Origin of the sequence: Paenibacillus lutrae (assembly GCF_009757775.1) — a bacterium.
Classification (GTDB): domain Bacteria; phylum Bacillota; class Bacilli; order Paenibacillales; family NBRC-103111; genus Paenibacillus_F; species Paenibacillus_F lutrae.
Window position 1 is genome coordinate 1 of record NZ_RHLK01000022.1, and the last position, 48,678, is coordinate 48,678.

Annotated in this window: 44 protein-coding genes; 11 read left to right on the forward strand and 33 right to left on the reverse strand. The window is 50.2% G+C overall.

Features of this window, described 5'->3' with window-relative positions; translation table 11 throughout:
• From EDM21_RS22915 to EDM21_RS22985, 15 genes are all read right to left on the reverse strand, one after another.
• The coding region (locus EDM21_RS22915; RefSeq protein WP_338044037.1) for an amino acid adenylation domain-containing protein at nucleotides 1–6,811 on the reverse strand (6,811 nt) is incomplete at its 3' end.
• A 241-nt stretch (nucleotides 6,812–7,052) separates the two neighbouring features.
• On the reverse strand, nucleotides 7,053–8,336 hold the full coding sequence (ectB, locus tag EDM21_RS22920) for a diaminobutyrate--2-oxoglutarate transaminase (protein WP_157338708.1): 1,284 nt from the start codon (nucleotides 8,334–8,336) through the stop codon (nucleotides 7,053–7,055).
• Nucleotides 8,337–9,049: 713 nt separating this feature from the next.
• A complete protein-coding gene (locus EDM21_RS22925) occupies nucleotides 9,050–10,072 on the reverse strand; it encodes a UvrB/UvrC motif-containing protein (protein ID WP_235918335.1) in 1,023 nt (340 codons plus the stop codon).
• A 225-nt stretch (nucleotides 10,073–10,297) separates the two neighbouring features.
• Nucleotides 10,298–11,095, reverse strand: a complete 798-nt coding sequence (locus tag EDM21_RS22930; RefSeq protein ID WP_157338709.1) for a TerC family protein — start codon at nucleotides 11,093–11,095, stop codon at nucleotides 10,298–10,300.
• Nucleotides 11,096–11,424: 329 nt separating this feature from the next.
• Nucleotides 11,425–12,201 (reverse strand): RNA ligase family protein, encoded by a 777-nt coding sequence (locus tag EDM21_RS22935; protein ID WP_157338710.1) that lies wholly within the window; start codon nucleotides 12,199–12,201, stop codon nucleotides 11,425–11,427.
• Between the two features lie 200 nt (nucleotides 12,202–12,401).
• The gene (locus EDM21_RS22940; RefSeq protein WP_157338711.1) at nucleotides 12,402–12,734 is read right to left on the reverse strand and encodes a hypothetical protein; all 333 of its coding nucleotides are present in this window, start codon (nucleotides 12,732–12,734) and stop codon (nucleotides 12,402–12,404) included.
• A 340-nt stretch (nucleotides 12,735–13,074) separates the two neighbouring features.
• Nucleotides 13,075–13,917 carry a carbohydrate ABC transporter permease gene (locus EDM21_RS22945; RefSeq protein WP_157338712.1) on the reverse strand — a complete coding sequence of 281 codons (843 nt, stop codon included), beginning with the start codon at nucleotides 13,915–13,917 and terminating at the stop codon, nucleotides 13,075–13,077.
• A 10-nt stretch (nucleotides 13,918–13,927) separates the two neighbouring features.
• Nucleotides 13,928–14,803 carry a carbohydrate ABC transporter permease gene (locus tag EDM21_RS22950; protein WP_157338713.1) on the reverse strand — a complete coding sequence of 292 codons (876 nt, stop codon included), beginning with the start codon at nucleotides 14,801–14,803 and terminating at the stop codon, nucleotides 13,928–13,930.
• A gap of 83 nt (nucleotides 14,804–14,886) precedes the next feature.
• Complete coding sequence (locus EDM21_RS22955) at nucleotides 14,887–16,293, reverse strand: ABC transporter substrate-binding protein (RefSeq protein ID WP_157338714.1); 1,407 nt, start codon at nucleotides 16,291–16,293, stop codon at nucleotides 14,887–14,889.
• A gap of 82 nt (nucleotides 16,294–16,375) precedes the next feature.
• Nucleotides 16,376–16,846 (reverse strand): NanQ anomerase/TabA/YiaL family protein, encoded by a 471-nt coding sequence (locus EDM21_RS22960; protein ID WP_157338715.1) that lies wholly within the window; start codon nucleotides 16,844–16,846, stop codon nucleotides 16,376–16,378.
• Between the two features lie 5 nt (nucleotides 16,847–16,851).
• The gene (locus EDM21_RS22965) at nucleotides 16,852–17,841 is read right to left on the reverse strand and encodes an ROK family protein (protein WP_157338716.1); all 990 of its coding nucleotides are present in this window, start codon (nucleotides 17,839–17,841) and stop codon (nucleotides 16,852–16,854) included.
• 14 nt (nucleotides 17,842–17,855) lie between these two features.
• Complete coding sequence (locus EDM21_RS22970) at nucleotides 17,856–18,548, reverse strand: N-acetylmannosamine-6-phosphate 2-epimerase (RefSeq protein WP_157338717.1); 693 nt, start codon at nucleotides 18,546–18,548, stop codon at nucleotides 17,856–17,858.
• A 13-nt stretch (nucleotides 18,549–18,561) separates the two neighbouring features.
• The gene (locus EDM21_RS22975) at nucleotides 18,562–19,479 is read right to left on the reverse strand and encodes a dihydrodipicolinate synthase family protein (protein WP_157338718.1); all 918 of its coding nucleotides are present in this window, start codon (nucleotides 19,477–19,479) and stop codon (nucleotides 18,562–18,564) included.
• Nucleotides 19,480–19,736: 257 nt separating this feature from the next.
• The gene (locus EDM21_RS22980) at nucleotides 19,737–20,945 is read right to left on the reverse strand and encodes a response regulator (RefSeq protein ID WP_157338719.1); all 1,209 of its coding nucleotides are present in this window, start codon (nucleotides 20,943–20,945) and stop codon (nucleotides 19,737–19,739) included.
• The gene (locus tag EDM21_RS22985; RefSeq protein WP_157338720.1) at nucleotides 20,917–22,719 is read right to left on the reverse strand and encodes a sensor histidine kinase; all 1,803 of its coding nucleotides are present in this window, start codon (nucleotides 22,717–22,719) and stop codon (nucleotides 20,917–20,919) included. Before EDM21_RS22985 ends, EDM21_RS22980 begins: the two co-directional genes overlap by 29 nt.
• A gap of 345 nt (nucleotides 22,720–23,064) precedes the next feature.
• Here EDM21_RS22985 and EDM21_RS22990 point away from each other — a divergent pair, with 345 nt between their 5' ends.
• On the forward strand, nucleotides 23,065–23,526 hold the full coding sequence (locus tag EDM21_RS22990; RefSeq protein ID WP_157338721.1) for a hypothetical protein: 462 nt from the start codon (nucleotides 23,065–23,067) through the stop codon (nucleotides 23,524–23,526).
• Between the two features lie 79 nt (nucleotides 23,527–23,605).
• On the opposite strand, the gene EDM21_RS22995 is transcribed toward EDM21_RS22990, so the two are convergent.
• The 3 genes from EDM21_RS22995 to EDM21_RS23005 form a co-directional block, all read right to left on the reverse strand.
• The gene (locus EDM21_RS22995) at nucleotides 23,606–23,839 is read right to left on the reverse strand and encodes a hypothetical protein (protein WP_157338722.1); all 234 of its coding nucleotides are present in this window, start codon (nucleotides 23,837–23,839) and stop codon (nucleotides 23,606–23,608) included.
• A gap of 183 nt (nucleotides 23,840–24,022) precedes the next feature.
• On the reverse strand, nucleotides 24,023–24,298 hold the full coding sequence (locus EDM21_RS23000) for a hypothetical protein (protein WP_068775532.1): 276 nt from the start codon (nucleotides 24,296–24,298) through the stop codon (nucleotides 24,023–24,025).
• Between the two features lie 66 nt (nucleotides 24,299–24,364).
• The gene (locus EDM21_RS23005) at nucleotides 24,365–24,688 is read right to left on the reverse strand and encodes a hypothetical protein (protein WP_157338723.1); all 324 of its coding nucleotides are present in this window, start codon (nucleotides 24,686–24,688) and stop codon (nucleotides 24,365–24,367) included.
• Between the two features lie 743 nt (nucleotides 24,689–25,431).
• Here EDM21_RS23005 and EDM21_RS23010 point away from each other — a divergent pair.
• From EDM21_RS23010 to EDM21_RS23020, 3 genes are read left to right on the forward strand one after another with little or no spacing between them, the layout of a single operon-like run.
• The gene (locus tag EDM21_RS23010; RefSeq protein WP_157338741.1) at nucleotides 25,432–25,686 is read left to right on the forward strand and encodes a FeoA family protein; all 255 of its coding nucleotides are present in this window, start codon (nucleotides 25,432–25,434) and stop codon (nucleotides 25,684–25,686) included.
• Entirely contained in the window at nucleotides 25,683–26,414 is a 732-nt protein-coding gene (locus tag EDM21_RS23015) for a FeoB small GTPase domain-containing protein (RefSeq protein WP_157338724.1), read from the forward strand. Before EDM21_RS23010 ends, EDM21_RS23015 begins: the two co-directional genes overlap by 4 nt.
• Nucleotides 26,392–27,798 (forward strand): nucleoside recognition domain-containing protein, encoded by a 1,407-nt coding sequence (locus tag EDM21_RS23020; protein WP_157338725.1) that lies wholly within the window; start codon nucleotides 26,392–26,394, stop codon nucleotides 27,796–27,798. The genes EDM21_RS23015 and EDM21_RS23020 overlap by 23 nt, the downstream gene beginning before the upstream one ends.
• 121 nt (nucleotides 27,799–27,919) lie before the next feature.
• Here the strand turns inward: EDM21_RS23020 and EDM21_RS23025 are convergent, their stop codons facing one another.
• The 10 genes from EDM21_RS23025 to EDM21_RS23070 form a co-directional block, all read right to left on the reverse strand.
• Nucleotides 27,920–28,669, reverse strand: a complete 750-nt coding sequence (locus EDM21_RS23025; RefSeq protein ID WP_157338726.1) for an urease accessory protein UreH domain-containing protein — start codon at nucleotides 28,667–28,669, stop codon at nucleotides 27,920–27,922.
• Nucleotides 28,670–28,817: 148 nt separating this feature from the next.
• Nucleotides 28,818–29,570 (reverse strand): SDR family NAD(P)-dependent oxidoreductase, encoded by a 753-nt coding sequence (locus tag EDM21_RS23030; protein WP_068775525.1) that lies wholly within the window; start codon nucleotides 29,568–29,570, stop codon nucleotides 28,818–28,820.
• Between the two features lie 375 nt (nucleotides 29,571–29,945).
• On the reverse strand, nucleotides 29,946–31,133 hold the full coding sequence (locus EDM21_RS23035; RefSeq protein ID WP_157338727.1) for an anhydro-N-acetylmuramic acid kinase: 1,188 nt from the start codon (nucleotides 31,131–31,133) through the stop codon (nucleotides 29,946–29,948).
• Between the two features lie 141 nt (nucleotides 31,134–31,274).
• Complete coding sequence (locus EDM21_RS23040) at nucleotides 31,275–32,441, reverse strand: exo-beta-N-acetylmuramidase NamZ family protein (RefSeq protein ID WP_157338728.1); 1,167 nt, start codon at nucleotides 32,439–32,441, stop codon at nucleotides 31,275–31,277.
• Nucleotides 32,438–33,130 (reverse strand): hypothetical protein, encoded by a 693-nt coding sequence (locus tag EDM21_RS23045; protein ID WP_157338729.1) that lies wholly within the window; start codon nucleotides 33,128–33,130, stop codon nucleotides 32,438–32,440. The genes EDM21_RS23040 and EDM21_RS23045 overlap by 4 nt, the downstream gene beginning before the upstream one ends.
• 53 nt (nucleotides 33,131–33,183) lie before the next feature.
• Entirely contained in the window at nucleotides 33,184–34,290 is a 1,107-nt protein-coding gene (locus EDM21_RS23050; protein ID WP_157338730.1) for an ABC transporter ATP-binding protein, read from the reverse strand.
• A 12-nt stretch (nucleotides 34,291–34,302) separates the two neighbouring features.
• Nucleotides 34,303–35,118, reverse strand: a complete 816-nt coding sequence (locus EDM21_RS23055) for a carbohydrate ABC transporter permease (RefSeq protein WP_157338742.1) — start codon at nucleotides 35,116–35,118, stop codon at nucleotides 34,303–34,305.
• 66 nt (nucleotides 35,119–35,184) lie between these two features.
• Entirely contained in the window at nucleotides 35,185–36,087 is a 903-nt protein-coding gene (locus tag EDM21_RS23060) for a carbohydrate ABC transporter permease (protein ID WP_420850688.1), read from the reverse strand.
• A gap of 89 nt (nucleotides 36,088–36,176) precedes the next feature.
• A complete protein-coding gene (locus tag EDM21_RS23065) occupies nucleotides 36,177–37,544 on the reverse strand; it encodes an ABC transporter substrate-binding protein (protein WP_157338732.1) in 1,368 nt (455 codons plus the stop codon).
• Between the two features lie 89 nt (nucleotides 37,545–37,633).
• Nucleotides 37,634–38,470, reverse strand: a complete 837-nt coding sequence (locus EDM21_RS23070) for a MurR/RpiR family transcriptional regulator (RefSeq protein WP_157338733.1) — start codon at nucleotides 38,468–38,470, stop codon at nucleotides 37,634–37,636.
• 246 nt (nucleotides 38,471–38,716) lie between these two features.
• On the opposite strand from EDM21_RS23070, the gene EDM21_RS23075 reads away from it, so the two are divergent.
• Both EDM21_RS23075 and murQ read left to right on the forward strand, forming a co-directional pair.
• Nucleotides 38,717–39,652 (forward strand): BadF/BadG/BcrA/BcrD ATPase family protein, encoded by a 936-nt coding sequence (locus EDM21_RS23075; protein ID WP_157338734.1) that lies wholly within the window; start codon nucleotides 38,717–38,719, stop codon nucleotides 39,650–39,652.
• A 61-nt stretch (nucleotides 39,653–39,713) separates the two neighbouring features.
• The gene (gene murQ / locus EDM21_RS23080) at nucleotides 39,714–40,631 is read left to right on the forward strand and encodes an N-acetylmuramic acid 6-phosphate etherase (protein WP_157338735.1); all 918 of its coding nucleotides are present in this window, start codon (nucleotides 39,714–39,716) and stop codon (nucleotides 40,629–40,631) included.
• A gap of 154 nt (nucleotides 40,632–40,785) precedes the next feature.
• On the opposite strand, the gene EDM21_RS23085 is transcribed toward murQ, so the two are convergent.
• The gene (locus tag EDM21_RS23085; RefSeq protein ID WP_157338736.1) at nucleotides 40,786–41,301 is read right to left on the reverse strand and encodes a hypothetical protein; all 516 of its coding nucleotides are present in this window, start codon (nucleotides 41,299–41,301) and stop codon (nucleotides 40,786–40,788) included.
• A gap of 163 nt (nucleotides 41,302–41,464) precedes the next feature.
• Between EDM21_RS23085 and EDM21_RS23090 the strand changes: the two genes are divergently transcribed.
• Both EDM21_RS23090 and EDM21_RS23095 read left to right on the forward strand, forming a co-directional pair.
• The gene (locus tag EDM21_RS23090; protein ID WP_157338737.1) at nucleotides 41,465–41,923 is read left to right on the forward strand and encodes a MarR family winged helix-turn-helix transcriptional regulator; all 459 of its coding nucleotides are present in this window, start codon (nucleotides 41,465–41,467) and stop codon (nucleotides 41,921–41,923) included.
• An 18-nt stretch (nucleotides 41,924–41,941) separates the two neighbouring features.
• Nucleotides 41,942–43,342: an MFS transporter gene (locus EDM21_RS23095; RefSeq protein WP_157338738.1), complete on the forward strand. Its 1,401-nt coding sequence runs from the start codon at nucleotides 41,942–41,944 to the stop codon at nucleotides 43,340–43,342.
• 583 nt (nucleotides 43,343–43,925) lie between these two features.
• Here the strand turns inward: EDM21_RS23095 and EDM21_RS23100 are convergent.
• Both EDM21_RS23100 and EDM21_RS25420 read right to left on the reverse strand, forming a co-directional pair.
• Nucleotides 43,926–44,234, reverse strand: a complete 309-nt coding sequence (locus EDM21_RS23100) for an NUDIX domain-containing protein (protein ID WP_338044039.1) — start codon at nucleotides 44,232–44,234, stop codon at nucleotides 43,926–43,928.
• A complete protein-coding gene (locus tag EDM21_RS25420; RefSeq protein ID WP_338044040.1) occupies nucleotides 44,188–44,376 on the reverse strand; it encodes an NUDIX hydrolase in 189 nt (62 codons plus the stop codon). Before EDM21_RS25420 ends, EDM21_RS23100 begins: the two co-directional genes overlap by 47 nt.
• Nucleotides 44,377–44,712: 336 nt before the next feature.
• Between EDM21_RS25420 and EDM21_RS23105 the strand changes: the two genes are divergently transcribed.
• The gene (locus EDM21_RS23105) at nucleotides 44,713–44,940 is read left to right on the forward strand and encodes a 3-dehydroquinate dehydratase (protein WP_068775511.1); all 228 of its coding nucleotides are present in this window, start codon (nucleotides 44,713–44,715) and stop codon (nucleotides 44,938–44,940) included.
• A gap of 92 nt (nucleotides 44,941–45,032) precedes the next feature.
• On the opposite strand, the gene EDM21_RS24675 is transcribed toward EDM21_RS23105, so the two are convergent.
• Nucleotides 45,033–45,188: a hypothetical protein gene (locus tag EDM21_RS24675; RefSeq protein ID WP_166542146.1), complete on the reverse strand. Its 156-nt coding sequence runs from the start codon at nucleotides 45,186–45,188 to the stop codon at nucleotides 45,033–45,035.
• Between the two features lie 210 nt (nucleotides 45,189–45,398).
• Between EDM21_RS24675 and EDM21_RS23110 the strand changes: the two genes are divergently transcribed.
• The gene (locus EDM21_RS23110; protein ID WP_157338739.1) at nucleotides 45,399–46,883 is read left to right on the forward strand and encodes an aldehyde dehydrogenase family protein; all 1,485 of its coding nucleotides are present in this window, start codon (nucleotides 45,399–45,401) and stop codon (nucleotides 46,881–46,883) included.
• 284 nt (nucleotides 46,884–47,167) lie between these two features.
• Nucleotides 47,168–48,466 carry a solute carrier family 23 protein gene (locus tag EDM21_RS23115; RefSeq protein ID WP_166542147.1) on the forward strand — a complete coding sequence of 433 codons (1,299 nt, stop codon included), beginning with the start codon at nucleotides 47,168–47,170 and terminating at the stop codon, nucleotides 48,464–48,466.
• A gap of 123 nt (nucleotides 48,467–48,589) precedes the next feature.
• Here EDM21_RS23115 and EDM21_RS25595 read toward each other — a convergent pair whose 3' ends face one another.
• Entirely contained in the window at nucleotides 48,590–48,673 is an 84-nt protein-coding gene (locus EDM21_RS25595) for an IS3 family transposase (RefSeq protein ID WP_338043979.1), read from the reverse strand.
• Between the last annotated feature and the right edge of the window lie 5 nt (nucleotides 48,674–48,678).

The following is a 48,678-nucleotide window of genomic DNA, read 5'->3' on the forward strand; positions in this document are numbered from 1 at the left end:
CGTCCTTCGGACAGATCACCATCGTTCCGCCGTTATACAGCGTGCGCGCGATGTCCCCGACGAAGACGTCGAAGGAGAAGCTCGCCAGCTGCAGCAGCCGGACCGGGAACTGGTCCAGGCGGTACTCGCGGCGGTAAGCCGCTGCCGTATTGACGAGGCTGCGGTGCTCGATCATGACGCCTTTGGGGCGTCCCGTCGTTCCCGACGTATAGATCACGTAGGCCAGATCTTCCATGCGCGCTGCGCTGTCATTATCGTCAGCTGCACTCACACCAGCTGCGCCGTACGCTGCATTGCCACCAGCATCCACACCAGCTGCGCTGTTCGCTGCATTCGCTCCAGCAGCATTCACGCCAGTTGCGCTGTACGCTGCACTCACGCCAGCTGCATACGCCCCGTCTCCGCTGTACAATTCCTCGTCGTCCAGGCACAGCACGCTTTGCAGCGGCAGCGCCACTCCTTCCTCCAGCCAGGCGCGGGTGCGCTCCAGCAGATGGCTCTGCGTCAGCAGCACGGATGCGCCGCTGTCTTCCAGCATGAACCAGATACGGTCCTGCGGATAATCCGGATCAATCGGCACGTACGCGCCTCCGGCTTTCCACACCCCGAGGACGCCGACCAGCAGCTCCACCGAACGATCGGCCAGGATGCCGACGATGCTTTCGCTGCCAATACCGCCCGCCCGCAGCACGGCTGCCAGGCGACTGGCCCGTTCGTTCAGCTCGCCGTACGTCAACCGCGTATCTTCGTACACCACCGCCGTTTGCGCAGGCATAAGTACGGCCTGTTCTTCGAACAACCGGTAGAGCGGCTGTTCCGGCACCGTTTCGGTGTTCGAATCGTTAAACCCAGCCGTAATTTGTTCTTTCTCAGCCGCAGTGAGCAGTTCCAGCTTGTCCACACGGATGTTCGGATTCGCTGCAACCTGCTCAATTATTCTGGAGAAATGTCCGTAGATCTGGCGGATCCCCGCTTCGTCAAATGCAAGCTCATTGTAGCTGAAACGCAGCAGCATACGATCATCCGGGATAACCGTAATGTTAAAATCATAGTTCGTTTGCTCCGGCGCATGTACGCCTGAAATAGTCAGCGCTTCTTTGCCTCCGCCAACCAATTGTTCGATTCTCTGCTCTGCAGGATAATTCTCGAACACCATAATATGGTGGATCAGTTCCCGTTTCTGCTCGCTCAGAGCCTGAATCTCATAGAGCGGATACGTGTCATAAGCTCCTGCAGCCAGCGCCTGGTCCTGGGTTCTTCTCATCACATCCGCAAAAGTATCCCCTGCCTGGCTTTGAATACGCACCGGAATCGTATTGATGAACAGTCCGATCATGCTTTCCACGCCTTGGATGTCCGCCGGACGACCCGATACGACGCAGCCGAATACGACATCCGGAGAGTTGTTGTAGGTTTGCAGCATAAGGCCCCAGGCCGTTTGAATCAGCGTATTGATAGTGACCTGATTTTGCCTTGCTGTCCGTTCGACCCGTTCACTCAGCTCCCGGCTCAGTTCAAAATCCAAATCAATGGATATGTAGCTGTCCGTTTTGTTCGCCGTCTTTTCTTGAGGCAGCCTCGTCTGCTGTTCGCAGCCGGCCAGATATTGACTCCAAAAGTCCGATGCCGCATCCAAGTCCTGCTTATCCAGCCACTGGATATACGAGGCAAACGGCGTGACGGGAGCAAGCTCAGGCTGCCGGTTTTCATGAAACGCGAAATAGCTGTCGAACACTTCCTGGATCATGAAGAACATACACCAGCCGTCCATCAGAATATGATGGTGACTCCATATAAAATGGAACGTTTGGGCTCCGGTACGCAGAATCGACACCCGCATTAATGAATCTTGGGCAAGATGGAACCCTTTGGCCTTATCTAAGCTTGTAAACTCGGCAATATACTTCACCCGATCCGGCTCTGCCAGCCCGCTCACATCTTCGTAATAAAACTCGCAGCTTCGCTTGCGAAACACGACCTGAACCGGTTCATCCTTCCAGCCGCTTATAAAATTAGTCCGCAGCGCTTCGTGGCGATCCACCAGTAAGTCCAAGCTTTTGGAGAAAGCTCCGGCATCGAAACTTCCTTCCAGATCGAATGTGACCTGTTCGAAGTAAGCCCCCGATTGGGCGTCCATGAGGTTGTGGAACAGCATCCCCTTCTGCATCGGAGTGAGCGTATACACATTCTCCAGCTCGCCGGCTGAACCGGTTAGCTGCGTCAACTGCTCGAGTTCCTCCACGGTCAGCCCTTTGAGGAGGACATCGCTTGGTGTCAGCTCGGGCCGCTCTACGGCTATGCAGTGGGCAATCACTTCTCTTAGAGCCGACTGGAGAAGTCCGCCCAAACGTTCTACCGTTTCCCGCTTGAACTGGGTGGTTCCATACCGGATCGTCAGTTCAAGCACGCCTTTCGCAACCAATCCGTTAATATCCAGGACAAAATCCATGGCGGCGTTCTTGCTGACATCAGAACCGGTGGAGTATGAAGAAGGTGCCAGCCCGTTATTCTCGTAGTCCTGATCAAATTGCCCCAAATAGTTAAAGCTGATTTCAGGCTCTGCAGCAAAGCGATCGTTCTCTTGAGAGGAAGATAAATATCTCAGAATGCCGTAACCGATTCCTTTCTTCGGTATACCGCGCAGCCCTTCCTTGACCCCTTTGATCTGCTGCGAGAAGGTATTGCTTGGGCCATTCTCCAGAACTACCGGGAATTGGCTCGTGAACCACCCTACCGTCCGTGTTATATCGACATCCGGTATAATATCTTCCCGCCCGTGTCCTTCCAAATTCACAAGCACCCGTCCCAAACCGCTCCATTCCTGCACGGCCATACCCAGGGCGGTAAGCAGCAGATCGTTCATTTCCGTATTGTAGGCCCGGTGCGCCTGTTTCAATAGCTGCTTCGTTTCCTCCGCCGTCCATCTTACCGTCACAACATCGCTGTCTTGAAGAAGCGCTCGGTCCCCTTCGTAATCCTTAGGCAGCAGGCTTTGCTCGCCCTGCTCGATCTGACGCCAGTAAGCCCGTTCGCTGTCCATAGCTGAACTGTCCGCATAGCGGGATAACTGCTCGGCCCAAATCCGGAACGAGTCCGTTTTGTGGGGAAAACGGATTTCTTGTCCGCTGAGGGCCTGTTCGTAGCCGGAGGCAAGATCCTCGAAAAGAATACGCCAGGACACACCGTCAACGACCAGATGATGAATGGCGATCAGCAGATGATCTCCATCCGTGCAGCGGAACAGACCCAGTTTCACCAAAGGCCCGCTGGCGAGGTCAATGCTTCCCTGAATTTCACTTGCCTTCGCTTCGATGGCCGCGCCGCAGTCTTCTGTTCCCCGGAAGTCCACGACTTCCAGTGTGTACAGCTCTCCTTCGCCGGCACTGCGATTCCAGGCTGCAATCCCGCCATCTGCAGCTGGGCGGTATACGGTACGCAGCGCATCATGATGCTCTACGATCTTCGTCATCGCTTGGCGCAGCGCCTCTTCATCGAAGCCCTGCTTGCGGACCTGCATGAACGCTTGGTTGCTGTGGTGCAGATCCGCCGGATTCTGTTCGAAGAACCACCGCTGAATCGGCGTGAGTGTCACGCCGCCCGTCACTTCTTCCTGGCTCGCCGTTCTGCCGGCTGTCTGAAGATGCGGACTGAGCGCCGCTATCGTCGGATGATGGAACAAATCCTTCATCACCAGCTTATAGCCGGTCTGAAGAAGCCTTGAAGAAACCTGCAGCGCTTTAATCGAGTCTCCTCCCAGGGAGAAGAAATTATCGAGTATGCCGACTCTGTCAACACCGAGAACAGATTGCCATACGGAGGCCAGCGTCTGCTCTGCCGGTGTACGTGGAGCCGCATATTTCACTCCCGCTTGTATGCTTCCTTCCGGTTCGGGCAGCGCTTTACGGTCGACCTTCCCGTTGGGCGTAAGAGGCAGCTGCTCCAGGCGCATTAGACGCGACGGCACCATATGCGGCGGCAGCGTCTGCTCCAGATAAGCCTGAAGTTCTTCCAGGCTCAGGCCTGAAGACGCCGCCGCATAACCGCACAAATATTTTTGCCCGCGTTCATCGGTCCGGTCGGTCACGACGGCTTGGCGAACACCGGCGTAGCGCAGCATTGCCGACTCAATCTCGCCCAGCTCAATCCGGTACCCCCGGATTTTCACTTGATAGTCGATCCGGCCGATGAAATCGACGCTGCCGTCTTCCATCCAGCGCGCCAGATCGCCCGTACGGTACAGCCGTTCACCGGGAACGAACGGATTGTCCGCGAACTTCTCTTCATTCAGTTCGGGACGGTTTAAGTACCCCCGGGCCACTCCGGGGCCCCCGACACATAACTCGCCGAGCACGCCAACCGGAACCGGATTCATACGGGAATCCACTATATAGAAACGGGCGTTCAGCCAAGCCTTGCCGATCGGCACATTCCCGGCCTCCGGCAGCTTAGCCAGCGGCTCGTCATAGAAACTCGAATCGATGGCCGCTTCCGTCACGCCATAGCTGTTAATGATTCTGAACTGCGAGCCAAAGCGCTCCTGCAGCAGCCGGTAATCCGCCACGCTGCAGCTGTCGGAGCTCGTGATGAGCAGCTTCATGGAACTCATATCCAGACCCTGCTCCGCCGCATGCTCCATGAACGGCACGATCAGCGCCGGAGTAGATTCGAAGACATTGATTCCGCAGTCGCGAATCCAGCCGTACAACCGGGAAGGATCGATTCGGTCGTCTTTGGGACATATCACCATCGTTCCGCCGTTATACAGCGTTCTTGCGATATCACCGACGAATACGTCAAAAGAAAAGCTCGCCAGCTGAAGCAGCCTTACCGGGAATTGATCCAGCCGGTATTCCCGCCGGTAAGCCGCTGCCGTATTCATCAGGCTGCGATGCTCGATCATAACGCCTTTGGGACGTCCTGTCGTTCCCGATGTATAGATCACGTAAGCAAGATCATGCGGCTTGCTCTCTACTATCTCGCTTGCCTCTGTCGCTCCTTCAACAGAAGCTCCCGCTTCCGGCTCCATGTACGACTTCTCGTCATCGAGACAAAGTACACATTGCAGCGGCAGCCCGTCTTCCAGCCACTCTTTGGTGCGCTCCTTGAGATGGTTTTGCGTCAGAAGCACCGACGCTGAGCTGTCCTCCAGCATGAAGCGGATGCGATCCGCCGGATAATCCGGGTCAAGAGGCACATAGGCTCCTCCCGATTTCCATACCGCCAAGACGCCGACGAGCAAGTCCACAGACCGGTCAGCCAGAATTCCCACCAGCCGTCCGGGCTGCACGCCTTGAACCCGCAAGGTGCGCGCCAGACGATCAGCCCGATCATTAAGCTCCCGGTACGACAACTGATTGTTTTCGTATCTTACCGCGACTGTTTCAGGTGAACGCACTGCCTGCTCCTCGAAAAACCTGTGGAATGTCGTTTCCAGCGGGATACCCGGAAGCTCTGGATTGAATTCAGTCAGAATCCTGCTTTTCTCTTCTTCACTGAGCATAGACAACTCGCTCACTGTCTTGTGAGGATCCTGCATAATCTGTTCAATAATCGCAACCAGTTGTCCGGCAATCCGTAAAATTTCATTCTCTTCAAATAGTTGGACACGGTAATCGATGTTCAGATCAATACGCCCGTCATCGATCAGGTCCACAACGTGTATAGCAAAATCCCCCACTTCATGACCGCAAAAAGAACTGTTTTGCAGAACGCTGAGGTTATCGTAATGGGACCAGGTTAGCGGCAAATATTCAATATCTACACGGAATAACTCCTGGATATCCTGCTGCTTGTTTTGTTTTCTTAAGTCCTGGATGAGCTGATTGTACGGATATTTCTGATGACGCAAGTTAGACTTCTGTTCTTTGGATACATGCTGAAGAAAAGAGGCGGCGCTTTGATCCGGATCAAGCTGCATGCGCGTCGCTACCGTGCTCACAAACATACCAAGTGTATCTTTTTCTTGCTTGGACGTCCGGTTTGCATAAATCGTCCCTACCGTAAGGTCTTGATTGCCGGTTACTTTATGAAGAAGAATGTACAGAGACGCTAGAAACAACGTAAACAGACTCACCCTATACTGTTCACTAAAATCCCTCAGCTGCTCGTACTGTTTGCCCGCAATGGGAACGTTCGCTCTCTTGGCCTCCGTGCTTATTGCGTAAGGGGTATTCGGCTTCAAAGCCGTAATTTCCGTGAAGGATTCGAACTTTTCGAGCCAGTAAGCCTTGTCTTTCTGATAACGTTCTGATCTCTCGTATTCCTGCTCCGCATAGATATAATCCAAATAAGTGCTTGCCGCTTTATGATCCGGCTGGGCTTCATTCATCAAATCCATGTAGTTCTGCATAATGGCATTGACGATCAGATGCGAGGCTACACCGTCCGCAATAATATGATTGATTTTCAAATGAAACCAAAATTCTTCGTTGTTGATGTTAAACAAACAGAAATGATACATTTTCTCATCGAAAATGCTGATCGGGATCTTATTCACACGCTCCAGCCATTCCTTAGCTTCCTGAGCGCTCCCCATTTCGAGATACTCGCATTCCGGCTTAATGTTCGATTCCTCTTCAAACCATTGTGCCGGCTGATCGGCACCGGATGAAACTATCCGGATACGGAAAGCATCGTGTTCTTGTACGACTTTATAAATGGACCGCAGCAAAACATCGGTATGAACGTGCCCCCGTATGAACATCGTTCCCGCAATGGCACCAACGTTCGTATTCGGGTACATCATTTCCATATTCCATATTCTTCGCTGTGCCTGAGTTAAAGGAAATCTTTGGTTCGTTTTCTCGCTCACATCGACACTCTCCCGGCATAGAGATTGGTAAATTAAGCACACAGCCTGAATAGCGGGATAATAAAAAATGGCACTCGTTTCTCGAACTCCCGTTATACGAAGCCGTTCCATCTATCAACATTTATGAGATAGAGAAGCGCACATCGACGAACATCCGGAAATCCATCCATGGACGGATTTCCTTCAACTTCGCCCGCCTCTCTGATTTGTAAGGTTTAGTCGGTGTATCGGTTAAAAAAGATTAGACCAGTTCCGGCTGAAGTACACCTGCCGGCGCACAGCATTCCGTCACAGCCTGTTTGAGAATAGCGCAGCCTTGCGCCAGTTCCTCCATCGGAATCGTCAGAGCCGGCATTAACTTAACGACCGCATCACGGCGTCCAGCCCGTTCCACGATAAGCCCAAGCTCATAGCAGCGCGAGGCAATCGTTTTGGATAGATGCTCATCTTCACAGGCGGATACATCGATCCCCCAGATGAGTCCTATACCGCGAATTGTAAGACGCGGATCAATCGGCAGAATCTGCTCCCGCAGAAATTGTTCCACAAACTGCGCTTTATGCGCCGCAGCTAACTCCAGCCCCGTCTGCTCGCGGAATTCGAGAGCTGCCGTCGCCCCGACGAATGCAAGCTGGTTGCCACGGAAGGTGCCATTGTGCTCTGCAGGCTCCCAGATGTCTAGCTGCGGTTTCAGCAGCAGCAAGGACATCGGCAGACCATAACCGCTGATCGATTTGGAGAGCACGACAAGATCAGGAACAATGCCCGCCCGTTCGAATGAGAAGAACGCGCCTGCCCGTCCGCACCCGACTTGGATTTCGTCGCAAATAAGTAAAATATCATGACGATCACACAGCTCGCGGAGCTGACGGAGCCACTCGGCAGAAGCCACATTGAGGCCTCCCTCCGCCTGTATCGTCTCGAGAATGATCGCAGCCGGTTTGGCGATACCGGCATGATCATCCGTAAGAATCGCCTCCATATACCCGATGGTATCCAAGCCGTCGATAAATCCGGCGGGATACGGCATGAACGTAACGTCATGCAGCGGAACGCCTCCCGCTTCCCGGTGATACAAGCTGCTGGTAGCTGCCAGACTGCCGAGCGACATGCCGTGGAACGCACCGATAAAGGCAAATATCCCTGTCCGGCCTTTGACTTTTCGGGCCAGCTTCAAAGCCGCTTCAACCGCATTGGTGCCCGTCGGTCCGCAGAATTGTACCTTATACTCCAGACCCCGGGGCTTCAAAATCTTGTCCGACAACGTCTGGAGAAACGTATCCTTGGCTAAGGTATACATATCTAAAGCGTGGCTGAGCTGATCGGATTCGAGATAATCAATGAGCCGCCGTTTAATAAACTCGTTGTTATGTCCGTAATTCAGCGCCCCGGCACCTGCAAAAAAATCTAGATATGCCTTACCGGACTGGGCATACATAACTGATCCTTTCGCTCTTACGAAAACATCCGGGAACGACCGGCAATAAGACCTTACATTGGATTCCAAAGCTTCAAAAGTATTCATTAACTTATCCCTCCTCAATTTATTAAATCCCATTAACCTTATAGGCAATATAGGAATTACATCCGTAATATGGCGACGTTACCTCTCCCTTCTTATGAGCTCGACCCCTCTCCGCATATAAAAAATACACGATGGCCACAAGAGAGCTCATCTTCATTGGGTCTTTTCTCCCCGCGAGAGTAATTTATTGGAATGTATGTTCCTGTACATTCCTTTCACAAACTTACAGAATTCCCCAACAATTACTAATTATATATAAAAGACAGATAGAACAATATGGTAGTTATGAACTATTTTGTGTTGTATAATTAATAATTGGTCAATAAATAGCCGTTTTTGAGAGAATATCAAACCTGCCAACCGAATAAACAGTCTTAGATTCACGAAAAGCAGGGACCAAGCTTGGTTTGATATAGGTATATGGACTCATTCCGGGCAGGCATCTTCATCATAATTTAATATAGAATGGGGCCGATTTTAATCGTTTGGAAGCCTTAAGTGCTTAGAAGATCTTCTTGATAAGAGGTGAATCCGGGAAATTTAACGGAATCCCTCCTTGTATTAATGGGATTATTATCCCCTTTTATCAGGTAGCAAAAAAATTATTTCCACCCTTAATTATGAACGGGAGAGCTCCTATTTCGAGAAAAAAAAGAACCCTGCATAAAAAACATAGGGTTCTAAGGATATAAGACTGATTGTGTGCCTAACCTTTACAAGCCGCTGAGAAAGGTTTGAAGCGCGTCATCCAAATATGCGGGATTGTCTGCCTCCAGCCATTTTTGCGGAATAAGCAGATGCTTAACTCTATTGCTCTGAAGGTAGCTGTATATAATCTGGGCCTCATCGATTTCATGACGGTTAACATCTATGGCTGGCCGCATTTCGTCTTCTCCGAAGCTTTTATGAATCATTCTGTTGATCTTGGCCTTCATCTGTTTCTTGCGTGCTGTAGTACATTTGCCGCTGTAGAGAACCTTGCTGCGCTTGATCAGAAAGAACTTAAACGTATTCTCATCTAAAGATTCAACAACCGCAATATTCAAATTTTCTTCCGTGAATCCGATCACTTTTTCTTTTTTCAGAAGAAAGTCGGCCGCCCCGATATAATCTCTGTACTTCATCGCCTTTTCAAACTCATAGTTCTCCGAAGCCGCCAGCATTTTTTGCTTCATTTCTTCATAGAGGCTCCGGTCCGTTCCTTGGAACAGAGCAATAAAACGATCCATGATCCTGTTGTATTCCTCGATTGCATTTCCTCCGAGGCACATTCCCAGACTTAATCCCAACGAATGATTTATACAGGGACTTTTTACAGGAAGAGAATGATTGCAATAGAGGTTAAAACAATCCTGAATCCCCCGGACGGCTCCTTCCACTGAGCTCTTACTGGCGGTATAGGGCCCAAACTTAAATTGTCCGCCGGCAAGATCTGGAGCATGGGTTACTTTTATATGCTGCATCCCTCCTGCCTCCGTAATCACTATATAGGTATAGGCATTCGGATTTTTCATTTTTTTATTATACATGGGCTTTATCTCACGGATTAACTTGCACTCCAGCATAAAGGCTTCAAACTCTGTATCTGTCTGGATATGCTCAATATCCTTGATATGATGAACCAGCTTCTTGATCTTCGGTGCGTGTGTCTTGGAATGATAAAAGTAGGACTGCACTCTCTTTTTAAGATTTTTGGATTTGCCGACATAGAGAATACCGCCTAGAGAATCTTTCATAAGATAAACGCCGGGCACGGTGGGTAGACTGCGTATCTTTTCATGCAGTTGCAGTGAGGGTTCCTCCCTTCTATCAATTGGAGCAGCGATCCATGTGACTCGATTTGCTAGACATGCCTCTATTTAATTGTACATATACATGCGGCAAAAAGACACTGACTTCTTGTCAGTGCCTCCTGCATCCAAGCTTCGGGGATATTATCTTACTTCATACTATCTTTATGCTTACTTCATGCTATCTTCAACTTCAACGACGTTCTCTTTCTCTTCCTTGGAAAGGAACCAGCCGGCAACCGCGATCAGCACCAGAACGATGTAGAAGGTATACTTCCATGCCGGCAGTTTAGCAAAACCTTCCGGAAGAATGGAAAGCGCCGGGTGGGAAAGCGTGTAGACCGTTAATTTGACGCCAACCCATCCTACGATTGCAAAAGCTGCTATCTCAAGACCGGGCTTGCGCTGCAAAAGTTTGACGAAGAACGATGCGGCAAAACGCATAATGACGAGTCCGATCAGGCCGCCCGCAAAGATCACAAGAAACTGCCCGCCGTCCATCCCGCCGATAGCGGGAAGTCCGCTTGGCGGCAGTGCGACCGCCAAAGCCACTGCTGCAAGGATGGAATCTACTGCAAAAGCGATGTCGGCCAGTTCGACCTTAAAGACGGTCGTCCAGAATGACGATCCCTTCTTAACCGGGATGGCTCCTGTAGCTGCCACGTCTTTATCCGCTTTTTTGACAAGCAGCTTGCGGAAAATATGGTTGAGCGCAATAAAGATTAAATAGACGGCGCCGATGGCCTGTACCTGCCAAACATCCACCAGAAAGGAGATAACAAACAGGGAAAGGAACCGAAACACGAAAGCGCCGGCTAATCCATAGAAAAGCGCCCTTTTTCTCTCTTTCTCAGGCAAGTGCTTCACCATAATCGCCAGCACCAACGCGTTATCCGCCGCCAAAAGACCTTCCAGACCGATCAGCACCAACAATACCCAGCTGTATTCCATTAAAATTGAAAAGTCCATTCTCCATCCTCCTGCATCTTGTATATTCGCCGTACGGGTAAACGTGTTCTCCCTCTCTTCATTCTCTTCATGGCAAACCGATATTATGCTCCTTCCCTGATTGGTGAAAAAAATAAGCAGCCTTTGCCGGGTGCCGGCAAAGGCTGCTTAAACAATAAAAGACCATTGCCGAAAAGGCAAAGGTCTCGCTAACAACGTATTCAAGCTACGTCGCATACAAAGCCGGAGGCAATTAAGCCACGTAATGACGACTTTGAATGTTAAGCTACTCCCCTTTGAGGGATATGAAATTTAACTAGAATATAGCAGAGAGATTCGCAGTTGTCAAGCTATTTTCGCAAGGTTCTTTCGTAATCTTCGAAACGGATTTTTCTGATTTGCTGCCGATCCGGCGTGCGGACAATAATTCCTTCCGATTTGCCGGTAGAATCAATGCCTACTTGTGTTTGTTCAAACCGTTTCAGGTAGGCGAATGTTTCTTCCAAAGATTGAGGGAAGTCACTCCCCTTATCCCGTGTCAGCAGCGGTGCCGCTTGCAGGTCAAATCGCTGAACAAATCTTTCTTTGTCCTCTTCGTTATAAAACGGCTGATTTCCATGTTCACGCCACTGCGCAATTTTCTCCTGCGATAAGGAAAGCAAGGAATCGAGCTCTTCCTGTCTCAACGAGAATACATCAAAAACGCGATAACCTTGGATTTTAGCGCTTGTATAATTTTTGGCTGCTTTCGTCTTTCCTCCATAAGATTCCTGATACAAGACAGTTAATGCCCAATCATTATGATCAAAAATAGTTTCGCTGATTGATTCGGCGAGCGGTTTAAGGAAATCAGCAATATTCCCATAGGGATTCCCGATTCTATCTCCTTTTGCGAATAATAATTCCTCTCTTGAACCAATTAAATAATCCATTCCCCCGTCAGCTTGCTTAAACAAAATGATTCTTGAATTCTCCCCATCCACTTTCTCATAAACAAAAACATCGTCCGAATCCTTGAAGCCTCTTGACTCTGATAAGTCATCATTCAAACGGCCTCGCTCACCCAATTGATGATACGTAAGAATACTTGGATATTTCGTTAATGAATTTAATTTCTTAAGATCCATTTCTGCACAGCCTCCAAGTTATCATTTATTTCTATCTATTATACTTGGAAAGATGTAAATTTCATCCTGTTATTTGGGATTGAAACTAATAGGAAGCAGTCCGATCGACAAAAAGCATTCCTTTATTGATAGATACTCAATAAAGGAATGCTCTACACGATCATTTTATCATAAATTATCCATGGGTCTGAAATACCCGCTTAGAAATGAATGCTAAAGCTTCCACCCAAATTACCGGTCCATGTTAACTGGTAAGTACCGTAAGGCAGATTAGTAAATGTTCCGTTAAGCGATTCAACGACTACAGTGTTCCCGAGAGGCGCCGAGTAGTGGGCTGAATAGACCGTTCTTCCGCTGGTTATTTCTTTAAGAATCAAATCTCCGCCATGAAAATTCGCAACACTGCCCGTTACGATTAGATTGCCTTGTCCTTGTGCGGTATTAGAGGAGACTGCAGCAGACGCGGTTAAGGGAATGATTGCGAGCAGCAGCATACAAAGCATAGCCGTTACCATCGTTCTTTTCATTTTCACTTAAATCCATCCCTTTCAACTCGTTAATTAGGGGAGTCGTGTCTATAAAGAGTGAATGCTGGCCAGCTATTCTATGCTTTAACCCCAAACCAAAAATACCATAGACATGAATATATGGCAATATTAGTTTTATTATTCCAATACAGTCAAGTCATGTTACCAGATCGGAATTATGAAAGTAGAATATGCTTCTAAACAAACGTATGTAATGTCCACCTACGCCGGTAACCAGGATCGTTTCTTGTGTGCGCACAGCTTCCCGTATTGATAACAATGCCGGAAGACATTCTGTCACACACAAATAGAACTGCCGGAAATATCCGGCAGCTCTATCGGCATGCTATTCTTTAACGGCCCCAATCGATATGCCGCGAGTGAAGTATTGCTGGAACAGGATGAAGATCAGAAGCATAGGGATTGCTGCAACCGTTGCTCCCGCCATTTTGTAGGCAAAGTTCGGGTTGAGATCCTGCATCAGAGTCGCGATTCCGACCATGAGTGTCTTCATTTCCTTATCTTGTCCGATAACGAGCTGCCACAGGTAGTCATTCCAAACTTGTACGAAGTTGAGAATGAACAGGGCGCCGATACCCGGTTTAACGATCGGAAGCATAATCTGGAGGAAGGTTCTGACTTCCCCTGCCCCGTCAATCCTGGAGGCTTCCCTCAGCGCATCCGGCGCGGAATCAAAAAATCCTTTGAGCAGGAATACACCGAAGGCCGTGGCAACGTTAGGCCAGATCATTCCGAACAGATTGTTCACGAGACCGAGATCCTGGGAGATGCGGAACAACGGGACAATCATGACCTCCTTGGGAACCATCATACTGGAAATAAAAACAATGAAGAGTACATTTTTACCGGTAAACTTCAACTTGGAGAATGCGTACGCCGCCATTGCACTGAACACGACGACGAGAATCGTAGAAACCCCTGCGACAAACAAACTGTTGAACGTCCAGCGCAGAGCCGGCTGGCTCTGGAACACCTCGACATAGTTCGAGAACGTTATGCTGGCTGGCCACCAGTCCGGCGGCATCTTCAGTACATCGGAACTATTCTTAAGTGAACTTGTAAACAACCAATAAAGAGGGAACAAGTTTAGGATCGCGAAGAAAATGACGATTGCATTCGCACCCACATCGAACTTTTCCCGCTTTTTCCTGGATTTAAGTAGCTGCATGTTTGATCCCTCACTTATCCTTGAACATCGCTCTCAACTGAGGAACGGACAGTAACAAAGTGATGATGAACATAATGACCCCTACGGCAGAAGCGACACCGATCTGGTTATACTTGAACGCATTGTTATAGAGGTAGTACATCATGGTTACCGAGGCATTGTTCGGCCCTCCGCCGGTTAACAGTTGAATGACGACGAAAATTTTCAATACCGCAATAATGTTGATAATCAGAATATAGATGGTTGTAGGCTTAACGAGCGGAATCAGAATTTTGAAAATAACATCCAGCCGGCTTGCGCCGTCAACTTCTGCCGCTTCAAATAGATCTTTCGGAACACCGATCATGGCCGCAATATAAAGGATAATAGCCTGACCCACATTGGTCGCAAACGTAACGAAAATGATCACCGGCAGTACGGTCGTTTTGTTCCCCAGCAAGTTGACGGTACTGAATTCCATCTCTCGGGCAAAGTAGGAAATAAGCCCGTTGGCCGGATTAAGCAGAAAGCTCCATACCATACTCATGACAACCATGGAGACCATAACCGGAATGTAATAGCTTCCACGTATAAACGAAACGTATTTCGCATTCTTATCGAAAACAGATGACGCCACGAACAAGGAAAAACCTACAGTCAAGATGACGATGAAGACGACAAAGATGACCGTATTAAAAATGGATTTATAAAATACGGGATCCTGAAATAACATCACATAGTTATCCAGGCCGACAAAAGTTTCATTCTGATAATCGACCCGGTACAGGCTCAGCCGAATCCCTTCGAGGATCGGATACACAATAAATAGAAGAAAGAGAAGGAACTGAGGCAGAATAAACAGATAGCCCGTAATATTTTCTCTCCACTGTCGTTGGCGTAGTTTCATGGATACCTTTACCTTTCTTATTCGGCCACCTGAGACCGCAGCCGGCCTCAGGCACCGAATCATTTTGTCGGCTTAGGCGAAAGTTATTTTTTATAAACCGTCGAACTTTCCTTCGCCTTTTGAATCACCGCATTGCCTTTGCTCTGATAGTCTTTTACGGCTTGTGCAGGCGTCTTCTCACCGATGTACATGGCTTGAAGCTCCGGATAGAGCTGCTGACGCAGTTGGCTGTATCCCGGTACATTGCCCGTGAAGTTAAACAAAGATTTGGAGTTAGCGTCATAAGCGGCAAAGATCGGGAACTTATCTTTCAGCTCAGATGCAACCGAACTTCTGACTGGAACGCTGTTCTTGGAAGCTTTCACAAGCTCCGGATCCGACGAGTAGAATTTTACAAATTCCTTAGCTACTTCCGTTCTTTTCTCGTCCCCGGTGTTGAATACATTGGAACCGACTACATAAGTGAAGGACAGCGGATCGCCGCTCTCAGAAGGAATGTTCGCAAGACGGAGATCGAATTTAGGCGCTTTGCCGCTCTGCATATCCATCTTGGCGTTGTTGAACAAGACCGCATTGGTGAAGCTGATACCCAGCTTCTGGTTCTGGAACATCGCGTTGGCATCATTAGAAGATACGGACTCGGCGCCCGGGTTGGTGTAACCGGCCTTGTAAATTTTCTGGAGCCATTCCGCTGCTTTGACACCGCTCGCATCATCGGTTACCAGATTGCCTTGATCGTCGAAGAATTTGTTGCCGAACATACGCAGGTAAGCAAGATTCCAAGTGTCCCCCTGGTTGTTCAGAGCATACAGCGCCATTGGCTTGGCATTCGGGTATTTATCCTTTGGAAGTTTAGTTTTGAGCCCTTCCAGAATTTGCTCGTATTCGCTGAGTGTCCAGGTTTTGATTTCTTTCTCTCCACCGACAAAGCTCTCAAGTCCGGCTGCTTTAAACATATCTGCGTTGTAAGCCAGTGTGCCCGGGTTATGGGAGAACGGATAGAAATAGATGTTCTCTCCGAATGTTACATTGTCCCAGTAGCTTTGAGGAATATCCTTCTTCGCATTCTCGTCGACGATGTCGTTCAGCGGCACTAGAGCCCCGCGGTGAGCATAGTCTCCCATAGCGAAGACACTCTCAAAGAAAATATCCGGCGGAGTTCCGCCATTCAAATTGACGTTCAGCAGCTCATCGCGCTGATCGCCTGCAACAACCTGAACTTTTACTTTGACGTTGTATTTATCGTATTGCTTGGCGAATTTGTCAGCGGCATATTTGAAGAAAGAGTCATTATCCGCATTCTGTTCGGTAGCGTCGAATACGCCCTTCCATTGAGGAGTTAACCACAAGGAAATCTCAACATTTTCTTTGCCGTTAGCTCCTGTGCCCCCACTGCCGCCAGATGCGGAATCTTTGCTGCTGCAACCGGCAGCAACCGTGAGAACCATAACCGATGCCATCATCACGGACAGCAAACGTTTCTTGAACATGGATAGAACCCCCTTAAGATAGTGAACATTTTCATAGAATACATTTCAAGCATGTGAATCGGCTGTGAAGCCCGTTTAAAAATCAGAATAAATCCTTGTTAATTTTGACAACAACCTTCCGTACTTGCGCCGCGGCGCCTTCGGTGAGCAGAGGCCGGTGAATATCCTCCGGGAACAAGACGACATACATCCCGGGGGTAACTCTGATGTTCATTTCTCCGGTCATCTCGCCAAAGAGAGCCGTGTCCTGCTCCGGATTGTAAGGCTCTGCCGGAGTGAGGTTGCCCTGCTGGATACACCAGCCGATCGTTTCTTCCCCTTGCAGCAAATAATGGATGTCGAAGAATTGCTCATGCTTCTCGGCAGGCTGCTCGTCGCGGTGCCGGGTAACCGGCTCCATGAGTCTGGCGAACATTTCCTCGCCTTGAATCGGGTATTGCCCTGCCCCCAGGCGGGTGAAATCTGTTGTCAGCAAATAATCAAGCGCTTTCTTAATCACGGGATGGGCAAACGCCCGCTCCGATTCCCAATTGCAGCTGTGTCCAATGATCATCGCTCTTATCCTTCCCCTGCTTCTGCCGAATTTTGCATGGGCTCCCAAAGCTGCAGAGCAGCGCCTATCATTCCGCTCCAGTTGCCTTGATGAGCCGGTACAATTTGTACATTCTCCATAAAGGACGCCATGCACCGTCTGGACGTTTCCTCGCGGACCCGCGTAAAGAAAGATTCTCCCGCTTCGGCTACACCGCCGCCTATAACCACGACTTCCGGATTAAAAGTATGGATCAGCGAGGAGAGTGCGGCTCCCAGTGCAGCGAACGTTTCATCCATTACTGCCGCCGCTTCGGAGTCACCTGCTTGCCAGCGTGTGAACACTTCCCTGGAATCGACCGTCGAGCCGGCTTCCATTCCGAGCGCCTGCAGGCGAGTCTGCATCCGCTTGGCAATGCCGGTGCCGGAAGCATACTGTTCCAGGCACCCGATACCGCCGCACACGCAGGGCAGCCCGTGGAAATCGACCGACATATGGCCGAGTTCGCCGGCACCGCCCCAGGCACCGTGCAGAAGCTTGCCTTCCGCGAGGACCGCACCGCCGACTCCCGTGCCGAGAGCCAGACACAGCATGTGCTCAGCCCCCTGGGCGGCACCGATCGTCTTCTCTGTCAAGACGAGAACGTTTACATCATTGTCTACGCGGACCGGAAGCCCGAAACGCTCTTCGACCAGCCGCTTGAGAGGAACTCCGGTATATCCGGGAAGCAGATCGGAAGCATAACGAATGCTTCCGTCCGACCGGTCAACCTGTCCGGCAGTGCCGATTCCGATGCCCGCAAGCGGATAATGTTCGCCTGAAGCGGCTGCTTCCGCCTGCAGCTTCTCGATAGCCGCAACAATCCGGCTCAGTACTTCTTCCTCTCCGGCAAGGGTAGGGACACCGACTGAGCGGAACACTTCTCCATGCCTTCCCACGATTCCCGCGTGGATCTTGGTACCGCCTACGTCTACTCCTATGGCAAACTCCTGAAGCGGATTATGTTCCCTCTCCATCTTTTCGCCCTCCTTTAACCGACGACTTTCTGAACCGCTTCCACATAACGGGCCGTTATAAGCTGCGGCCTCGTGATTGCACTGCCTACGACGACATAGGTCGCTCCCGCTTCAAGAGCCTTAGCGGCTTCTTCGGGTGTCCATATGCGCCCCTCGGCGACCACCGGAACCTGAACGGCTTCGCTAAGTCTGCGGATGAGATCAAAATCAGGACCTTTAAGCTGGGTGCTGTAAGGCGTATACCCCGACAAGGTTGTACCGATGAAATCAGCGCCGAGTTTCTCTGCCGCGATTCCTTCCTCGAAAGTGGATACATCGGCCATAACTGCCGCACCGGCCAGATGCGCATATTCGATCAGGAGAGCCGCTTGCGCAAGCCGGTCCTCGCGATCGGTAATATCGAGCGCCACAATTTCTGCGCCGGCTTCGATAATCGCTTTAACTTCGTCCAGTGTCGGAGTAATGAAGACATCCGAACCCGGGATATTCCGTTTGATCAATCCGATCACGGGCAGATCTACCGCTTCTTTGATGGCGAGAATATCGGCCACACCGTTCGTGCGGATGCCGATTGCTCCGGATTGATGCGCCGCTTTGGCCATCTTGGCCATAGCGTCACCTCCGTGCAAGGGTTCATCTTCGAGGGCCTGACAAGAAACGATTAGACCCCGCTTGCCAAAAATCCGTTCAATTTGTTGGTTGGACATGATGTTCGTCTCCTTATGCCTGGGCCTGTGCAATATATCCCATCAGCTTCTCGTGCAGTGCATTCACCGCATCCTGATTCTGCTCCGTAACAGGCAGCAGCGGAAGCCGCGGCTCACCGATTTCCAGCCCGCGGAGTTTCAAGAGGGCTTTGCAGCCGCCATACAGGGAAGGGAATTTAAGCAGCGCTGTAATAACCTCGTTGATCTTGTACTGCCACTGGCGCGCTTCTTCGAATGAATGGTCTCTTATGCATTGTTCCAGTTTCAGGAACAGCTCCGGCATCACACCGTAGGTGCCGCCGATTCCTCCGTCCGCTCCTACACTGCGTCCTGCCAGATACTGTTCATCCGGTCCGTTCAGAACGAGGAAATCAGAGCCTCCCGCTTCCTTAAACTGCTGAAGTTCATATGTGCTTTCCGAGGAGATCTTCACTCCGATCACATTCTCATGGGCCGCAAGTTTCTTCAGCATGTCCGTAGACAGGTGGAAACCGGTCAGCTGCGGGATATGATAGATGATGAAGGGCAGCGATGTACTGTCAATCATCGCTCTCCAGTGGCGCTCTACACTGTCCGGCGACAGCCGGTAGTAGATGGAAGGGACTGCCGATACCGCATCTGCCCCTACAGACTCAGCATGGATAGCAAGCTCAACGCTTTCCCGGGTAGAAGGTGCCCCCACATGGGCGATGATGGTCATGTCTCCGCCCACTTCTTGCATTACGGCTTCGAGCACAAGCTTGCGCTCCGCCGCTGACTGCAGCATGCCTTCTCCGCTGCTGCCCCCAACGTATAAGCCTTTTACACCGGCGTTCTTATAAAAACGGGCCAGTTCGCGCACAGCTGTCGGATTAATATCTCCTTTGTTATCGTAGCAGCCGTAAAAAGCTACAATGACACCCCTGAATTTATCCAAATCATGTTTTCCCATTTCCTGCGCTCCCCTTCTGTTTAACACTAAGTTGTGAGTCGTTGTTGTCAGTCGTTGTTGAAAGTGCTTACAAGTGATTATATCCCCTGCTCCCGCGGGACGACAGGAACGGAATTTAGCATTTTATTCACAATGTTTTGATAGCGGTTACATGTTCACGATTTCACGTTCGACTGTTCACAATTTTACGATTTCCGTGCAAATAAAAAAGCCGGCTTCAGAAAAGCCGGACATTCTTACTTCCCATCTCTATCCGATTACTTAAATTGATTCCGATATTTCTGAGGACTTACGCCTTTGATTTTCTTGAAAATACGCCCGAAATAATTAATATTCTCATACCCGACCTGAAGGGAAATCTCATAAATGGGCAGATGAGTATGCAGCAGACTATGCGCGGCCTTGTCGATGCGGAGCATATTCAGACAGTCGGTAAAGCCTGTTCCGGTTTCCTTCTTGAAAATATAACTCAGATAGCTTTCGCTGATGTTGATCATCTCCGCCGCTTGCTTAAGTGAAATATCTTGGGCGTAATTCTCCTTCATGTAATCCAGCAGACGTTTGATATCGTCCCGGCTGGTTTCCAGAACTTGATGATTAGAGATCTCTTCTCTCGCCTGCGCGTAAGCTCTGCTGAATTCGTGCCAACTGCCGAGGACACCGCTGAGTGCAACATTGAGCGTTATGCCAAGCAGCCGGTTCGACGAGCTGGCCAGATTAGCGGCAAGAAGAGCCGCATCGGGTGTTTTTTGATCTGCCCCGCCTCTGATGAGCAGAATCATTTCATGCTTATGCCCCGTCCCGAGGGGCGGACATGCCAGCAGTTCACCGAGCTCCGACTGAAAAAGATGAGACAGCATCTGCATCGCGGACGCTTCCGGCACTCCTTCGCGAAGCTGCTGCGGCTGGAGCAGCAGGAAGAAGCTGCCCGGCGGCAGCTCCTCCTCCGGTTCGGACGGCTCCTGAGGAGCAGCTGTCTGTCCGGCGCATCTTGCCAGCCATAAGCTCAGCTTGCGGCCGGCAGCTTCTTCGCGGGAAATCGCCCGCCCCTCCCGATTCGAACCTATGGCGGGCTGTTCCCTCTTCCTTGCTATCTTCTTCGATGTCTCTACCAGAATATCCAGGAGCTCGGACGGCTTCAGGGATGTCTTCAGAATATAATCCTCAACACCGAGCTTCATTGCCTTGCGTACATAATCAAACTCATTATGACTGCTGAGTACGATGATCAGCATATCCGGATAGAGCAGCTTCACTCTGTCAATGAGTTCAAGACCGTTCATTCTGGGCATGACAATGTCTGTCAGCAGAATATCCGGAGGCTCATGCTGCATCAGCTCAAGCGCTTTCTCACCGTCCGGTGCGTCTCCCAGGTAAGTAAATCCGTGTTGTTCCCACTCAATTAACGATTTGATCCCTAAGCGGACCAGAAGCTCGTCATCTACCAGCATCACTTTTAAAGTCATCGCTACTCACTTCCCGCATTTTCTTAATAGGCAGCCACAATTCAACGGTTGTTCCTTCACTTAGACCGCTGAAGATTCGTATGCCAAATTCTTCTCCGTACTGCAGACGGATCCGGTCATGTACATTCTTAACGCCGATCCGCTGCGGAGATTCTTGCGAATGCTCCGCCAATCTCGCATTAACCTCCTGCAGCCGATGAGGGGAAATACCGACTCCGTTGTCCTCCACTTTCAGAAGAAACATCTCTTGCTCTATTGCAGCCGAGATGACGATTCTGCCTGCTCCGGGCAGGGGTTCGATCCCGTGCATTAAGCTGTTCTCGATAATCGGCTGCAGCATGATCTTGATCACTTCTTGATCCATGAGTGCTTCCGGGATATGGATCTCCACGGAAAGCCGCTCACTAAATTTCATTTTCATCAGCTCAATGTAATTCTCGATATAATCAACTTCCTGCTTCAGCGGAATCAGGGTGCCGCCGCGCCCGATGCTCTGTTCGAGAATTCCTCCCAGATTAGAGAGCATATCGCCGACTTCCTTATCATTGCGAATGTAAGCCATCCATTTGATATTGTTCAGCGTATTCAAAATAAAATGAGGATTTATTTGCGCTTGCAGCGCACGGAACCGCATATCTTCCTTCTGCTGGTACTCTTCTTTAAGTCTTTGCAGAAGTTTGCGGATCTCCGTCACCATTTTATTATACGTCTCAATCAGTGAGGAAATTTCCTTAGGACCGCTGACCGACAAGACCGAATGAAAATCCTTCTCTTCCAGCACCTGCATCCGCTTACGGAGCAGCTTGAGCGGTCTGGAAATCCCATACGAGATCGACAGCGTAATAATCGTGAATATCACAAAGATCAGGAATATGATGCTTGCGTTCGTTTTGCGTAAATCAAAAATCTCTTTAAAGATGGTATCGTAAGGAACCAGCTGCACAATTCGCCAGCCGTTCAGATCCACCGTGTCAAAATTGACAATCCATTTCCCGTCATCCTTCTCCAGAATGACTTGGCCGCTGTTTTTGCTCCAGAGCTGCGGCATGTAGGATTCCTGGGACACACTTTTACCGATCATTTCTTTGCGGGGACTTGAGGCGATCGTTCCATTCTTGTCCACGAGATATACTTCGCCTTCAAGCCCCGTCAAATATTTACGGATATCTTCTTCTGTTACGCTGAACACGATTAATCCGTAAATTTCATTCGTCTGGAGCTCCGATATCGTTTTGACCAGCGAAATAATCGGCTTCCGGTCCGTGTATAGAAACTGTTGATCGTTGAACATCCATTTATTCTGATAGGGCGTGTTTATCATTTTTTTATACCAATCCGAAGAGACATAGTCCTGATACAGGCTTTCTTCCAGGTAACGCGTACTGTGCCAATTTCCATGCTTATCGAAAAGGGTTACATAGGTGTTTGTAAAATACGAACTGAATGACCTGTTCAGGTATTGGTCGTTTAACCGCAGCCGTTCAAAGTGCGAAAGAGCTTCCGGTGTTTGAAGCATTTTTTTGATATCCGGATTGATCGAAATATTAACGGCCGAGTTCAGCATATCCTCAAGAAACAGCTGCAAGTTGAAGGTCATGAGAACAAGCGCGTCTTGGGCCGAGCTTCCGATCTTCTTTTCAATGACTCGTTCCAGAGGCTTGTCCAGCAAATAATTTGCAAGGAAGAACGGAAGTACCAGGAATAACAAGATGGAGAAAAATATCCGGTTACGAATCGAGTTTATACGTCCCGCCAGCTGTCTAATTCGCCCCATTCCGCTTCTCCTCCCTGATGCTTTGCAAAGCAATACTCTTAAGTCTAGACCCTCCAATACGGATTTGTAAAGGTCTCGTAGAACGCTTTCAAACTTAAGAACTACCCATCTATACCAGGTATTACCGGGTTAATCTCAAAATTACTCCACTTATTCCCATCCTGCTTTCGTTATTCTGTCCAAGTTCATCTCTGTGCCAGTAACACCGCTTATGGCAGATGGAAACTGATACAAACCGCAACAAACTACACAATTTACATACGAGTCATAATTTTACATTTACGGAATATACTGTTGTGTACTACAATAAGAAAAAGACTCCAAGTAAGAAAGGAGGTGAACATAATGAGAATGAAAAAATGGGTACTCACCATGCTGATGCTGACGGTTCTGGCACTGAGTCTTTCTGTAGGAGCAACAGCTGCCCCTGCTACCAGTGTACATAGCATCTGGTCCGTGAAACCGATCGGGATTAAGGATAACGGAACTTCTTATCCGGCTACGAAAGGCAACGTCATTATCAGCTGGACCAATCTTCCTCTTAATTCGGGAGACAGCGGTTTTTTCAACGCTAAGGTGTATGCGAACAATGCGGAGTATGAATTCCGCCTGGTCTCTTTCGGCTCAAGCACAGACGATCAGATATTCGGCAAATTCGATATCTACAAGAACTCCGTCTTAGTCGCTTCTTCTATAGCCGGTACCGCTTACGGGTTGAGCCAGCCTGTAAACAGCTACTTCAAATTCTATGATACTTCCCAGCAATGGCATGTATCCGCTTACATCACGAGCAGAAAAGATTATTAATGTCTAACGAATAAGAAGGAGACTGGAGTCATCCAGCTCCTTTTTTTTTCATGGATGATCCGATTCAAAGTCAACTCCTCTACTCCTCTGTCAGGAACCATTCTTCCCCCTGCTCAAGAATCGCCGCTAATTCCGGAAACTTCACTTTCTTGATTACCGGCTCTTCCTCACCGCTATGGAACAGAAGCGATTCGTACACGCCTTTTGACTTTCTTCTTAACTGAACTTTTCCTTCCGCTGACTGAAACGTAATCATCTTTCCTTCGTTTATCAATTTCATGGCTTCGATTTTAGTCTCGATTGGTCCGGACATGGTTGTTCCTCCGTTCATTTCCTCTTAATAGGGTTATAAATTATTGTTCCCCGATCCTACAAATTGTATGGCAGCCGCTTCACCGGACATCAAAACTATTGCCCGGCCAACACGAAAAAACTCCCAAGTTTCAAAGGAAATTTGGAAGTCTCATTTCATTCCCGGAAATCATGGGCGCTAGGATTAATAATTCTTTAAGGCTCTGCCTTTGTCATCCAGGCTGAACTTTGCTTTTCTAACGGTGTCCTCTTTGACCATTTCCACAATTCTTACAGACGGGTCCGATGCGTCAATCGTTGTGGTCCATCCGTTCGTGTTCACGAGTGCAAGTATTTCATCGAATTCCATGGATTTATATCCGTAAAAGCCGCTAAAACCAGCCCATTCTTTCAGTAATACTTTCACTCTAAAATCAAGTTTACTCAGTTCCGTATCGCCCTTGCTCTTTCTCTTTGCCATTTCCGTTAACCCCTCTGCTTGTATAAAATCGATGTCGGCACAATGTCCTATTAGAATTATAGCCTCTTATCCCGCCTCATACAATGTTGTAACCTTCCCATTCTCGCATTCCTTTATTTTACGGCTCCATGCCGCATCTTCCAGAGGCACAATTTCATCCATTCTGCCCAATAAAAGATCGAACCCCGTGGCATTGTCACAGATTTCCACGTATTCCCCATATTCATAATCGAAAATGAGACATCTGTCAGACCGCTGCTCATTCTCGTATTTGGAATAATGTACGCGGAATATTTCATTCCATCGAATAGCCCGCAAAATATGTCCGGTTTGATCATCGATCAGAAGGATGGATACCGGATCCACTTGAATTCTATGCATATGCTCCATACTAAACGCCTCCAATACGATTTAAATGAATGAAAGGGCGAATCAGTTCATGACAGATTTATGATCCGAATAACGGCGGATCTGACCGCTTCATGCACCTATTACCTATGAGAGTATAGGAATGGATGGTTATAAGATGCCTGCAGCAATGTGTTCATCCGCAGTGGCCACCAGATATACCCAGACAATGAGATAGAGCGTCATAATAAGGAGTAAATAACCTAACCACCGCAAGCTCAAACGTTTAGTAACCGATCTGGACCGCAGGATCAGCATCACCCCGACGCCAGACAGCAAAACAAGGATTACACTGACGGATAAGTAATTTCCCACTGAATCTCTCCTTTCCAAAAGCCTTTCCCTGTGAGAGTACTCGAGAAGGTACCGCTTCCATTATTATAACCTTCTTCTCCAATTACTGGAAAGAAACAAAATTCACGCTGATCTTATTCCTCTGCGGCGTATTCTTTTTTCAACATTCCAGCTAAAGCGATGCACTCTTTGCCTATAGCGGCACATATACTTGAGTGAGATGAAGATCGGGCGTTCGTCCAGGCAAACAAGCTTTGCATGAAAGGCTGTTTCTGCCCGTTAAGTTTTGCCCTACAGAAAAACTTTGTTGACAACTAAAAACTCTTTCTCCTATACTACTCTTATAACCACACGCCAGAAGAGTTCGTTTTGCATAAAAATTGCCTAGGGCAAACATATTGTCCTACAGGAAAGATAGGATGGTGTTTCGAATGGTCTCGTATGGGATAGCCTTATCCGATGCTAAGATGGGAAGTCGCATAAGACTGAACCGTATAGATATTCAAGGCGTGATGCGCAGAAGGCTGCTTGATCTTGGTTTTGTGCCCGGCAATGTCGTGGAAGTGATTCAGAAAAGTCCGCTGGGCGACCCGACCGCTTACCGGATCAGCGGTACGACAATTGCGCTCAGAAAAGAAGAAAGCTCCCTGATTTACGGCGAGCTGGAAGGAGAGGATGCAGAATGAACACCTACACGATTGCGCTGGCCGGCAACCCCAATACAGGCAAAAGCACCCTGTTCAACACCCTCACGGGTCTGAGACAACACACAGGCAACTGGGCAGGGAAGACTGTTGTGAAGGCAGAAGGCGAATTCGTTCATAACAGCTCTTCCTTCAGAATCATCGACTTACCCGGTACGTACTCGTTATATTCGAATTCAGCGGATGAAGAAACCGCGCGGGACTATATTATTTTTGAACAGCCGGATGTCACGATTGTCGTTCTGGATGCCACTTCACTGGAGAGAAACTTGAATCTGGCGCTGCAGGTGCTTGAAATGACCCACCGGGTAGTCGTGTGCATTAACCTGATGGATGAAGCGGAGAAACTCGGCATAGACATTGATCTTGCTGCAATAAGCCGAAAGCTCGGTGTTCCGGTTGCGGCCATATCCGCCCGCAGCAGGCAGGGAATCCCCCCGCTTCTGGACCTGGTCGAGAAGGTGGCCGCGGGCATCCTTGTGCCCCAGCCCTTGATGGTGCGTTACAGCGATGAAACAGAACGGCAGCTGGCTGAACTGGAGCCTCAAGTCCGCTGCATCCTGGGAACCCGCTTTCCTTCCCGCTGGGTTGCTCTGCGGCTGCTTGACGGAGACGAGAACCTCCTCTCTTCCATCAAAGCACGGATGAATGAAGAAGGCATCCGTCCGGAACAGGAGGTTGTCAGCTATGGCCGCACCGCTTGCCACTAACTCGCCGGACCCGCTCGATTCCCTGCTCGAAGCGGCCCGGAGCGCTGCGCACGGAACCGCTATCCGCGACGGTATTGTCAGCGACATCTATAGAACAAGCCGCGAAATCTGCAGCGATGCGGTCAAGGTCAGAGACAAACAGAAGCTGGCTGGCACGCACAAGCTGGATAAGGTACTGACCTCCAAGCTCTGGGGCTTCCCCATCATGCTGGCCATACTTGGAGCGATTTTCTGGATCACCATTGCGGGTGCGAACGTTCCATCAGGATGGATTGCGGATTTCTTCGGGATCATCGAAGGGTATTTGACAGCCGGGTTCCAGGCGCTTCATGCCCCTGCCTGGCTCCACGGGATTCTGGTTCTCGGGTTCTTCCGCGGAACTTCCTGGGTGATCAGCGTGATGCTGCCGCCGATGCTCATCTTCTTTCCGATTTTTGCTTTGCTTGAGAATTTCGGTTACTTGCCGCGGGTTGCCTTTAATATGGACCGTCTGTTCAAAAAATCCGGCGGCCACGGCAAGCAGGCTCTCACCATGTCTATGGGCTTCGGCTGTAATGCGGCCGCGATTATGTCTACGCGGATCATCGAGTCTCCGCGCGAGAGGATGCTGGCCATCCTGACGAACAATTTCGTGCCCTGCAACGGACGCTGGCCGACCCTGATTCTACTGTCCTCCTTGTTCATGGCAGTCGGAGCTGTAGGAGGGCTTCATACTTTCGTCACGGCCATGGTCGTAATGGGCATCGTCATGTTCGGGATCGCGGTGACCCTGACGGTATCTTGGGTCTTGTCCAAGACTGCCCTGCGCGGCGTCCCTACGCACTATACACTGGAGCTGCCGCCTTACCGCCGGCCGCAAATGTTCAAAACGATTCTGCTCGCCACCAGGGATAAATCGTGGAATGTTCTGAAACGGGCTGTCATCGTTGCCGCTCCCGCCGGGATTCTGACCTGGATCCTGGGAAATATTATGATTTCGGGTACGAGTATACTGGCCCATATTGCAGCTTTCTTCGATCCGTTCGCCCATATGATCGGACTGGACGGTTACATTATCATGGCCTTCGTCCTCGGCCTGCCAGCCAACGAGATCGTACTGCCGATCCTGCTCATGGGCTACATGTCATCAGGGGCTATGGTAGATGCGGATGGATTGGATAATATTAAAGACCTCTTCCTCCAGCATGGATGGACATGGCTGACAGCTCTGAATATGATGCTGTTCTCGCTGCTCCATTACCCGTGCGGCACTACGCTTTTCAACATCTATAAGGAAACCAAAAGTACCAAATGGACGGTGCTCTCAGCTGTTATCCCTCTGGTAATTGCCATTACAGTCACTTTCATAACCGCTCAGGTCTTCCGGGCGTTGGGGTGGGTATGAGAAGTTGTCGGTAATCAAAAAACGTTTGTACGAAGCCTGCCGCGGCAGCTGTACAAACGTTTTATTGTTTTCGCGAATATCAAAAGATGCTTCTATTGGTGCTGCAAGTCCCTTGCACTAACTATGTGAATCCGTCAGCCCAATAAGTCACCGTATCGCTGATGCCGAGAAGAAGAAACAGAAGCCCGGCCAGCTTCTGGACAATCCCTCCCCATCGCTTGGCTCTGCGCATCAGCAAGCGGTCTGCTCCGAAACCGACGGTAAGCGCCAAGAACAAGAGGAAGGGCATGGCGGTGCCGGCCGCAAATACGGAGGGCAGGAGCGCGCCATAGGCCGACTGAACCGCCATAGGCATAAGCATGCCGAAGAACAGGACGAACATGGTCGGACAGAAACCAAGCGAGAAGGCCATTCCCATCAGGAAGGCTCCGGTTCTTGCTCCGGCACGTCTTGCCGCCTGTTCCAGAGATGCCGTGAAACGTGTCCCCAGCCCGAAAGGCAATCGGAACAACCCCAGCATAAACAAGCCGATTAAAACAAGCAGAGGCCCCTGCAGCTTCCTCGCATACTCAAACAGCGGAATCAGCTCTCTCGAAACCGGATTGCCGAACAGCCAGAACAAACCGCCCAGCAGGCTGAAAAGAACAATTTTCCCCGTAATGTACAGAAGAACCTCTACACCTGACATCCGCCCCTGAGCCTGCTTTTTGCCGAAATACGTAATAACCGCCACATTGGCCGATAGCTGGCAAGGCGCGACAGATCCGATAAAACCTAAGAATAAGGCCGCAATCAAAGCCACATCCGACCTGGAGGCCGCCAGAAAAGGTTCACTCAAATAAGAACTGATTCCGCTGAAAAACGAGTACATCCTCACAATCCTCCGCGATTCTTCTCCATAATAAAAAAGAAACCTGTCTTTTCCTAATCGTATCAAGTTTGACGCAAAAAGGACACCCTCATCTTAAGATGAGCGTGCCCTTCCTTGCAGGAATAGACGTGTCCTTCAAATCGGACGGTTATTTCGCGGAATATCCGCCGTCTACCGGAAGTTCAACCCCTGTAATATAAGAAGATTCATCGGATGCCAGGAAGAGAACAGCCTTCGCGATATCCTCTGCTTCACCAAGACGGGGCAGCGGAGTCATCGAAAGGAACCAGCCTCTCATTTTCTCGTCTTCCATCATATCCACCGTCATCGGTGTGCGGATGAAACCAGGGTGAACGGAGTTGCAGCGAATGTTATCTTTCGCGAAGTCTACAGCCGTTGCTTTGGTAAGCAGGCGTACAGCGCCTTTACTTGCGGTATAGGCGCCTGCGCCGCTTCCGCCTGTCAGGCCGGCGATGGAGGAAATGTTTACGATGGAACCGCCGCCGTTATTTTTCATATGAGGAATAACGTGCTTTTGACCCAGGAAAGTTCCTGTCAGGTTGATGGACATCACTCTCTCGAACTGCTCAACGGTCATTTCCAGCATAGGAGTTGCGGCGGAAATTCCCGCGTTGTTCACGAGGACATCGATTTTACCGAAAGCTTTAATTGCTTCATCGACAACTTTGATCCATTCATCCTCGGACGCAACGTTATGTTTGAAACCGATGGCTTCGCCGCCGTTTGCTTTAATTTCCTGGACGACTTCCTGTACCTTGTCCTCCTGAATATCGGTTACGACAACTTTGGCCCCTTCTTTGGCTAAAAGAAGAGCGTCAGCTTTACCCATCCCGCCGCCGGCACCTGTTACGATCGCTACTTTATCCGTCATCTTAGCCATGTGGATTCCTCCTCGGATTCTGCTTGTTCTAGTAAGTGATATCAGGCCGCTTGCGACTCCAGGCACTAGTCAGAGCGATTCCGCGCACGGGTTCAAATCTGCGGCCGGTTTAACCGCCAGCCTGTCCCGGGCCATCATTTCTGCTGACAGGATCTGCTGGAATCACTCAACATGTTCATTCTAGGAAATGTGACAAGACGGGTCAACTTTAAATCAATAATATCTCCCTTTATTTGGGCATTATCCGAAAATAAGCCACAAAAATTTATTCGAAAGTTCACATTTAAGAAGAAGGATTTTCAGGCAAAAAAGACGTCCCTTCCATTACAAGGAACGTCTCTTTATTCACGGAATTCAATTGAAATTCCTCCTACGTTAAGGCAATGCGAGTTTGCCCATAACTGTCGGGCGGCTTGCTCCTGTTGCTGCGGGAAGATTATTGGGAACCCCGCACAAGAAATCGTGGCCAAGCAGAGCAAAAATAACAGCTTCCTTGGCGTCATCGTCTACATCAAACTCGCGGGATGTCATCACCCGCTGATCCGGCAGAAGGGCAGCGAGCCCTGCCAAGAGAGTCCGGTTGCGGGCCCCTCCCCCGCTGACGATGACTTCGTCGATACGGAAGCGGGGAAACACAAACTCCCGGTAGCCTGCCGCGATCGTCCGCGCAGTAAAAGCGGTGGCCGTCGCAACAATGTCTGCATCTGCGAGGCCCAGACTCTTGGCGCGGGCAATAAACTCCGCAGCATAGGCTTTGCCGAACACTTCGCGTCCGGTTGACTTGGGAGGCGCCATCCCGAAATACGGATGGGCCATCATCTCCGCAACAAGCTGCTCATCTGGCTGACCCTGCGCGGCCCACTTTCCTCCGTCATCGTACGATTCACGGCCCTCCGACAACTGGTAGACGACCTGGTCGATCACCATATTGCCGGGCCCTGTATCAAAGGCGAATACGTCGTGCGGCCCGGCACCGGGCGCCAGCGCCGTACAGTTGCCGATTCCGCCGATATTCTGAAGCAGCCGCCCCTTATCCGGGTGGTGGAAGAGAATCAGGTCGCCGTAAGGCGCAAGCGGCGCGCCCTGCCCTCCGACCGCCATATCGGCAGGCCTGAAGTCGCCGACAACCAGAACCCCGGTGCGCTTAGCGAGCACCGACAGATCGCCGAGCTGCAGCGTGGACCGGGTCAAATACGGGTCTGCGCTGTCCGCTTCGGGAATGTGCCACACGGTCTGCCCGTGTGACGAGATAAAATCGACGGAATCCATCCCGATTCCGGCTTCTCTGGCCGCCTCCAGAGCCGCTTCCGCGAAGCGTTCGGCCAGGTAGGCATTCATTCCGCAGACGAGCGCAACATTGGACTGCCCGGTCGTGCAGAGCTCTTTCAGCCGCTCCCTGAGCTGCTCCGGGTAAGGCCGGCTGTAGAAATGGAGCAGCTCCACCCGGGACTGGAGCCCGCTCCCCGTAATCCTCACTACCGCTGCGTCAATGCCGTCCAGCGACGTGCCGGACATAAGGCCGATCGCGATCACCGGCCTGTCTTTGCCAATCCCGAATAACATGCTAATCATTCCTCCCGGCGTTGGTTGGCCCCTCAGATAAACTTCGTCTCACCAATAAGCTAAGCGCAGAACGCCTGCCGGACCAGAGGTCGGACAGGCGCATGGTATGAACCGTATACAATTACAGCGAGTTTCCATTCTTTAATAAAGCAGGTAAGGCTTTCGCTGGTTTTCCCAGGCTTCCGCTTCCTCCCGCCAGTTCCGGGTGATGCTGCGCAGTCCCTCGCTGCCCGCAAGAGTCATACGCACATCGGTCCCCCCTGTCAGCAGATCAATGAAATAGCGGGAACCTTCTTTGGGAGGCGTGAGCCATTCGAAGCTGTCCGGGTGCAGAGAGATAACTTCATGCAAGAGTCTCAGCCCAGTATGGACCGGCTGGAACTGCTCCCGGTCTGTGACGAACAGCCTGACGCCGCTGCACAGCTCCCCCTGATGCTTGGAGAACGCAGGTGTTGCATACACCGGATGTGCATGAACGCCCGGCAGGCCGCTGGCATTCATGCGCCTTGCAAGCTCTACCCCATGTAGCCAAGGGGCCCCGATCCATTCGAAAGGACGGGTAGTGCCGCGTCCCTCCGACAAATTCGTCCCCTCGAAGAAACAGGTTCCCCCGTATACACGGGCAGAATCGATCGTTGGAATATTCGGTGACGGAACCATCCAGGGCAGGCCGGTGTCGGTATACTCCATCTTCCGGTCCCATCCCTCCAGCCGAATCACATCGATGTCGCAGCGGACTCCCTTCACATCATTAACCATCAGGGCTAACTCTCCGAGCGTCATCCCGCTGCGGATCGGCATCTGCCAGGCGCCGACCATGGACTCATAGCCGGGCCTTAGCATTCCGCCTTCGGCGATGCTGCCTCCAAGCGGATTCGGCCGGTCCAGAACGAGCAGACTTTTGCCATGCTCCGCGCATGCCTCAAGGGTATACAACAGCGTTGACAGATACGTATAGAAGCGGATGCCCAGATCCTGTATGTCAAACAAGACCGTGTCGACATTCTGAAGCATCTCGGCGGTTGGGCGCTTGTGTTTGCCGTACAAGCTGTAGACCGGGATGCCAAGCTCGGGATCCGTTTCATCCTCGAACAAGACCCCCGCCTGCCGCTGCCCGTACAGTCCGTGTTCACAAGCGTACAGGGCAGTCAGCTGCGAATCCTGAAGCGACGCGCATACCTCAACCGTTGTCCTGAAATCCGCTGTTATCCCGGTTGGATTCGTGACGAGCCCGATTCTGCGGCCTGTCAGAAGAGGATGCTTCATCGCGTGAAGGCGGTCAACTCCGGACCGCACCACGGCGCTCATCGTGCTTCTCCATTCGTCAGAAGTATACCGGCTTCTTCAACCTCAGCCTCTTCGTCTCTGCTCAGGACATTGTGAACCGCTTTGTACTGATATACACCCAGGATGCCGCTGAACAAGGCAATGAAACCAACCACCGTCAGCATGAGCGGAAACGTAAAACAGACCATTTGGAAGAAAGCTCCGATCGTATAACCCGGAAAGCGGAAGAACAGCTTCACACTCTCAGCCATCGCCCGGAAAATCCCCATGCCCTTCTGCAGGACAAGCTGGAGTGTGTAGAACTGGGAAACGAGCGCCATCAGAACGAAATACGTTTGAAAAACCGCAATCGACATATAGAACATTCCGCCTTTAGACCCGTAATACCACCAAGTCGACCAGAGGATGAACAAGAGGGAAACGATGAGCAGGCCGAATATCAATGCCGGAAAGAATCCTTTGACCGCTCCGGTAAACAGCAGGCGAACCTGGCTCGGCTTCCCTTCCGCCTTCTGCTGAAACACATACATGACTCCATACAGCAGCGGCATGTACAAGAGAGCAATCAGAATCGGGACGAACGGAATCGGGACCATCAGGATCATCGGGATCAGTACGAGAGAGCTGATGATGCTAGTCAGCGCTACGGGAACGATCTCCCGGAACACCTCGGCACCGGCTACTTTCAATACGGCATTCAGCTTGCGCATCGGTAATCACTCCTTGCAGTCTTTTGTGTTGCAGTCTTTGTGAAATCGGAACCTTATAGAACGATCCGCTGTTCGGTCTCCGGATCGAAGAAATGAGCTTTGCTCATATCGAGGATAAACGTCTTGTCTTGGCCGACGAATGTATGCGTCTCCGGATGTACCTTCGCCGTAATCAAACGTTTGCCGACATTGAAATATACCAGATTCTCGGAGCCCAGATGCTCCACGACTTGAACGCGTGCTTGCAGCTTGTGGTCATGCGGCACATTAAGAGAGAAATCTTCGCCGAAGATATGCTCCGGACGAATGCCCATAATCAGGCGCTGGCCTTGATATTTCTTCAAACCGGCTGCGATTGCATCCGGAACTGCAAATTCGGCGCTTTCCGTAATAACCCGGTTGCCCTCCATACGCGCGTCCATGAAGTTCATCGCAGGCGAACCGATGAAGCCGGCTACGAACATATTCTGCGGAGTCGCATAGAGATCCTTGGGTGAAGCGATCTGTTGAATGTGGCCCTTGTTCATGACCACAATCCGTTCACCTAGCGTCATGGCTTCCACCTGATCGTGGGTTACATACACGATGGTAGCGCCCAGCCGCTTGTGAAGCTCGCCGAGCTCAACCCGCATCTGGATACGGAGTTTCGCATCCAAGTTAGAGAGGGGCTCATCGAACAAGAATACTTGCGGATCGCGGACGATTGCACGGCCTACCGCAACACGCTGGCGCTGTCCGCCGGACAGCTCGCGCGGTTTGCGCTCCAGCATGTCTTCCAGCCCGAGAATAGCGGCCGCCGACTGTACTTTCTCATCGATGACGTTTTTCGGCTTCTTCAAGTTCTTCAGGCCGAATGACAAGTTCTCACGGATCGACATATGCGGATACAGCGCGTAATCCTGGAAAACCATCGCGATATCGCGGTCTTTGGGATGCAGATCATTCACAACCCGGTCGCCGATAATAATATCGCCGCTCGATTGTTTCTCCAGTCCCGCGATCATCCGCAGGGAAGTTGTCTTGCCGCAGCCGGAAGGCCCTACGAAAACAACAAACTCTTTATCATTAATGACGAAATCCGAATCGGACACGGCCACAAACGGATCTTTCTTGTCGTCGGTAAATTCTTTACGCACTTTACGAAACTCTACGCGTGCCATAGTCGTTCCCTCCTAGCCTTTAACGGCTCCAATCGTAATGCCTTGCAAGAAGTAGCGTTGCAGTGAGAAGAATAGAACCAGCATAGGCAGTGCGCCGATAGTTGCCCCGGCCATAATGGCTCCGAAGTCCGTCGCTTCCGCGAATACGAATGAAGCAAGCCCTACCTGAATCGTGCGCATGCTGTCGGAATTCGTAATAAGAAACGGCCAGAAGAATTCATTCCATGAAGCTACGAAAGTGAAAATGGCTAATACGGCAAGACCTGGCTTAGCCATCGGTAAAATTACTTTCCAGAAGATCCCGAATTCACTGCAGGCATCGATCCGGGCCGCATGAATCAACGAAGTCGGGAGGGTGGACATGTACTGCTTCATTAAGAAAATATTCCCCACACTGATGGCCGCCGGTAAAATAATAGCCGTATAGGTGTCTCCGATATTAAAGACATTTACCATCAGAATGTAGAGCGGGATCAGTGTGACTTGAGCCGGAATCATCATCGTGCTGAGCAGAACCCAGAACGCTGCCTTGCTTCCCGGGAATTTCAGTTTCGCAAACGCATAGCCTGCAAGCGACGCGAAAAATACGTTGGTCACGGTCAGTACGCTGGATACGAAGAAAGAGTTGAATAACCAGCGCCAAGCTGACGTTTTGGCGAAGAAACGCTCATAAGGCGTCATGGACCATATTTCCGGAATCATTTGCGGCCGGTATGTAGCCGACATTTTTGTATCCTGGAACGAGCCGATGACCATCCAGTACAAGGGCAGAATCGAGATCAGGCCCCAGATGAGCAAAGTAAGGGTCGCGGCGCCGAACAGGAACATTTTAGATTTTGAAGACACAACAACTCACCTCCAGATTATGCAGGCCTAGCTATTAGAACGAAGAAACTAGTACTCGATATCACTTGAGAAATATTTGAACTGGATGACCGATATGATAATAATCATAATCGCCAGTACAAAGGACTGAGCCGATGCAAGCCCGAATTCATAAAATTTAAACGCTGTCTCGTAAATGAGATAAGCGATGGTTGTCGTCGCAAAGTTTGGACCGCCCTGGGTCATCAAGTAAACCGAAATGAATACCTGGAACGAGGTGATTACACCGGTTACCAAGAGGTATAGGGTTGTCGGTTTGAGCAGCGGCCACGTGATGCGCGAGAATTTAGTCCAGCCGCTGGCATGATCGATGTCAGCCGCTTCATAAAGCGATTTCGGAATACCGCCCATTGCCGCCAGATACAGAATAATACCTGCGCCATGTGAGCCGAGCCAGTTCATCAACATCAGTGAGAATAAAGCCGTGCCTGTCTGCCCGAGCCAAATGACCGGGTCAAGACCAAACAATCCGATAAAGCGGTTAAGAAGACCGGAATCCGTAGGGTCGAAGATAGCGAGCCATACGATGGAGATCGTAACGCCGGATGCTACTGTCGGCAAATAAAGGGTTGCTTTGAAGAAGGTCTGCCATGTGCTTTTCATTTGAAAAATAAAGAACGACAGAACAAAAGTAATGATGATATTAATCGGCACCGTACCCAGGGTGAAAATTGCCGTGTTCTTCATGGATTTCCAGAAAATCTCGTCTTTGACCAGACGCTCATAATTATCCAGGCCAATCCACGAGGAATTCAGAATGTTATACTGCTGGAAACTCATAACGAGTGCCGTAAACACGGGATACAATGTGAACACCAGGAAAAGAAGAATCGGCGCTAATATGAATAAGTACGCCCAGCCATAATCTTTCCAGAAACGCGATACTGGCGACCTTTTACGGTTCGGTGCCATTGAAGCTGAAGTCTGCATCTCCTCATCCTCCTTCTAAAGAAAAAGGGAGCGGCCTCGATCCGCTAAGATGGAACGCTCCCCTGGTTCTATTACTGACCAAACATCTGTTTACCTTTGGCCTTGAAATCTTCCAAGATATCTTTCGGTGCTTTCTCGCCCGAGAATAGAGCCTGCATGTTCGGTTTAACAACTTGTTCTTTAAACTGCTTTTGCTTGGCTGCTTTGTCAATGTCAAGGTTCAGCGTAACCGGTTTGATCATGTTCTTAGCAAGAAGTTTACCTGCTTCCAGGTTCTCCGGTTTGCCCATTTCTTTGCCTTTGAACTCTTCAGCCTGGGATTTACGGACGAAAGGAAGTACGAGTTCGTTAGCGGAGTTACCTGCTTTGGCACCGCTAAGCGCTTCCATTACGAGGAAGGTGTTCTTCGCATGCTCTTCGCCTTTATCGTTCTTTTGTTTGAAAGCTACGTAACCTTCGCCGAACATGGTCGTGCCCGGCTTGGCGCTGTCATTGTGCGGCACCGGCAGAAGAACGAAGTCGATTTTCTCGCCCTTGATTTTACCCGCATCGATATCTTTGTTCCGGTTCTGGATCATCACATCGTAGTAAGGAATCGCTTTGGAGATGATTGCCGCCTGACCGCCATAGAACATTTCAGTCCGTTTAGCAGGTGTAAGCGCGGAAGTTTCTTTCGGCATATTTCCTTTCTTTATGAGATCGCTTACAAAGGTCATTGTATTAAGAACACGGTCATCGTTCCATTGGAACGCGCCTTTCTCATCGAGCACATCCGGCATCCCGTTGTTGCGTGTCATCATTTCGATGAAATCAAGGGAAGTGCCGTCCGTAACAAGCGCGTACTGCTGAGAGCCGTTATCCAGCTTCTTGGTCAGCTTGGCGGAAGCTTCGTTAAACTCGGTCCAGGTCCAACCGTCTTTCTGGATCTTCTTCCAGTCGATACCCGCTTCTTCCAGTATGCGTTTGTTGCCGCCCCAAGCCCACTGGGACTGATACAACGGCATTCCGTACTGTTTACCTTGAATTTGTCCGAGTTCGAGTACGCCCGGCAAGTAATCCGCTTTAATTTCCGGAGTCAGGTAGTTAGTGAGTTCCAGAGCAAGACCCGTATTCACGTAAGCGCCATCAACACCGTGGAAATAAAGATCCGGCGGGTTACCCGCGTTCAGAGCGACGTCGAATTTCTTAGGACCTTCTGCCCAGGAGAGCATTTCCGTTTGTACTTTAATGTGAGGATACTTCTTATTGAAATCTTCGATTAATCCCGGAAGGTCCTTCTCGTAAGTCCCGTGTACCGGATACGTCCACACGACAACCGTGTCTGACTTAGCTTCCGGCGAGGTACTAGATCCTGCACCTGCGTTATTTGTTTCTTTGCTGCAAGCGCTTCCCATTGTAAGAACAGCTGCCGTTAAAAGAATGAGCCCCTTTTTCTTCATACCCTTCATCTCCCTTTAGATTGTTAGGATTATGGTAAATCACAACTCCACACGATGGTTCTTTGTCTATAAATGCCAGGCTGTTTTTTTTATATTCCTCTAATAGCCTGCCTGGTCTGCTCCAAATATTTGACCGACTGCTCATAGTTGCGGCTCGCAACGCTGAGATAAAGAATGTCGATCACGTTCAATTGAGTAATACGTGACGCCATTGCCCCGCTTCGAATTTCATTCTCGGTAGAAGAATTGAACAAAGCGATATCCACAATCGAACTAAGACTTGTGTTTCCGTACCGGGTTAAGCTGATCGTCGTGCAGCCGTTCTTCTTGGCGATGGATGCGGAACGAATCACTTCATCTGTCTCACCGGAGTAGGATATGCATACAGCGGCATCCTCGGGGGTCAGTGTAACAGCGGAAGTCAGCTGAACATGCGGATCGGCAAAGGAAAAGCTGGTCTTGTTAATCCTCATAAATTTCTGCTGGGCATCCATAGCAATTAAATTGGAAGCTCCCAAACCGAAGAAATAGATCCTCTTCGCATTAGTAAGCGCTGTCACAGAACGTTCAACCGCTTCTTCATCCAATATTTTGAGCGTATCCCTAATGGATTGGATATTGTTATTGGATACACTTTGAATAATGGAACTGATCGTATCGTTCGGCCTGATTTCCTGATATCCGGTCGTCTCGGCTCCCCGTAAATCTCCGGCTACCTTCAATTTCAAATCTTGATAACTTTTGATTTCCAATGTCTTGCACAACCTGATGATAGCCGCTTGGCTTGCTCCGCTCCTCGTAGCCAGTTCAGCCACAGACAGGTGGATCATCTCATCCGGATTCTGCAGAATGAAGGTTGCGATCTTATGTTCGGAAGGATTGAGTGTGTTGTACACTTCACGTAATCGCACCAAACCGCCATTCATACTCACCACTCCTGTTCTAAACAAGTTCATGTGTAGGACTGACCGCCTATCTCCCCCTCAATCAAACAACATGAGATGTGATCCCTACAGCTGATTCGGTTCCTTTGTACTACATGAATCCACCGGATTGAGTTCATTATATGTGTTGTGAAATATAATTTCAACATTTTTTTTATAATTAAAATTTTATTTTACAAGCACACCAAATTCCCATATACTGATTAAAAAAACCGAAATGGTGATTCTATGTATACTTATCTCGGAATCGATGGAGGAGGCACTAAAACGGAGGGATCGGTCGTTGATTCCGAAGGCCGGCTTCTAATAGAAGCAAGAGTCGGAACGACCAATCCTCATGCCGTAACGTTTCCATCTGCAATCCGTGAACTGGAGAACCTGCTGGATCAATTGCTGGATCATCTTCAATCTGCGCAGACGATACCCAAGGGTATTTGTCTGGGCATGTCGGGTATATCTACCGATGAAGAGAAGGAACGATTGACGGAATCCCTGGCGCTCTACCAGCAAAGACGCGTAGTTTCTTTCCCGGTCGCCATAAAATCTGAAGGTGAAATTTCTTTGATGGCTGCGCTTCAACAAGATTACGGTGTGCTCGTTATTTCGGGAACCGGCTCCATCGTATACGGCTTTATGCCGGATGGACGTCAATTCCGTTCGGGCGGCTGGGGGCATTATCTCGGCGACGAAGGCAGCGGATATGCAATCGGTCTGCAGGCGCTAAAAGCCGTGATGCAGAGTTACGATGGCGTCCTGCCTGCCACGCTGCTCACTCCAGCAATCATGGAAGCGCTAACACTTCAACGTATTACGGACCTCAAAGGAGTGGTTTATCGGCCGGATGTCGATAAAGCCGTGATCGCTTCCTTTGCTTCTCATTGTATACGCGCTGCCGAATCCGGTGATGGCATTGCCTGTCACATTATTAAAGAAGAAGCCGGTAAACTTGTAAGAACAACGTCAGCCCTGCTGGAGCGGCAGCCCGAACTGCAGCAGATGAATATTGTCATGGCCGGCTCCGTCTTTACTCATTCGCATTTATTCCGTCAAGTATACAGCCAAGGTTTGTCGGCCAATTTCCCGGAGCTGCGTATGATAGAAGCAACAGGCGGATTCACGGCTGCCACCGGCGCCGCTCTTCTTGCCCGTAAATTATTTGCTTAGCCTCCCTGCCTACACCTCTGTGCTCTACAAATGAATTTTAACACAAGGAGAATGAACTCATATGAACCATATTCTGAGCAATTTGATCACGGAGCAGCCCAATGCAAAAACCAGTCACATTGATCAGCTGGATTCGCAGCAGATCATGTATCTGATCAATGAACAGGATCAGGGCGTTGCAAGCTGTGTACATGAGCTGATCCCCCTCATCGCCAAAGCCGCGGATTGGGTCGTCGACGCCTTCAATGAGGGAGGCCGCCTGTTCTACGTCGGTGCTGGTACCAGCGGACGGATCGGTATCCTGGATGCATCGGAATGTCCGCCGACATACGGCACCGATCCATCGATGGTTCAAGGCCTCATTGCAGGCGGTTTCAAAGCCATTAAAGACCCCGTCGAAGGCGCGGAGGACAGTGCGGAGCTTGGGGCGCAAAATATCGACGAGCATGGCATTACCAGCAAAGATGTGGTCATCGGGATTGCCGCGAGCGGCCGGACGCCTTATGTGCTCGGTGCAATGAAGCGGGCCGGCGAACTCGGTGCCCGGGTTGTCGGCATCTGCAACAATCATGGCACCCCGATGGCGCTGCATGCACAACTGCTGATCGAAGCTGTTGTAGGACCGGAAGCGATTATGGGATCGACCCGAATGAAGTCGGCGACAGCCCAGAAGCTGATCCTGAATATGCTGACGACAACTTCAATGATTCGCATCGGTAAAGTGTACCGGAATCTAATGGTGGATCTCAATCCTTCCAATGAGAAGCTCGTTTACCGCGCCAAACGTATTATCGAAATGGCGACTGACGCTCCGGAGGATCAGGTTGAACAAGCTTTTCAGGAAGCGGCCGGCCACGTTAAGACAGCTATCGTGATGATTAGGGCAGGTGTCGATGCCGAAGAAGCGAAGAAACTCCTCGAACTCTCAGGAGGTTTTGTCAGTCAGGCCATTGAGAAGAACGGTGCGAAGAAAATTTAAAATTCCGGCTAATTCAAAAAAGACTGCTCTCCCTTACACAGGGTGAGTAGTCTTTTTAATTGGGCTCTTGCGAATAGCTAATAATGCACCGTACCTTTTATGAAGCTCGGCCATAGAAGGTTATCGTATGCCTCGCCGTGAACGAAGTCCGGTGCTATACCGAACCTTTCTCCCGGGCAAATCGAATTGTCAGTATGCATGTGACCCCGGCAGTTAACGTGATCACAAAACCGAGCATGAGCCCGACAATCTGAATCTGCCCTTCGGGTGTATCGGCCGGAACCTGGAAGATTTGAAGAAATAAATAAATCATGACAGCGAAATAAAAAATACTGCCAATCACACCCGTGATCCACTTGTCTTTGGTCTTGCCGCCCCGGGAAATGGATGCTTGAATCCATACGAACATACTCAAACTGATTCCGATGAGAAGGAAGAGAATGAATGCTCCTGCAAAACTGACGGTAATAGAAGCAACAAACAGGCCCGCAAGCGTAATGAAAATAATCATGTTGAGCAGGAACACGAACCCTCCATACGCGAAGGGTCCCCTAAATCTCCGGACGGCGGACATTTTGACAAACCAGGGGAGCGGTCTGAAAGAAGTCCTGCGAAGAATCACAACACAGATAAGCACAAGTAAAAAGGAAATCGCGAGTAAAATAATCAACTTGGACAATCCTCCTGAGCGGGTTCTTTATATGGGCTGTCCAAATTATAACAAACAAAGACTCTCTCTGAAAGAATAATTGCGGGGATTGCTCCCGGCGTTGACTTTTATAGTTGCTTATCATATAGTTGTTTAAACAACTAATTAGGAGAGGAGCCTACTTTTGCATCCCAATCACCCCGATTTTAAAAGCGCCTTGGATGACTCGATCGGCTTCCTGCTTGGAATCACCTATCGTAAAATTTCGAACCTGCTTACTCAGCGGTTAAAAGACTACGATATTACACCCGAACAATGGTCGGTCTTGTACCGGGTTTACGAACAGGACGGATTGATTCAGAGAGAAATCGCAGAACGGGCCGGTAAAGACAAACCTACCACGACCCGGATTCTGGATAGCCTTGAGGCCAAGGGCTTTATACACAAAAAAGCCGGTCAAGGCGACCGGAGATCTTTTCATGTCCATATTACGGAAAAAGGGCAGTCGCTGATTCAAATTGCGGAGCCCATTGAGAAAAAAACCGTGCAGGACGCAGTGAAACATATCAGTCCGGATGAGTATGATCTGCTCATCAAACTGCTGCACCGGATCGGAGCTAACATCCAAGAGCTTACAGAATGAATAGGAGTGTCTTTCACCATGTCTCAACAAGAATTAGAAGATACGCGAGCACATTTAAATTCAGGCATCGGTCCTTCAGTCCATCGACTCCAGGCAGAATTAACAGGAAGCGTTGAACTCAGTGGAGATGCGGACAGCACGGCCAAGCTGTGGACCAAATCTTTCATCATTCTCACCCTTTCGTATTTCCTGTTATTCCTCTGCCTGCAAATGTTATTATCCCCCTTCCCTGCTTATGTCAAAGAGCAGTTCGGTTCGGGGGATTTTGTCCTAAGTCTGGTCACGAGCATCTTCGCAATCTCGGCGATTATCTCGCGCTTCGCAACGGCCGCGCTGCTGCGCCGCGTGCACCGCAATACGCTGCTGATTTGCGGTGTGGCAATCGCCACGGCGTCGACAGCGGCGTATTCGTTTGCCGGCTCCGTCGGCATGCTGCTCTTCCTTCGCGCATGCTTCGGGGTCGGCTTCGGCATGACAAGCACGGTTATGCCGACGCTGGTCTCGCAAATCATCCCTCCCCGCCGCATCGGGGAAGGGATTGGCTATTTTGGCCTATCCAGCAGCCTGGCGATGTCGGTAGGACCGACCATCGGCTTAGCCGTGATAGGCGGGTACGGCTTCGGGCCGCTGACGGTGCTGGGCACTGCGGCGGCCGCTCTCATCCTGCCGCTGTTGCTGTTCACCCGCAGCATCCCGCCTCAACCTGCCGCAGCCATGGCTCCGCCAGCGGCCGAAGCCGCGTCTGCTGGCTCAGCAGCGGACCCGTCACCGGCGAAGAACGGCAGAAAACGCAGCGGCCTGGGCCGCAAACTGCTGCTGCCCGCGCTGCTTAACACGCTGCTCTCCCTCACCTATGGAGGACTGCTGAGTTTTATCGCGCTTTACGGCAAGGAGGTCCATTTGGAACAAATCGGTCTGTTCTTCCTGTTTAATGCGATCACGGTATTGGTCGTCCGCCCGATATCCGGACGCCTGTTCGACAGCAAAGGCCATGCGGCAGTTATGATACCGGGAGCCCTGCTGCTGATTGCCAGTCTGTTTATTCTCTCGATGGCCACTTCCATGCCTATGCTTATTGTATCGGCATTGCTGTACGGCCTTGGCTTCGGTGCCGTTCAGCCGACGACCCAGGCATGGATGCTGAGTGAGACGCCTGCGGAGCAGCACGGAACTGCGAATAGTATGTTTTACAATTCCATAGATTTCGGTGTAGCAGTCGGATCGATGCTGCTCGGCGTCATCGCTTCGAGCACCAGCTACGCTGTCATGTACCGGTATGCGGCCGGGGTTATGGTGTTATTTCTCGTTGTTTATGCACTTTACAGAATAACAAACTCTAACAATAAACATGATCTTGAGACTTCATCAGGCAGTTCCGGAGCCGGGTCCGGGGTCCGTACTTCCGATCTCCAAGGCTAACAGATCCCCCTGTACGATCCGCTTGACGATGGCTTGGTCGTCGTGTAGACTAAGCGAACAACCAACTTTACCCATCTTTACCAAGCAAGGAGGGTCGCGTCATCAATCGGCTGAGCAACCAACTCGTATTTGATGTCACTGTCTTGTCGTTTCTTTCCAGTATACTCGTATCCTTCTTTTCTGCGAGTCTTGAAAGCCGACTTTTCAGCGAGGAATGGTTTTTCTGTGGCTTTTCTCTATCCTTCTCTTCTATCCGCTTAATGTTGTAGCAAGCGGAATGAATTATTTGCTCGGCAAGTATTGTTCCCGTTCGTTTACCCGGTTCACCTTCTTTAATCTTCTCGGAGCTATACTCAGTGGAACACTGGCTTACACATTAGAGCTCAGGTTCGATTATTTTTTAGTTTTGTTTGCTGCATTCCCGCTGTTCTCGATTGTAACCGGGCTCTTCCTATGGGCTCGCAGCAGGAACGCAGCTATCCTTTGAATACCGCGCTTCTGGCTCTGGTCTTATAAAGGCAAGGATGACCTCTAGTGAGGTCATCCTTTTTTGCATTCTTCCCTAGTAACGGCACCTCGTACGCTAGGCAAAATCGTTACCGGGCCATCCGAAGCTTGCAAACCACATGCCGTCCCGCGGCATTTCGATCGCCTTTCTTACAAAAGGAACCATGTTCACAGGAAGCTTATTGGCGTTATGCCAGAAGAGCTCCTCACATTTATGCGGTTCCTTATTTACAATCTCCCTTTGCCAACTGCTTGCGGTAAAGAAAAAATCGATCCATTCGGAATCGACGTTTTTGCGATGCATCACACCGATCATCTTGAGGTCATCCGGAGCAAGCTCAATACCCGCCTCTTCCCTGGCTTCCCTGATCGCCGCGGCTGACAACCTCCTCCTCTCCATCGATTCTTCCTGCGATTACACTCCATTTATCGTCCTCAAAGCCGGTATTCTTTCTTTTTAAAAGAAGCACTTCCTCTCCCCGTTCTAAAAAAACATGTACCGATCCGTAAAAAATGGCTTTCTTCATCCCGATCTCCTCCTGTCTTTGAAAAACGCGAAAAGCTCAAAAAAACGTTTCAATCTACGAAAATCGGTTTATAAGATGTATGGATATTTTCGTATAGGCCTAAATTTAAGTAAGCAAATTGTTTTCTTTGCCACTAAATGGGCACCAAACAACAAGTTTCATCCGAATTCTCTAAAAAAAAAGGGCTGACACCCTCCAAATTTCAAACATTCTGTGGCGAAGGAGGAATTTTTCTTTATAAAACACGCAGAATTCTTCATTTTTTAAGTTTCCTTTAATATTCGTAACCTATACTATTAAAAAGATTGATCTATCTTACAGGAGGTAGAAATCATAATGAAAACTATCATTATTTTTAACAACCAAAAAATACCCGTCTTTTATACAGATGCGAGCAAAAAAGCGTTAAGCTTACTCAAAATTGCTTTGGAATCCAAATGGAACAACGGTAAACGTGCCGTGAAGACTTGTCTGGAAAGCTTGATCAGCATTGAAATCGACGGTACGGAAGCCATTCTTCATGCAAGACGTGAAAGTGACACACTAGCGCTGTCTCTCTATTAAACCGGAGCACAGCCATTCATAGAGTTCACAAAAAAGGATCCCTTCGGGGATCTTTTTTTGTGAACTCTATGAATTTTTGCAGAAGGTTAGCATCACCGTTTTTCATTAATCGCTTCATTGCGCAGAGCCTGCTCGAAATCTTCGATAGTTTTGCGCAGCAGCGGACCTTTATTCCCCGAAAGCAGGCGCCTGTTCTCCTTCTTCAGCACTTCGAGGATAAGCCTTTTCTGATCGCGAGATAATAACATGCCGGAAACACCTTTCTTTCCTATCTACCTTTTTATGTAGTTTAACATGACGCCGCTCAGAAGGTACAGCGCGCTGCCCGGACTGCCTCGACAACCAGATCTAGTCATATTTCTCAGCCCCTTCTTAATATAGATACAGTAATGCGGGTGACAAGCTATCGCAGTAAGGTCCGAAGACTTTCACCCAAGCTAGAAGGAGGCTTTTGGCTTATGAATGAATCCACCTTGACAATCCGGCCTAAGGTCCAGCGGTTTCTTACGGGAACGAAGCGTCTGTTTATTGAAGGCGACTTTGTAGACTCCGTATACGGACGTACGTTTACGACACCGAACCCGGCCACAGGCGACATCCTCGCCGTAGTGAGCGAAGCAGTTGAAGAAGACATAGATCTGGCTGTAAAGGCGGCACGCCGGGCTTTTGATCACGGGCCGTGGACGAAGATGAGTGCAGCAGACCGGAGCCGGCTCATCTATCGACTGGCCGAGCTAATCGAAGACAACCTGGAAGAACTTGCCCAGCTGGAGACACTCGATAACGGCAAGCCGATCGCAGAGACACGCGCAGTGGATTTACCGCTCGCTGTCGAGCATCTGCGGTACTTTGCAGGTTGGGCTACGAAGATCGTCGGGCAGACAATTCCGGTCAGCGGCGGCTATTTTAACTATACCCGGCATGAGCCTGTCGGCGTTGTCGGGCAGATTATCCCGTGGAACTTCCCCCTCTTGATGGCCATGTGGAAGATTGGCGCGGCGCTTGCCACGGGCTGCACCGTCGTGCTCAAACCGGCTGAGCAGACTCCGCTGTCCGCACTGTATCTCGCCGGGCTCATTCAAGAGGCGGGCTTCCCTGCCGGTGTGGTCAATATTGTGCCGGGCTTCGGTGAAACTGCCGGGCAGGCACTCGTCCAGCATCCACAGGTGGACAAAATTGCATTCACCGGCTCCACCGAGGTCGGCCGCGCAATTATGAAAGGGGCTGCCGACAGCCTGAAGCGCGTCACACTGGAGCTCGGCGGCAAGTCGCCGAACATTATTTTGCCGGATGCTGATTTGTCGCGCGCCATTCCGGGGGCTTTGTCCGGGGTTATGTTTAATCAGGGACAGGTATGCTGCGCCGGTTCACGTCTTTTTATCCAGAAAAAAATGTTCGACAATGTTGTGGCCGATCTTGTCCTTCACTCACGCAAGCTCAAGCAAGGAGCGGGCCTTGTGCCCGACACCCAGATCGGGCCTCTCGTCTCCGAAGAACAGCAGAAACGGGTACTCGGCTACATTGAACGAGGAGTGGAGGAGGGCGCTGAGCTTCTGACCGGCGGAATCAATCCGCTTCAGGAAGGATACTTTATTGCTCCAACCGTCTTTGCTGGTGTCCAGGATAACATGACCATTGCCAAAGAAGAAATTTTTGGTCCCGTTGTGACCGCTCTGCCTTATGATGACCTCGACGACTTCATTGCGCGTGCCAACGATACGAATTACGGACTCGCGGCCGGACTGTGGACAGAGAACGTCAAGAACGCCCATTATATTGCGAATCGCCTTCGTGCAGGCACCGTCTGGGTAAACTGCTACAATGTCTTCGATGCCGCTTCTCCATTCGGGGGTTATAAACAATCCGGGATCGGGCGTGAAATGGGCTCCTACGCGCTCAGCAATTATACCGAAGTCAAAAGTGTATGGATTAACCTGGATTAAAGCGCGTAAGACAAGACATCGCGGTCTTTAAACATCCGCGGCCTGTCTGCGTGAATAACCGCAACCTTCCCCTCTCTCCCAAGTTCCACTGGAGTGCGGGGATTTTTGCGTCCGCTGTTTCTTTTACCGGATATTCGCCATACTAAGCCCAGATAAACGTGGCTCCACAGATGATTTTTGATATAATGATCGAAGCGAAACAACTGCCGTTCTTATTGCGGGAAGCGGATGCTTCTTATGTTTCGAGGGTGGGCCGAGGGATCTTATCAGAAAGAAGGATAAATGTGATTCAATTTCTCGATCGCCGGTTCCAGCTCCGCAGCAACGGAACGACCGTGCGCCGCGAGCTTATGGCCGGACTGGTTTCCTTTGTCACCAGCGTCTATATTGTGATCGTCAATTCTGCGATACTAGCCGATGCGGGAATTCCCGTTCAAGCCGGCATGCTGGCTACCATAGCAGCTTCCTTCGCAGGCTGCCTGCTGGTCGGACTATGGAGCAATACCCCGCTTATTATCGTGCCCGGGATGGGTATCAACGCCCTATTCTCGTACACCATCGTCCACACGATGGGTCTAACCTGGCAGGAAGCGCTTGCTGCCGTTTTCGTATCCGGGCTGCTGTTTATGCTTGTAGCCTTCAGCGGTCTCGGGGTCCGGATATCCGCGGCCGTGCCCCATCCGCTCAAAGAGGCCATATCTGTCGGACTCGGATTATTCCTGACTTTTATCGGCCTGCAGAAAAGCGGACTGGTCGTCTCTCATCCGACTACATTCGTGGCCCTGGGCGATCTTGGCAGTCCTCAAGCGATCGTTACCATGGCGACGCTTGCCGTTATGCTGATCCTGTACATCCGGCAAGTGAGCGGCAGTTTCCTCATAGCGATTGCCGCAGGAACAGCGCTTGCCTGGTTTCTCGGGATCGTGAAGCCGGCAAGCGCAGCGGCTGGCGTTAGTCTTCACGAGACCGCGGTTGTCGTTGGCGCTCTCTCGTTCGAGCGTCTCTGGTCGCTTCCGTTCTGGGTAGCGGCCTTCTCACTGGCGATGGTAATCGTCTTCGAGAATCTCGGCCTCATTCACAGCCAGACCGCCAGCTTCGGAAGACCGGAGACTTACCGCCGAGCATTCCAGGCTACCGCGGTTTCCAGCGCAGCGGCGGGACTGCTCGGATCGAGCCCGACTGTATCCGCGGTGGAAAGCTCCGCCGGCATCGCCTCAGGCGGACGAACAGGGCTTACGGCAATCTTTGCCGGATTGCTGTTTCTCGGCTCCTACTTCGCGGTGCCGCTCCTGCAGAGCATTCCGGATAGTGCGATCGCTCCGGTTCTTATCATTCTCGGATCGTTCATGCTCAGCAGCATCCGTGCGATACCGTTCGATGATTTCACCGAGGCGTTCCCCGCCTTTCTTGTGGCGGCGTTCATTCCGCTGACTTACAGCATTGTGGACGGCATCGCCTTCGGCTTTATCGCCTACCCGCTCGTCAAACTAGCGGCAGGGAAACATAAGGACGTCTCCATCACGATGTACATCATCGCCCTGCTTTTCTTGTTATACGAAATTTTGCAGGCGGCCGGCAGGTAAGTCTTGCGTGTGCCCCTCAGTCATTTTATTTCGCATAACGTGCACCTTGGTTGAAAAAAAGCCTGTCAGGTTCTCTCCGTTCTAAATGGTCAAGACCCCTTTTAGTGGACATCAGAAAAAGCCTCAGGCAACAAGCTGGCTTCGGTACTCAACCGGAGTCAGCTTGTTTAGTTTACGTTGTGCCCGGTCTTCGTTGTAAAAATAAATGAATT

Bases quoted from the DNA above. Each gene is read 5' to 3' on its own strand.
- ectB (WP_157338708.1), bottom strand. From the start codon at position 8,336: ATGAATACTTTTGAAGCTTTGGAATCCAATGTAAGGTCTTATTGCCGG.
- EDM21_RS22925 (WP_235918335.1), bottom strand. From the start codon at position 10,072: ATGAAAGATTCTCTAGGCGGTATTCTCTATGTCGGCAAATCCAAAAAT.
- EDM21_RS22930 (WP_157338709.1), bottom strand. From the start codon at position 11,095: ATGGACTTTTCAATTTTAATGGAATACAGCTGGGTATTGTTGGTGCTG.
- EDM21_RS22935 (WP_157338710.1), bottom strand. From the start codon at position 12,201: ATGGATCTTAAGAAATTAAATTCATTAACGAAATATCCAAGTATTCTT.
- EDM21_RS22945 (WP_157338712.1), bottom strand. From the start codon at position 13,917: ATGCAGCTACTTAAATCCAGGAAAAAGCGGGAAAAGTTCGATGTGGGT.
- EDM21_RS22950 (WP_157338713.1), bottom strand. From the start codon at position 14,803: ATGAAACTACGCCAACGACAGTGGAGAGAAAATATTACGGGCTATCTG.
- EDM21_RS22955 (WP_157338714.1), bottom strand. From the start codon at position 16,293: ATGTTCAAGAAACGTTTGCTGTCCGTGATGATGGCATCGGTTATGGTT.
- EDM21_RS22960 (WP_157338715.1), bottom strand. From the start codon at position 16,846: ATGATCATTGGACACAGCTGCAATTGGGAATCGGAGCGGGCGTTTGCC.
- EDM21_RS22965 (WP_157338716.1), bottom strand. From the start codon at position 17,841: ATGGAGAGGGAACATAATCCGCTTCAGGAGTTTGCCATAGGAGTAGAC.
- EDM21_RS22970 (WP_157338717.1), bottom strand. From the start codon at position 18,548: ATGTCCAACCAACAAATTGAACGGATTTTTGGCAAGCGGGGTCTAATC.
- EDM21_RS22975 (WP_157338718.1), bottom strand. From the start codon at position 19,479: ATGGGAAAACATGATTTGGATAAATTCAGGGGTGTCATTGTAGCTTTT.
- EDM21_RS22980 (WP_157338719.1), bottom strand. From the start codon at position 20,945: ATGACTTTAAAAGTGATGCTGGTAGATGACGAGCTTCTGGTCCGCTTA.
- EDM21_RS22985 (WP_157338720.1), bottom strand. From the start codon at position 22,719: ATGGGGCGAATTAGACAGCTGGCGGGACGTATAAACTCGATTCGTAAC.
- EDM21_RS22990 (WP_157338721.1), top strand. From the start codon at position 23,065: ATGAGAATGAAAAAATGGGTACTCACCATGCTGATGCTGACGGTTCTG.
- EDM21_RS22995 (WP_157338722.1), bottom strand. From the start codon at position 23,839: ATGTCCGGACCAATCGAGACTAAAATCGAAGCCATGAAATTGATAAAC.
- EDM21_RS23000 (WP_068775532.1), bottom strand. From the start codon at position 24,298: ATGGCAAAGAGAAAGAGCAAGGGCGATACGGAACTGAGTAAACTTGAT.
- EDM21_RS23005 (WP_157338723.1), bottom strand. From the start codon at position 24,688: ATGGAGCATATGCATAGAATTCAAGTGGATCCGGTATCCATCCTTCTG.
- EDM21_RS23010 (WP_157338741.1), top strand. From the start codon at position 25,432: ATGGTCTCGTATGGGATAGCCTTATCCGATGCTAAGATGGGAAGTCGC.
- EDM21_RS23015 (WP_157338724.1), top strand. From the start codon at position 25,683: ATGAACACCTACACGATTGCGCTGGCCGGCAACCCCAATACAGGCAAA.
- EDM21_RS23020 (WP_157338725.1), top strand. From the start codon at position 26,392: ATGGCCGCACCGCTTGCCACTAACTCGCCGGACCCGCTCGATTCCCTG.
- EDM21_RS23025 (WP_157338726.1), bottom strand. From the start codon at position 28,669: ATGTACTCGTTTTTCAGCGGAATCAGTTCTTATTTGAGTGAACCTTTT.
- EDM21_RS23030 (WP_068775525.1), bottom strand. From the start codon at position 29,570: ATGGCTAAGATGACGGATAAAGTAGCGATCGTAACAGGTGCCGGCGGC.
- EDM21_RS23035 (WP_157338727.1), bottom strand. From the start codon at position 31,133: ATGTTATTCGGGATTGGCAAAGACAGGCCGGTGATCGCGATCGGCCTT.
- EDM21_RS23040 (WP_157338728.1), bottom strand. From the start codon at position 32,441: ATGAGCGCCGTGGTGCGGTCCGGAGTTGACCGCCTTCACGCGATGAAG.
- EDM21_RS23045 (WP_157338729.1), bottom strand. From the start codon at position 33,130: ATGCGCAAGCTGAATGCCGTATTGAAAGTAGCCGGTGCCGAGGTGTTC.
- EDM21_RS23050 (WP_157338730.1), bottom strand. From the start codon at position 34,290: ATGGCACGCGTAGAGTTTCGTAAAGTGCGTAAAGAATTTACCGACGAC.
- EDM21_RS23055 (WP_157338742.1), bottom strand. From the start codon at position 35,118: ATGTTCCTGTTCGGCGCCGCGACCCTTACTTTGCTCATCTGGGGCCTG.
- EDM21_RS23060 (WP_420850688.1), bottom strand. From the start codon at position 36,087: ATGGCACCGAACCGTAAAAGGTCGCCAGTATCGCGTTTCTGGAAAGAT.
- EDM21_RS23065 (WP_157338732.1), bottom strand. From the start codon at position 37,544: ATGAAGAAAAAGGGGCTCATTCTTTTAACGGCAGCTGTTCTTACAATG.
- EDM21_RS23070 (WP_157338733.1), bottom strand. From the start codon at position 38,470: ATGAATGGCGGTTTGGTGCGATTACGTGAAGTGTACAACACACTCAAT.
- EDM21_RS23075 (WP_157338734.1), top strand. From the start codon at position 38,717: ATGTATACTTATCTCGGAATCGATGGAGGAGGCACTAAAACGGAGGGA.
- murQ (WP_157338735.1), top strand. From the start codon at position 39,714: ATGAACCATATTCTGAGCAATTTGATCACGGAGCAGCCCAATGCAAAA.
- EDM21_RS23095 (WP_157338738.1), top strand. From the start codon at position 41,942: ATGTCTCAACAAGAATTAGAAGATACGCGAGCACATTTAAATTCAGGC.
- EDM21_RS25420 (WP_338044040.1), bottom strand. From the start codon at position 44,376: ATGAAGAAAGCCATTTTTTACGGATCGGTACATGTTTTTTTAGAACGG.
- EDM21_RS23105 (WP_068775511.1), top strand. From the start codon at position 44,713: ATGAAAACTATCATTATTTTTAACAACCAAAAAATACCCGTCTTTTAT.
- EDM21_RS24675 (WP_166542146.1), bottom strand. From the start codon at position 45,188: ATGTTATTATCTCGCGATCAGAAAAGGCTTATCCTCGAAGTGCTGAAG.
- EDM21_RS23110 (WP_157338739.1), top strand. From the start codon at position 45,399: ATGAATGAATCCACCTTGACAATCCGGCCTAAGGTCCAGCGGTTTCTT.